Origin of the sequence: Modicisalibacter coralii, from assembly GCF_004117855.1 — a bacterium.
GTDB lineage: Bacteria > Pseudomonadota > Gammaproteobacteria > Pseudomonadales > Halomonadaceae > Modicisalibacter > Modicisalibacter coralii.
Window position 1 is genome coordinate 1 of record NZ_QWBW01000035.1, and the last position, 47,382, is coordinate 47,382.

Below are 47,382 nucleotides of genomic sequence, written 5' to 3' on the forward strand. Positions count from 1 at the left end.
CGCGGCGCCGGCAGCGCCGACGTGGAGCGGATCGACACCTCCGCCCGATGAGCTGATCCGCTCGTGCCTTGCGAGGCGGCCAACCGGTCGCTTCCCTGCCCTTCGCCCCTTCGCTTCCTTCAGGACTCCCCGCCATGGCACCGACAATAACGCCCGTACAAACCTCCAGCGACGTTCCCGCCTCGACCACCGTGGTCGTCATCGGCGGCGGCATCATCGGCCTCACCGCGGCCCTGGCACTGGCGGAACGGAACATTCCCGTGGTCGTGCTCGAGAAGGGCCGCATCGCGGGCGAACAGTCCTCGCGCAACCTGGGCTGGATCCGCAAGACCAGCCGCCACCGGGACGACGTGCCCCTGGCGCAGGCGGCCGACCGGCTGTGGGCCGGCATGGCCGAGCGGGTGGGCGGCGATGTCGGATATCGACAGTCGGGCATCATGTTCCTGGCCCGCAGCGAAGAGCAACTGGCCATGCACGAGGCCTGGTTGGCGTCGGTCGAGTCCCTGTCGCTCGACTCGCGGATGCTCGATGCCCGGGACATCGATCGGCGGGTCCCCGGCGGCAAGGGTGAATGGGTCGGCGGCATCTTCACGGCCTCCGACGGCCGTGCGGAGCCGTCCCTCGCCGCCAGTGCCATCGCCAGGGCCGCCATGGCCAGGGGCGCAACGATCGTCGAGAACTGTGCGGTGCGTACCGTGTCGCGGTCGGGAGGCAAGGTCAGTGGCGTGGTGACCGAAAGCGGCGAGATCCGCTGCGACCAGGTCCTGCTCGCCGGCGGACTGTGGTCGCGACGCTTCCTGGGCAATCTGGGTGTCTCGCTGCCGACCTTGCCGCTGATCTCCTCGGTGCTCAGGACCGCGCCGATGGAGGGGCCGACGGACATCGCCGTGGGCGGGCCGGACTTCTCCTTCCGCAAGCACAAGGACGGCGGCTATATCGTCACGCAGCGCGGTGCGCTCGACGCGCCCCTGATGCTGGATCACCTGCTGATCGGTTCCCGCTACCTGGGATCGCTGCGTTCCCAGCGCCATCTGCTGCGGATCTCGCTGGGCAAGCATTTCCTCCGCGACCTGACGCTGCCGAGACGCTGGGGGGCAAAACGCTCGCCCTTCGAGCGGATCCGCACCATGGACCCGCCGGTCAATCCCAGGCTGAACGACGAGGCGCTGCGCAATCTTGCCGCCGCCTGGCCGGTCTTCGAACGGGCCAGCGTGGCGGAGGCCTGGGCGGGCATGATCGACATCACCCCGGACTCCAACCCCGTCATCGGCGCGGTCCCCGGCATACCGGGGCTGAGCATCGCCTCGGGCTTCTCGGGACACGGCTTCGGCACCTCACCGGCGGCGGGGCAGCTCGCGGCCGACCTGCTGGCCGGCGAGGCACCGATCATCGATCCGGCGCCCTACCGCTTCGCGCGTTTCTGAAATCGGGGGCGCCCTGGCCACCCAGGCTATGACGCCTGCAGGCGCTTCAGGGTAGCGGAGGGCGATTCCTTGAACAGGCGGCGGTACTCGCGGCTGAAGTAGCTCTGGTGGAAAAACCCCTGGCGAGCGGCGGCATCGGCGATAGGCTGGGTGGGGTCCTCGAACAGGCTGCGTCGCGCCGCGTTGAGCCGCAACGCGCGCAGGTAGTGCACCGGCGACTGTCCGGTTTCCACCTGGAAGCTGTATTGCAGGGTACGCCGCGAGATCTTCAGTTGCCGACACAGCGCCATCATCGAGGGCGGATCGTCCGGTTGCGCCCGGATCATCGCGTGGCAGCGGTCGACGATGTAGCGGCGGGTACGGTAGCGAACATCGTCGACGTAAGGCGATCGCGAGCACTCACTCAGCAGCAAGTCGACGCCCTCCTCCAACTGCCGCGAGAACACGGACTGCCACGCCGGCAGCGTGCCGTGCTGCAACGACGCCAGCAGGTAATCCGTCATGGCCCGCCACTGCTCCCTGACACCGGCCAATAGCGCGCCGGGAACGTCCAGCTTGCGCAGGCGACGCTCGTCGCGCCCCAGCCAGGCGTAACGGTTTCGATCTATCGAGACCACCAGCAGGTCGTAGTTCGAGCGGGTCACGCTCCAGAACTCTTCGCATCGCGGCAGCACGGTGACGGTGCCGAGATCAAACAGCGAGTCGTTGGGCCAGTGGATCGGCAGCACCAGGTGCCACTGCGCCTCCGGGAAGTGCATCGAATGCGACAGGCCGAGGTTGGCGCTCTCGCGGAATAGCCGTATGCCGTGCTCGTCGATATCGATGATATCGCCGGAGAACCTGCCGGCTTCGATCTGATTGTATTCCTGCTGCCAGCCATTCAACCGCAAGGCATGTTCGGTAACATCCTCGCAGTGATGGAACGCGACGGTCATCAGCGACGCCTCCCGTGAGCCTTGTTGTCATTATCGCCAAATCGGCAGTGCGAGACTCGACACGCGAGCCGATAGGATGACCGAATCACGCGGGGTATTCCAGATCCCCGGCCGGCTCCGGCCGGGGCGGGCGATCCCGGGCGACGGCATCGCCCGCCCACGCCCTGCGCAAGCACGCGCCCGGGTGATCGCAACCGTGCCGGGGAGACCGCTCGGGAGCCGTCGGCAGGCGCCTGGCGATGGCTACCCTCCGCGACGCGCGCTCAGACCGATCCCCGGGCCATCGTCTCCACCGAGTCATGCAGGAATGTCGCCACATCACCGCGCGGCTGTTGCAGGTCGACGAGCGCCTGCACCGGGTCCTCGACGGCGGTGTCGACACCGGCCAGTTCCTCGATCACCGCATGGCCGCAGAAGGGCACGTAGGCTTCCGAGTACCCCCCCTCGTGCACCATGACCAGGCGCCCGTCGCACAGCCGTTCCGCGGCCTCGCGTACCTGCCGGGTCATGTCACGGAAGGCCCGGCTGGACAGCAGCATGCGCGCCAGCGGATCCATGGCGTTGGCGTCGTAACCGCATGCCACCACGATCAATTGGGGACGAAAGCGCTCCAGGGCCGGAATGACGATGCGTTCCATGGCCTGTCGATAGGTCGCCTCACCCGCGCCGGGGGGCAGTGGCACATTGAGGTTGAAGCCCGCCCCGGCCCCCTGGCCGCGATCTCGATAGCCGCCGTAGCCCGGCGGGAAACAAGCATCCTGATGCAGGGAGACGGTGAGGACGTCATCGCGCTCGTAGAAGATCGCCTGGGTGCCGTTGCCGTGGTGCACGTCCCAGTCCACCACCGCGATGCGTTCGAGGCCGAAACGCGCCTTGGCCGCTTCCACGGCGATGGCGATGTTGGCCAGACAGCAGAATCCCATGGCCTGATCCGGCAGGCAGTGATGGCCGGGCGGGCGCGACAGTGAATAGGCGTTGTCCACCTCGGCGTTGATCACCGCGGACACCGCGCCGATCGCCAGCCCCGCGGAGAGCCTGGCGATCTCGTAGCTGCCGGGACCGATCGGGGCATGCTCGCCCAGTTCCCCGCCACCGGCGTCGCTCAGCGCCTTGAAACGGTCCAGGTAGGCCTGCGGATGCACGCGCCGCAGGTCTTCCTCGGTGGCTGGCGGCGCGCTGCGCAGATCGAGTGCGGCGCTAAGCCCCGAAACGTCCATCAGATTCTTGAAACGGCGCTTGCTCTCGGGCGATTCGGCGAGCCCGCCGGCGGCCGGCGGCTGTACCCAGCCACCCACCGGCATGACCAGCGCATACTGTCCGGCGCTGTGCCAGAGACAATGCTCATCAAAAAAGAAAGCGGTCTTGCGTGACATCAGGCATCTCCTTGAGAGGACGGGGTAACGAGGCCAGCACGGCGATCCACCGACACATGCCGCTGGACGGCCAGGATCAACAGCAGGGACAGGGCCACGATGCCGGCCGCGCCCAAGGACAGCCGATCGAAACCACCGCTGGTCTCGATCACCCTACCGGCCAGCGCCGGGCCGAGGGCCAGACCGCTGCCGATCACCAGGTTGATGGTGCTCATCAGGCGGCCGCTATCGTCGAGTTCGGCGAGCGTGGCGAGGATGTAGGGCAAGGCGAAGGTCCAGGTGAACTTGAACACCAGCGCGGCGACGATGAAGCGCGGCATCGCCGGCGTGCCGTAGAGCAGGCCGATGGCGGCGATCATCAGCAGATAACCGACCACCAGCAGCGCCGGTCGCCAGCGGCGATTGCCGATCAGGGTCGCGCAGCCCGCGCCGACGATGCCCAGCAGCGTCGCCAGCGACAGCACCTCGCCGCTGGCCGCCGGTGCCAGCCCCGCATCGGCGGCGATGCCGCCGATGAAGGTCCAGACGCCACTCAGGCCGACATAGAAGCAGAGCACCGCCAGGACACCCAGCACGAAGACGAGACGCGGCAGCGATCGGGCGTCGGCCGGCCGCCTCGCGGTCATGGGGCGGCGCGGGAAGGCCCGGACCAGCGGCAGGCAGAGCGTCATGCAGCCAGCCAGCAGCCAGTAAGCGACGGCCAGGCCGTAGCGCTCGAACAGACCGGGCAGCAGCCACAACCCTACGGCGCCGAAGACCAGCTGACCGAGCACCCAGAGCCCGTAGACGCGATCCTTGTTGTCCAGCCGCGAGGCGGCGGAGATGCACAGCACCATCAGCGTGCCCCCGGCCAGGGCGCTGACCACGCGGCAGGCCATCAGGCCGTAATACCCGTCGACCAGGGTCGAAGCGATGTTGCCGGCGATGAATACCAGCCCCGCCAGCAGCGCCACGCCGCGCCATCCGCAGCGAGGCAGCCACCAGTAGGCCGGCAGCGTGGCCAGGCTCATCACGCCCAGCTCGGCGGAGAACAGGTTGCCGATCCGTACCGGCCCGAGCTGGAGTTGCTGGGCCAGTTGGGCGGCGATCGCCGGGGCGGCCATCAACACCGCCGGAGCGATCGCCGCGAAGGCCACGATGGCGACGACAAGCCCGCGTGACACGGACGACTCGTCGTGGCCGGGAATCTCGTGATTCATCATGACACCCTCCTGAGGGGTTCGCTGCCCTCACCAGACATGCGAGAGACGCAGGCGGACCTGGCTGCCGTGATAGCCGTTCTCGGTATCGACATTGCGGGAGACCGTCAGCAATCCCAGATCGCGCGCCGTGAAGTGATGGCCGACGCCCAGTCCCAGTTGGGTGTAGCGCTGGCGGGTGTCGTCGAGTCGCTCGCCGTCCAGGGTCAGGGCCCCGCCCTCGGCGTGGATCAGGCGCAGCGAGCCATAGGTGCGCGGTGTGATGTCGTAGGAGGCGAAGGCCTGAAGGCGATAGAGCGGATCCTGCTCGAGGGTGCCGCCCAGGTAGTCGTCGTTGTCGGCGTAGAGCTGGGCCTCGAGGTTGGCCTCGACCAGCCAGCGCTCGCCCAGCCCCCGGGTGTAGTTGTAGACCAGGTGCGCCGCCCAGCGGTTGTCCCCCGGAGAGACCCCGGGCCGGTCGGGATCGTACTTGCCCAGCGGCAGGCTCAACATGGTCAACAGCCCGCTGTAGACGCGTCGCTCGGGGTCGTTGATGACATACAGCGTGCCGCCCACCTGGGGGTCGCCGAAGCCCCGTACCTCCTGCTCGTCGCTGGCGCCGGGCAGTCTTGCCCGCACGTCCACCAGCGGCACGACGAACTGCGGGGTACACAACGTGCCGCAGATATCGCTGAACCACAGCTGACGAAAGGTCAGGGCGTCGACGTTCAGGTCGGCCTTGCCAGAGGTGTCGGCCTTGCCGTGATAGGTATCGGCATGTTCGTTGTCCAGGTACAACACGCCGATGCTGGTGCCGGGCGGGGCGCTGACGAAGTCACGGGCGTTGAGATCCGCCGCCCGGGCCGCCCCGGTCAGGCTGTAGGCGACCACGGCGAGCGCCGTCGCGATTTTGACGAAGGAGTTTGTTGTCATTGTCGAGCCTCTGCTGGTCGAGGTTTCTTGGAGATGCACGCGCCCTCCCATCGCCGATGGCGATGACCGGAAGAACGTGCGGGGTCAGGAATTCGCTCAGTCGCCCGGCGACTGGTGCAGCAGGCCGGCGACGGCCGCCTTGTCGTGAACGCCCAGCTTCTGGTAGATGCTGCGAATGTGATGGCGAACCGTGCTCGGCGCGATGTCGAGATCCCGGGCGATCTGCTTGTAGGTCTGCCCCTGCCCGAAGCGCCGCGCCACGCCCAGTTCGCGCTCCGTGAGGTCATCGAGAGGGCTCCGCTCGCCGACCGTCAGCAGGTACAGATCGTTGATCGCTCGCGACTCGATACGGATCAGTCGGCCGAGATAGCCCTGCTCCGGTGCTATCTCGGCGGGTAGCCGCGAGCCCTGCCACGCCGGCCACTCGCGCGCCAACAGAGTGGCGAAGCCGCGCTCGACGCTGTGCAGTACCCCCATGGGATCGCAGACCGCCAGGGCCAGCGACTGCTGGCGTTCGAGACGCTCGCGACGAGCCACCAGAGTGCGTATCTGGCTGGCGTCCACGGCTTCCGACAGATGGGCGATGAGCTGGGTCAGCAGCAGGCGATCGCGGTCATCGAAACGCTCGGCGCCCGGTGGACGATACAAGGAGAGGTGGTCGCTGAGGCGTGTTCGTGGATTGATTTGCATCACGAACAGCAACTCGCCGATGCCGTAACGATCGCCGAGCCACTTGAGGCCGGGCGTCGTCGCCTGCAGGTCGACGATGATGGCCTGGCCGGGCACACGATGGGCCCACTGTACGGTGACGTCGTCTTCCTCGACCGAGCGCCAGTCCGTCACATAGGCGTCGGGCAGGTCGAACAGATGGCAGCTGTGTACCTCGATGTGACCGTCGACCAGCGCCGAACGCCCCCACCACGCCTTGTCGAAGGCAATCATGTCGCGCAGCTGCTCGAGCACCGCAGCGTGGAAGTTCGCCAGGGAGCGCTCCCGGGCCAAGCGGTTGATATCCCAGACCAGGCCACTGAACGCTGCCAGCAGGCCGGCCGGATCGTGGCCATCCTGCGAGGTTGATCTCTTCATTTCGGCATCCATTGTTGTTGTTGGTCGTCGCTCGCTGGATTGGACGGCGTGACCCATGCCGTCATCTTCCCGCGGGATGCCGACGCTAGCCATCGTGCAGATGAACGATGTCGACGTCGCCACGCTGTCTGCCCGGGCTGGCATCGTGCAGAAGCTGTATTCAGAAAGCGATCAAGCGCGTTATTCGGGAAGAGTAAGCGATCGCTAACTTTAGATTCTTCGCCGATCAGCGTGAAACGTTAAGTCACAGCCATGGGTCGTAAATTCTTTCCCACGGAAACCAGTCTGGATGGCCCACTGGCGCATGAGGTTTCCTGTGGGAGGGAACTTGTTCCCGATTGGCGCCGCAGGCGCTCGGCATGAGCGAGGGAGGTACAGTGCCCGCCGCTATCGCGAACCAATTCGCCACCGCAAGGACCAGCCAACCGGCAAAGGCTTAGCAGAACTTTCAATCAAGATTTTCAAAGTTGACAGCTTCCAATCCCACGCCGATATTTCGAAACATCAGAAAACGGCCATTGGGAATAGGCAGCATGTCCGTCGGTATCAAGGTAGGCAGCATTATTGATGAAATAGGTACGTCTAATTTCTTGCATGCCTTCTTCAGCACGGTGAGTGCCAACTTGGAAAGCAATGGATGGGGCACGTGCTTTCCCATAGTTCTCGGCAAGCTGTATCAAGGTTACCTGGAACCGGGACTGGCCAATCAGGCAATCTCCGAGCTGACACAGATTCGAAAAGCGTTATCGGATCTCGAGCCAGCCAGGGTCGTCTGGGATATTGAACACCCGACCAGACAACCCCCATGGGGCAATAAAATATCTTCCGACATCACCTCACTGGCCAATTACTTCGTTACGTCCACTGGGCGCGACTTAATATCCACGTTAATCGAGGCCCTCGAGGATGCTGCCAAGGGAGGCAAGCCAGCGGCCATCGTCCAGTACTAAACAGTGGGTAAAGCCGAGTACCATGCTGCGCTCCTTCCCGGCGGCTTACGCAAGGCATGCGGCGTCCAGCGATCGCTCCGAAAGAAGGGGATCTTCCATACCGATCGCTGAATATCAGATCGCCCGACGAGGCATGACGCCGGGCCTTTCAAGAGACGGTCAGAGCACCCGCTTGCGCAACCAGGCGGCCACGGCTTCCCCGGCGACCACCAGCACGACGATCGCCAGCAGCACGGTAGCCACGGTCGGCCAGGCCAGGGTATCGATGGCGCCCTGCAGGATCACGCCGATACCGCCGGCGCCGACCAGACCGAGCACGGTGGACTCGCGCAGGTTGATGTCCCAGCGCAGGATGCTGACGGCGAAGAAGGTCGGTATCACCTGCGGCACGATGGCGTAGAGAATCACCTTGGCACGCGAGGCGCCGGTCGCTTCCAGGGCCTCCACCGGGCGCCGATCGATCTCCTCGATCGCCTCGCCCATCAGCTTGCCGAGAAAGCCCAGCGAGCGAAACATGATCGCGATGATCCCCGCCAGCACACCGGGCCCGAAGATGGCGACGAACAGCAGTGCCCAGATCAGGGTGTTCACCGAGCGGCTCGAGACCAGGATGAAGCGTCCCAGCCACAGCGTGAAGCGGTTGGGCGTGGTGTTCTGGGCCGAGATGTAGGCGATCGGCAGCGAGACGAACACCGCCACGAAGGTCGCCAGGGTGGCAATGTTGAGGGTCTCGACCAGTGCCCAGAAGATCGGCCGCAGATCGCTGAGATCCGGTGGCACCATGCGCCGGAACAGATCGCCGATCTGCGCCGGGGCGTCCCACACCCAGGGCCAGATGATGTCGATGGTCGCCAGCGACCAGCCGGCCGCCAGTGCCATCACGGCGAAGCCGGCGAAGCGCTTCCAGCGCTGCTGCGGGGTGTAGCGCGACCAGGCGCGCTCGGCCACGGTTTGTCGTGTCACCAGATCGCCCTCCGAATGCGCCCGCTGATCGCCTCGCTGACCAGGATCACGCCGATGATCACCAGGGTGATGGCCAGCGCGAAGTCGTAGTCGTAGCGGCCGAAGGCGTTCATCAGCGTCGAGCCGATGCCGCCCGCGCCGACGATGCCCACCACCGCCGAGGCACGCAGGTTGCTGTCCAGTTGATAGATCGACAGGCCGATCTGGCGCGGCATGATCTGCGGCAGCACAGCGAACTGCAGCACGGTGAGATAGGGGGTGCCGCAGGCGCGCAGCGCCTCGACCTGCCCCCAGTCGATCTCCTCGATGCGTTCGGCGAGCATCTTGGCGACGAAGCCGATGGAATAGATGGTCAGCGTCAGGATCCCGGCCACCGGGCCGAATCCGACCGCCTTGACGAACAGGATCGCCACGATCACCGGGTGGAAGCTGCGGGCGATGATGATCAGGGCCCGGCCGAGCAGATAGATCGGCTTGGCGGCGATGTTGCGCGCCGCCATGAAGGCGATGGGCACGCTGAGGCCCAACCCCAGGAGGGTGGCGAGAATGGCGATCTGCAGGCTTTCCAGGAACCCCTTGATGAGCAGTTCGTGACGCACGAAGCTCGGCGGGAAGGCGCCGGAGAAGATGCGCGCGGCCCGTTCGATACCCTGGCTGATGCGTGCCCAGTCGAATGGCAGGGTCGAGGCCGCCCAGCCCAGATAGACCAGCGAAACGATCACCAGGCCCCAGCGCAGCCAGGGGTTGGCGATGAACGGCGGCTTGCGCCAGGTCCGCGAGGGGGGCGTGGCGTCGCTCATGAGGCCACCGCCCGGGACGAATCCTGCTCGGCCTGCTGGCGATCCTCGGCCGGCGTGCCGCTGTAGACGGCATCCATCGCCGCCTGGTCGAGATCGTCGGGCTTGCCATCGAAGATCAGCCGCCCGAAGCGCATGCCGACGATGCGCTGGGTGTACTCCCGCGCTTCGCCGACGTTGTGGATATTGATCAGCACCGGGAGTCGCAACTCCTGAGAAAGCGTCTGCAGCAGTTCCATGATCTGCCGTGAACTGACCGGATCGAGCGAGGCGGTGGGCTCGTCGGCGAGCAGGATCTCCGGATTCTGCATCAGCGCCCTCACGACCCCGACCCGCTGACGTTCGCCGCCCGAGAGTTCGTCGGCGCGCTTGCTGGCATAGTGGGCGATCCCCACCCGCTCCATCAGCTCGTAGGCACGCTCGATATCCTCGGCCGGGTACTTGCGCAGCGCGGCCCGCCAGTAGGGGATGTAGCCGAGCCGGCCGCACTGCACGTTTTCCATCACCGTCAGGCGGTCGACCAGATTGAAGCCCTGGAAGATCATGCCGATGCGCCGGCGCGCCTTGCGTAGTTCGTCGCCCTTGAGCCGCGTCAGCTCGGCACCGTTGAGTTCGATGCTTCCCGAGCTGGGTTCCACCAGCCGGTTGATGCAGCGCAGCAGGGTGCTCTTGCCGGCCCCGGAGGCGCCGATGATCGACACCACCGATTCGCCGGGCACCTCGAGATCCAGATCGCGCAGCACCGGCTCGCCGTGCCCGTAGCGTTTGACCAACTGTCGGATTCGCAACATCTTCGTTCTCCTCGACCACCTCTCTCGCCCGCCCCTCTCGCCCACCACTCGAGAGGGGCCGGCGGTTTCGGTCGCGGCGCCCCACCGGCGCCGCTCGTCCGGCGGGCAGGGACTCAGCCCTCCAGGTTCTCGGTGGTGTAGGTCACGCCGTTGGCTTCCTGGATGTCGCGGATGACTTCCCAGTCCTTCTTGTAGGTCACCGGCACGAACTTGGTGACGCCCTCGAACTCTTCGCCGAGCTCGGTGCCCTGCATGTCGAAGGAGAAGAACGCCTTCTTGATCTTGTCGATCAACTCGGGCTTCAGGTTGTGGGCGTAGGTGTACGAGGTGGTGGGAAACGGCTTGGACTCGTAGACGATCTTGACCTCGTCCGGATCGTAGAGGCCACGTTCGGCCATGCGATCGACCACTTCCGAGGCCACCGGGGCGGCGTCGTAGTCGCCGGCCACCACGCCGAGCATCGACTGGTCGTGGGAGCCCGAATAGACCACTTCGTAGTCCTCGCCCGGGACGATGCCCAGCTTCGGGAAGAGCGCGCGTGGCGCTAGATTGCCGGAGTTGGAGGTCGGCGACGTATGCGCCACCCGCTTGCCCTCGAGATCCTCGATGGCATCGATGCCGCTGTCCTTGCGGGTATACAGCTGCAGCGTGTAGCCGAACTCGCCGTCCTCGGTGCCCATGATCGCGAACGGCACCGCACCGGCGAGATTGACCGCGAAGGGTGTCGGCCCGGTGGAGAAGCCGGCGACGTGGATGCGGTTGCTGCGCATGGCCTCGATCTCGGCGGCGTTGGACTGCACGGCATAGAAGCGCACGTCCTTGCCGGTCACCTCGCTCAAGTGCTCGATGAACGGCTCCCAGATGTCGGCATAGATGGCCGGGTCCTCGACCGGGGTATAGGCGAAGATCAGCGTGTCCGGATCGAGGTATTCGTCGGGGTTGCTGGGCGCGTCGGCCACCATGTCGCCATCGGCATCGCAGTAGATCGGCGCCAGGTCGCCACGCTGCGGGCAGTCGTCGGCGGCCTGCGTGGCGAACGACAGCGCCGCCAGCAGGGAGGCGGCGACAAGACTCCCGGGACGCCGGAAGCGGCGGAACGCGGGGGCGATGGCGGACAGCGATGCCACCGGAGAACGGCGGGAAGAGTCGAGCATCATGACGTGGGCTCCTTGTATCCCCTGCTGTGTTTGTTGGTGTGGGGTTACAAGGAGGCTAGTCCAGCGCATTTGGTATTTACAACATAATTGCGGCAGAATTCGCCTATAGTCGCAAACCAATGTGGCAAACCACACATTACAGTGTGTATAACGCCCAGTCGGAGCCTGCCGTCATGACCCGCAAGCCGCGCAAGGACGAACGTCACGCCCGGATTCTCGAAGTCCTGCGCTACACGCCTCACGTGCGTATCGCCACCCTGGCGACCCGCTTCGGCGTGACGACCGAGACGATCCGCCGCGATCTGGACGCACTCAGCGACCAGGGGCTGCTCGACCGTGCTCACGGCGGTGCCGTCGCCCGCCCCATGGGCATACAGCCACCCATCGACGAACGCGAGCAGGCCACCGTCGACGAGCGCCGGGCCATCGCCCATGCCGCCGCCCGGCTGGTGGAACCCGGTCAGGTGGTGATGATCGATGCCGGCTCCACCACCACCCAGCTCGCCTGGCGGCTCGGCACCGGCGATCGGGCGCTGACCGTGATCACCAACAGCTACCCGGTGGCGAGCGCCATGGCGTCGTCGACGTCGCGCCTGATCCTCTGCCCCGGCGACTTCAATGCCCGCGAGGGCGGCGTGTTCGGTCAGGACACCACCGACTACCTCGCGCGCTTCCATGCCAACCTGGCTTTCATCGGCGCCAGCGGCCTGACCGGGGAAGGCATTCTCGACGTCAACCGCGATGCCGCCTGGGTCAAGCGGACGCTGATCGCGCGCAGCGAACGCACCTATCTGCTCGTCGACCACACCAAGTTCGCCCAGACCGTGCTCGAGCTGGTGGCGCCGCTGAGCGCCATCGACGGCATCGTCACCGATCGCCCACCGCCCGAGTCCCTGGCCCGGCATCTGCAGCGGGCCGACGTCACGGTGCACGTCGCCGGGCCCGTGACGGCCGACGATCCGCAACGCCTGACCGAGGAGATCGCATGACCCGCCCCGAGCCGCTGGCGTCGGCGCCACCCCAGGAACTGGCTCGCGTGTCGGTGGTGCTCACCGATGTCGACGACACCCTGACCCGGCATGGCCGGCTGGCCAGCACGACACTCGCCGCGCTCGAGCGGCTCGCCGATGCCGGCATCACGGTCATCCCCGTCACCGGCGGCTGCGCGGGCTGGTGCGATCATATCGTCCGGGCCTGGCCGGTAGCGGCGGTGATCGGCGAAAGCGGCGCGTTTCGCTTCCGGCGCAGCGCAGGCGGAGGGCTGGACGTGCACAGCGTGCGACCGCTCAAGGCGTTGCGGGAGGAGCAGCGCCGCCTGCTGACGATCGCCGAACGCGCCATGCAGGAGGTGCCGGGCGCGCGTCTCGCCGCCGATCAGCCCTTTCGTCTCGCCGACGTCGCCGTCGATCACGCTCAGGACGTCGCGCCGCTCGATGCCGCGGCCATCCAGCAACTGGTCGATGCGTTCAAACGGGCCGGCGCCAGCGCCCGGGCGAGCTCGATCCACGTCAACGCCTGGTTCGGCGCGCATGACAAGGCGACCATGGCCGCCTGGGCCCTGGAACACGATCTGGGTCTCGACGCCACGGCACGCCGCGAACGCGTTCTGTTCATCGGCGACGCGCCCAACGATGCCTCGCTGTTCGGTCGCCATCCGCTCGGCGTGGGCGTCGCCAACCTGGCGCCTCATCTCGATCGCCTGCCACGGCCGCCGCGCTGGCTGTGCGAGGCCGGCCATGGCCAGGGCTTCGAGGAGATGGCCGAGGCCCTGCTGGCGGCACGGGAATGACGCCGCCAACCGCCGGCCCCTCTCCTGCCTTGGGGATCGGAATCCTCGCTGCGTCGATTGGGCCACGCATGGCTTGAAGCCCGCCCCGCTCTCACCCATAAAGAGAGGAGGACTCAATGGACGAGAAAGGAGCAACCCCGTGAAGAAATGGATCGGCGCGGCAATTGCCAACTGGTTCCGCAAGCCCGAAAACCGCGAGAAGGCGAAGCGAGCGGCCAAGCAGGCCTACGATCGTTATCAGGATCGCAAGAATCCACGCAACCCGGGCAACCGTCCCCCTCGTTGACCGCTTGCAGCGCGTTGGCCGTCCGACGCGACCGTCACCCGGTCGGACCGGGACCAATGTCACATTGCCGGCTAACGACATTCCCGGCACCCTGAAGGGCCTCTCGGTCACGCTCAGGCATCGGGATCACGATGACATTCGAAACGGCGGCCGTCATTGCCTTCGCCTATCTCATGGCGGCCTTCGTCAAGGGGGCGACCGGTCTGGGGTTCTCCACCACCGCCCTGCCGATCCTGGCGCTCAGCCTGGGCCTGAAGTCGGCCATGCCGCTGGTGCTTCTTCCCTCCGTCGTCAGCAATACCCTGGTCATGGTCCAGGTCGGCCACTTCCGCGAGACCCTGCGCCGGTTCTGGCCGATGTTTCTCGCTACCGTGCCGGGGCTTCTGGTCGGTCTGGCCGTGCTCGGCCGGGTCAATGGCCTGATGGCCGGTGCCATCCTGGGTGTCGTGCTGGTGGGTTACGGTCTCTGGACCCTGCTGCGTCCCGGCCGGCCGATCTCGAACCGCACCGCTCGGTGGCTCGCCCCGCTGTCCGGTTTCCTCACCGGCCTGTTCAATGGCATGACCGGCTCCCAGGTCATGCCGATCCTGCCGTTCATGCTGGCACTGCGCCTCGACCCCGGGCGCTTGGTGCAGGCGATCAACATCTCCTTCAGTCTGTCGAGCCTGGTCATGGCCATGGGCCTTTCCCGATTGGGCCTGATGTCGCTCGAGACCCTGTGGATCTCGTTGGCGGGACTGATTCCGGTCTATCTCGGTGTCCGGCTGGGCGGCATCCTGCGTCGGCACCTAGATGGCGAGACCTTCCGACGCCTCGTGCTGATCATGCTGATCGTGCTGGGGGTGACCCTGATCGGCAAATCCCTGACCCTGTAACGCGCCCCGCCCGATGCTGCCCGCCGGTAGCGCGCAACGAAAAGCCCGGCCGAAGCCGGGCTCATCTTTCCTGCATTCCCGTTGACAGCCGGGCACCCTAGCAGGCCTCGGCGGCCTCGAGAGCGGCCGGCTCGCGAGACGTCGAGCGCCGTCCCTGCGCCCCTCCCGGGCCGGCATCGGGCAGCGCCCTGGCCGGGGTCGCCGTCGAGTCGGCGAGACGGAAGACGCCGATGAGCGTCGCCAGTTGCTCGGCCTGCTCTTCCAGCGAAGCGGCCGCGGCACTGGTCTGCTCGACCAGCGATGCGTTCTGCTGGGTCACCGAATCCATCTGGTTGATGGCCACGTTGATCTGATCGATGCCGGCATGCTGCTCCCGGGTGGCGGCGGAAACGTCGCTCATCAGCCTGGAGACCTGCCGGATCGCCTGGACGGTGTCGTCGATGGTCTGCCCGCTGCGCTGGGCCTGCTCGGCCCCCGACTCGATGCGCGCCGATGTCGTCTCGATCAGGGCGCGGATCTCCTTGGCCGAATCGGCACTGCGACTGGCCAGCATGCGAACCTCGCTCGCCACCACGGCGAAGCCGCGACCCTGCTCGCCGGCCCGCGCCGCCTCGACGGAGGCATTCAGGGCGAGGATATTGGTCTGGAAGGCGATCGAGTCGATCACGCCGATGATCTCGTTGATCTGGCGGGCGCTGTCCTCGATGGAACGCATCAACGCCACGGTCTGCTGCACTTCACGACCGCCATCCTCGGCCTTGCGGGAAGCACTCGCCGACAGTTGATCCGCCTCGGCGGCCGCATCGGCGTTCTGGCGCACCGTGGACGCCATCTGTTCCATGCTGCTCGCCGTTTCCTGCAAGGCGGAGGCCTGCTCTTCGGTACGCGAGGAAAGGTCCTGGCTACCGGTGGCGATTTCCTGGGCACCGGTATAGACGCTGTCGCTGTTATGGCGCAGCGAAGTCACCAGGCCGATCAGCTGGTTCTGCATCGCCTGGAGCCCGGCGAACAGCTGCCCGATCTCGTTACTGCCCCGATCTTCCACGCGGGCGGTCAAGTCGCCCTTGGCGATGCGGTTGAAATGCTCGACGGTATCCTGAAGCGGCTTGACGACGACGCGGATCATGCCCAGGCGGACCAGAAAGGCGGCGATCAGTGCCAGCACCAGCAGGGCAACCGCCACACCCTCGACGATTCGATTGATGCGATGGCTGCTGGCGATCATTTCGTCGCCACGGGACTCCACATAATGGATGAAATTCCTGACCGCCTCGTCAAAGGCGGCAAATTTCTCGGAGACCTCGGCCTGCTTCACGCGAATCTCGAAGCGCTCGGGATGCTGCACCAGGGGCTGCAGCGAATCGGTCACGAGCGACGACCAAGCGGCCTCGATGGCCTCGACATCGGCATCACGACGACGGTCCTCGCCGGCTCGCGCCGAGACAAAGGCATCGAAGCGCGTCTGCGCTTTCTGAAGCGCCTCACGACTTCGCTCGGGAAGCGCCTGTACGGCGGGGCTACTCGCCTGAGCCCCCTGGGCGCCGGCATACTGCTCGAGCATCGTGCGGGCACGCAGCAGATTGACCTGGGCACGGTTGAGCGCATTGCTCTGGGCAACGTTGACTTCCGCCAGCCTGTCGATCGCCCTGGCACTGGAGGTCATGGCATAGAAACCCAGCACGCTGATCACCACGATCATCGAGACCAGCACGAGCAATGCCGCCGTCAGGCTGCCCCTTACGGACCAGTTTTGCATTCTCTTTCCTTTGATTAGTTTTTTCTGATTAAACAGGAATGATTACCGCGTGCCAGCTATCGGCAGCGAGTGGTAAACGCTGAAACGGTTGTCGGGAAAGGCGCGAAAAACAAGCCGGAGGGAGCGATCCCGGGCGGCAAAAAGCTAGACAGAAGCTATACAAAAAAAGACTTGATCGTAGTTATTGCATAACCGTGGTACAGACAGCTAAATTGTACAACGTTCCATCATGGAAGGAACCACGCCAAAGGGTATGCAGGGCTTGCGCACGGACCTTTGACGGATGTCGTTTCATGCAAAATCTCACCGAACATCATGCAAAATCTCACCTATCATATTGCCTTCACCGACCATGAGCGTCGGCTGGTATCGGCGCTGGAAGGCCCGCCAAAGGTAGTCAGCAAGGGCACCCGGCTGTGGGAGCCCGACGAAGCGCCACGTTACCTGTATTCGGTGCACCAGGGCTGGGCCTATACCTTTCACCGCACGGCAGACAATTCCGAACAGATCCTCGATATCGGTCTGCCCGGCGATGTCATGGGCCTTCGTGACCTCACCTTCACGGCGCATTACACGGCGACGGAAATGCTGACCGATGGCATCGTCAGACCCATCCCCGTCGAGAATATCCATCGCCTTTTCCAGGTGGCGCCGCGCGTGGCCATGGCCCTTTATGCGGCCACGGCTCGCCAGCAGCGCACGATCACCCAGCGCCTGATCAATGTCCTCAGCAACGACGCCGGTTCACGAATCGCCCATTTCGCCCTAGAAGTCCATCATCGGTTATCACGCAGCAACGCAACCGTCGGCAATACCTTCACCCTGCCGCTCACCCAGCGGCAACTGAGCCTGATGCTGGGCATGAGTGAAGTGCACGTCAGTCGCACGCTCAGCGACCTCGCCGCGCGTTGCCTGGTACGCCGGCAACGGCAGAGCATCGACATCCTGGACTTCGAGGAACTCGCGCGAATCGCCCACTTCCAACCCGAGCGATTCAGCGACACGCTCAACCCGGCGCTCTCCACACTCGATGCCCCCTCGCTGGAGGGAACGGCCTCCTGAGCCCCCTGCCCTTGTACAAAGGCTCCATCGTCAAAGGGCGGGCCGACATAAAAAGGCCCCGTCCTGGCGGACGGGGCCTGATGAGACAATCGATCATTTCGAGGTGGGTCTCCCTGGCAGTCACAACTTCCTGTTGACGCGTGCCATCGACCCACAGGCAGACCTTCCCTGGTCCTGGGCTTCCTTGCCCGATCGACATCCCTATCGCCATGTGCCTTACAGCATTCAAGGCGAAGCCTGAAACGAAAGGCGAGCAACGTGCCAAACCTCATGCAGCGTCCCGGACGCAAGCGTGCGGTCACCCTCTGGCAGAGATTCAAAGCCGGAATCGGCCCTTTCGCCCCTCTTGTCGAGCCATCCTTGACCCGACGACGGTAATTTCTCATGTCGCCGGGGCGCTGTAATTAACCCATGTTATGTTGTACGATATTTTATCAATTTTACTCGCTTGTATAATTCGACCTCACACCTCATCCATCGCCCGGGCCGTCTTCGAGGCCTCGAATCGACTCATCTTCACATTGATTTTCAATAGCTTGAAGCGGAAAGGATCGGCAAGTGACAGGGACAATGCAGACTCGCCCCCCTGTTGTAAAACCGCCTTTGGCAGCTCATGGTCAAAAAAATGCCCCGCCGGGACGGCAGGGCCAAACGCAGGGATCGAAGAGGGGAATGAACGCCCGATTCGTCGATGACGGGTCGCTCAGGCACTCGCGACCGTCACCTCTCGTCGAGGGTCCCTGCCCGTCGTGGGCGCCGACAAGATATCGACGTCACGCGGGCAGCCACCTGAAAGAGAAAGAAAGGAAAGCGGAAATGGACAGGCCGGAGCCATGAACTTGGCGGGTCGACAGGCCCGACCGGATACCCAGGCAGTCCATTGCCTTTCTTCGCCGAACTCGGCGTGGTCCAGTGCGATGACTTTCGCATGAAGTCCGGCTTCGATCAGCACAGACTAAACCATGATATAAAAAATGACAAAACAGAAAAGTCACGATAAAAAGCGCCTCGCCAATAGTCGGCGAGGCGCGTTACTGCTCGGATCTCAGGCTCCCTGGTCAGGTGACATCCTGTCGCTGCGACCTCCCTGCCCTCGTGGCCTCCCTGGCCATCGGCATCCCTGCTCGAACGATCATCCCGATCATCTTGAACACAGCCAATATAATACAGGTTATGAAAAATGTACAACCCGAGTACATTAAATCATGCACTTAATGCGCCACGAGAACAGACGCTCTTACGCCAACTTCCGGTGTCTCGTTTAATTATCATTCGTGAACTAACAGGCACCGAGACTGCATCATTAGTAAGCATTAACTCGCCCTGGTCGACCAGCGATCAACTCGACCTCGCGCCCGAACGCCGGCTGGCAGGAAAGTGACCATCAAGGGTGCGAGGCACAGGCCAGACAGCGGGTCGTGGCCGGCAGGGCCTGCAGACGACCGGGGTCGATCGAGACGCCGCAGCGCTCGCAACGTGAGCCATTGCCCTCGGCAATGCGCGTCAGGGCCCTCTTCACCTGATCGAGTTCGCCGCGAGCTTCTTCCTCCAGCCGATCGATCACCTCGTCATTCTCGATCTCGAGGGCCTGCTCGCCGAGATCCTTGTCGAGCGGCCCCGCCTCACGATGCTGATGGGCCCGGTAACGCTGCAACCGTTCTTCCAGGGTATCGCGCAAGGCTTCGAGTTCCCGCCGTCGCTGGTTCGCGTTCATTGCCGTCGACCTCACTCCTCGCTGCTTCTCATTGTTTTGTAGTACATCGCCGAGAAGCGACATTGACGACGATCAACTCGCGCAGCGCTCGGGCCGAATATCAGACCGGCGCCGGGGCAATCTCCACCCGGTTGCGGCCCGACTCCTTGGCCCGATAGCTCGCCTGGTCGGCCCGGCGCATCGGCGTCTCGATATCCGCGTCGCCGGCAACCAGCGTGGTCACGCCGAGACTCAACGAGACCCGGTAGGTGTTACCCGCATGACTGACGCTCAACGCCTCGACGGCGCGGCGCAGCTTCTCCGCCGTCAACGTCGCCTGCTCGAGACTGCAGGCCGGCAGCAGGATGGCGAATTCATCCCCGCCATAGCGGGCCAGGAAGTCGCTCTTGCGGACCTGGGCCGCGATGGTATGGGCGATCAGCTCCAGCATGTGGTCGCCCAGGGCATGACCGCCCTCGTCGTTGATCGGCTTGAAGTGATCGAGATCGAAGAGAATCAATGCCGCATTGATGCCCCCCTTGAGCCAGTCGGCCAGGGCTTCCTCGAGCCGCCGCTCGAAGCCACGACGGTTGAGCAGGCCGGTCAACGGGTCGTGCTCGGCCTCCCAGCGCTGCAGGGCGGCCCGCTGGTGGTGCTCGGTGATGTCCTTCATGGTGCCGACGAACCCCAGTGGCGTCCCGCTCTCCAACCGGACCAGACTGGCATGCACGTCCACCCAGATGAGTTCGCCGCTGGCGGTGAGATAGCGATACTGGCGCTGGAAATCACGCTCACTGAGCAGGCTGGAGCGCCAGAGATCGCGGACGTCGCCCCGGTCGTCGGGGTGAATGTGCGCATCCAGGGAATCGTTGCGATGATCGTCGAGGGTATAGCCCGTCAGTTGCGTCATCGCCGGATTGACGTAGAGCAGCGTGCCCTGCATGTCGTAGACGAACATGCCCAGTGGTGACGAGGCGAGCACCGCATCGAGGAAAGCCTGACGATCGAGGAGCCGTTCCTTGGCCTCCCGGCTCCACTCCGCCATCTGGTTGAAGCTATCCGCGACACGACTGATTTCCTCGGTACCGGTACGCACGTCGAGAAATTCCCGATACCCCTGGCCCACGGCCTTGATCTGCCGCTCGAGCTGGCGCAGCGGACGCAACCCGACGTGCAACAACCAGGCCAGCAGGGGCAGCATCGCCAGTACCGTGATCCCGCCCACCAGCCACAGGTTGCGCAGGAACCAGTGCAACGGCGCGAAGGCCTGATCTCGCGGCAGGAAGACGCCCACGACCCACCCCGGCGTCCAGACCTGCTGATAGGCCTGCAGGGCGACGGTACCGCTGACCAGGGGGCCGACCGCGGTGCCCTCCCAGCCGTCGAGAGCCAGGTCGAGCCAGGGATTCTGGGACGCCGATGGGGTCGGCTCGAGCAGCCACTTGCGCTGAGGGTGGACGAGCACCCGCCCCGAGGCCGTCATTACCGCGGCGAAGCCCTCTTTTCCCAGACGAATGTGACGCAGCCTTTCGAACAATTGGCCATTCAGGATATTGACCACACCTCCGACCGAGCCGGCGAACTCCCCGTCGGCATCCGTCAGTGGCACGCTGAACAGGATCACCGGCGTATCGCTGCCCGGTTCGACGAAGGGTTCGCTGACGTAGGGCCGGCCCACCTCGCGCTGGAACAGGAAGGTATCGTGATCGGCGACATCGAATCCGCGCAGGCCCGGTCGATGGGGCCAGTCGGCGATGACCCGGCCCCGGCGATCGACCACCGCCAGGCCGTCGAACAGGGCCAGCAGGCCCGACTCGTTCTCCAGGGCACGCTGGGTCCCGGTCGCGTCGATGTCCCCCGTCGACTCGATGTCGGCACCCAGACGCTGCATGGCCTCGAGTCGCAACTGGACCTCTTGCTCGATCTGTCGCGCGATCAGACGCGCCTCGTACTCGAGATGCGTGTCGCTGACCTCGCGGATCAACTGACGGCCCGAATACCAGCCGGCCGCCAGCAACACGAGCACGATCGCCATCCAGCCGAGCCCCAGGCTCGACAGCAACCGTCGCTTGAGCGACATGCCTGCGAGTCGCTTCTTTCCCTGCTTCGTCATCCCATTCGAGCCACCGTGCCGATACACTGGCCAGCATATCGGGTTACGGGGATGCTTTCCTACTGTGCATCGCGATTGGAACGCCTTTGTCGGCGCGCATCGGCATGACGACGCTGAATCGATCCACGCAGAGCGAAGACTCGATGACCGGGAGAGACACGCGGTCGTACCCGCCCGACGGCACGCGCGTGGGTGACCATCGACGGCGGCACCGATCGCTCAACGCGCGGCAAGCCGGCTCTCGCGACGGCGCTTGAGTTCGTAGATCACCGCCAGGCCGATGGTGATCAGGATCAGGATCAGGCCCAGAGCATTGACCGCCGGCGTCAGGCCGGTGCGCACCTTGGAGGCGATATAGACGGTCAGGGTGGTGTCGTAGCCGACCACGAACAGCGAGGTGTTGTAGTTCTCGAAGGATTGCAGGAAGGCGATCACCGCCGCCGAGAGAATCGCCGGCTTGAGGAACGGCAGCAGCACCCGACGAAACGCCTGCCACGGCGAGGCGCCGAGATCCAGTGCCGCCCGCTCCAGCGTGCGGTCGAAGCGCTGCAGCCGTGCCATCACCATCAGCATCACGTAGGCGGCGATGAAGGTGGTCTGGCCGAGCACGGTGAGCAGCGTGCCGCCGGCGACGTCGAACTGACGCCAGAAGATCAGCGTCGAGATACCGATGATCACCCCCGGGGTCAACAGCGGCGAGAGAATCAGGCCATAGACGAACGGCTTGGCGCGGCTTTCCACGGTGGTCAGGAACAGCGCGCTGGCCACCCCGATGGGCACCGCCAGGCAGAGAACGCCCAGCGCCACCAGCAGGCTGTTGCCGAGGGCGTCCCACATGCCGCCGTCCGCCCACAGGGCCTCGAACCACTTGAGCGTCGTTCCGCGCCACGGGGTGACGGTGGGAAATCGACTGTCGTTGAAGGTCGCCGCGCCCATGATCACCAGCGGCAGAAAGAGGTAGACGAAGAATATCCCGAGGTAGAAACGCAGCCCCCAGTCGCGGAATCGTTCGGCACTCATCACGGGCTCCTCAGCGGGCGATGTCGGCCAGGCCGACCTTGAACAGCCGCATCACCAGCGACATGAAGCCGATGCACAACACCAGCAGCAGGAAGGCGTAGGCCGCGCCCTGGTTCCAGTCACCGCCCTCGAAGAACCAGTTGTAGATGATCTGGGTGAACCAGCGGCTGCCCGGCGAGCCGAGCAGCGCCGGTACCGCATAGCTGCCGGCGGCGAGCATGAAGGTCATGATGCAGCCGGTGGCGATCCCCGGCTTGGCGTGGGGGATCACCACCCGCCAGTGGGTACGCACGCTGCCCGCGCCCAGGTCGCGCGCCGCGCGGATCTGGTTGCCATCGAGACTCTCGATGGCGTTGTAGAGCGGGAATACCATGAACAGGATATAGGCATAGACCATCCCCACCAGCACCCCGCCGTCGCCGCTCAAGAAGCGAATCGGCCGGTCGATCAGCCCCAGTGCCAGAAGGAGCTCGTTGAGCGGACCACGAAACGCCAGCAGGATGAACCAGGAAAAGGTGCGCAGGATCTCGTTGATCCAGAACGGGATCACCAGCAGCAGCAGACACAGTGCCGCCTGCCCGGGCGTGGCGACCTTGGCCAGATAATAGGCGATCGGATAGCTGACCAGCAGCGTGAGTCCCGTGACCAGCACGCTCGACCACAGCGTCTTGAAGAAGATCGCCAGATGAATGCGATTGTCGAACAGCGTGGCGTAGTTGGTCAGGCTCCAGTGGTCCTTCGGCCCGCCGATCTCGGCCGGCAGCAGATTGGGATGAAAGGAATAGGCGATCATCTGCCATTGCGGCAAGACCACCATGACGACCAGCCAGATCCCCACGAGCCCGACGATCGCCATCGCCACCGGCGCACCGAAACGCCCCTTAAGCTGATGCAGCATGCTGCCCCTCCCCGGTCCGGGAAGCGAGCGGCTCGCCGGTCTCGGCATCGACGTCCGCCGGCGCATCGTCGGTCAATACCACGGCATCGCGGGGTGCGTAGCCCAGTTCGACCCGGTGCCCCGCCACGGGATTCGCCGCCGGGCCGGCGCCCTGGCCGAGCAGCACGCGCAGCCGTGTCGAGCCATCCGCGAGGCACACCTCGAGCATGCGCCAGGCGCCTTCGAAGCTGACCGAGGTCACGTCACCTTCGAGCCGGGTATCGTCCCCCGTCGTGTCGAGACGCAGATGCTCGGGACGCACGAACAGCGCCGCCGATTGACCGACGGCGAGTTGCGCCTGCCCCGTGCGTCCTGCCAACCGGCCAAGCCCGGGAACGTCCAGCGTGGTCGTCTCGCCGTCGCTGGCTACCACTCTCCCGGGCAGCCGGTTGTTCTCGCCGACGAAGGCAGCGACGAAGGCAGTGGCGGGACGCTGATAGAGCGTCTCGGGATCGGCGACCTGCTGGATGCGTCCGGCCGACATCACCGCCACGCGGTCCGACATGGTCAGCGCCTCGCCCTGGTCGTGGGTGATGTAGATGAAGGTGATGCCGGTCTTGCGCTGGATCGCCTTGAGCTCGGTGCGCATGTGCTGGCGCAGCTTGAGATCCAGTGCCGACAACGGCTCGTCGAGCAGCAGCACCCGGGGCTCCACGGCCAGCGCCCGGGCGATCGCCACGCGTTGTTTCTGCCCGCCCGAGAGTGCCGAGATCGGCTTGTCGCCACTGCCGCCGAGTGCCACCAGGTCGAGCAGCTCATCGGCCCGGCGACGTCTTTCCGCCCGACCGACGTTGCGCACCTCGAGACCGAACTCGATGTTCCGATAGACACTCATCAGCGGAAACAGGGCCAGATTCTGGAAGATCATCGCCGTGGGGCGCCGGTTGACCGGCACGCTGGCCATCGGCTCGCCGCCGATGCGCACCTGTCCTTCGCTCGGCGTCAGAAAGCCGCTGATGATATTGAGCAGGGTCGTCTTGCCGCAGCCCGACGGCCCCAGAAAGCTGAAGAACTCGCCGGACTCGATGGTCAATCGCGTGGGTTCGATCGCCGTGAAATCGTCGAACCGCATCATCACGTCGTCCAGCGTGACGCTTCCGTCCATAAGGCCTCGTCGTCAGTGGGCAGGAAAGCTCGAGCGCGCCACAGGCCCTGGGCATGCGCGGCGCGCTCGGCGGATCGATCAGGCTGACAGGTAGCGATCCTGATACTCGTTGCGCAGTGCCACGTACCAGGGCTCCTGGATCGGCCACCACCACAGGTTGGCCAGGTCCTGCTGGGTGTAGGACGCCTCGAAGAACTGGCGCGCCGCCTCGGGCAGGAGTTTCTCCGCGCCCTTCGCCGTGGAGTTGTAGCCGGTGGACTCGACGAACATCGCCCCGGCCTCCGGCGTGTAGTACCAGTTGATCAGCTCGTAGACGGCGTCGACGTTCTGGGCGTTGCTGGGGATCACGAAGCCCTCCATCCACGCCAGCGCCCCCTCCTTCGGGGCGCGATAGGCGACATCCATGCCCTCGCTCTGCAGCCGGAAGGCGGTGCTGTCCCAGGTCTGGCCGATCACCGCGCCGTTGGTACGGAAGGCCGCCTGGGCCTCGTTCTCGGTCGACCAGAACTGGGCGATCATGTCCTTGTGCTTGACCGCCTCGGCGAGGATCACGTCGAAGTTGGCACGCATCGCCTCCTCGCTCTTGTAGGAGTCGAGCAACGGCCGCGGCAGCTTGCCCTGGGCCTGGAGCCACAGACCGATTCCCACCAGCGCCGAGTGACTGCGTACCGTCACGCCCTGGCCGTTATCGGGATTCCAGAGATCGCCGTAGCTCAGGTCGTCCGGGTCCACAGCGGCGTACCGGCGGTCGAAGGTGATCGCCTCGGTGCCCCAGTCGCTGGGCGCGAAGTAGCGCTTGCCGTCGACGACACCGCCGGTTTCGGAGCCTTCCAGGGCACTGTCGAGACAGCCCTGCCACTGAATGCGCGACTCGTCGAGCGGCTGGACCAGGTTGTAGTCGAGATAGCCCGGCACCCGGTCGACGGTCGGCATGATCACGTCGAAACCGCTGCCGTCGGTGGCGCGCAGCGAGTTCATCAGTTCGTCGTTGGTGCCGTAGGGGGTGAAGGTCGCGTTGATGCCGGTCTTCTCGCGGAAGTCGGCGAGCATCTCATCGGTGAAATAGCCGGCCCAGGCATAGATCCGCAGCGTCTTGTCCTGAGCGAGTGCCTTGTTGATGTAGAACGCCGGCAAGGCGGCACCGGCTCCCGCGGCAAGTGTCCCCTGCAGGAAGCGACGACCCCGAGTTCGACAGTTAATCGTGTAACCTATTGATTTTATTCAATCGACGGCCTTTTGTAGTGACACGTTTTGCCTCATGCACACCTTGCCATTCTGGTGAGTCTGTCAGTATCGTGCTGGTATGCAGTTGCGATACGAGGTTTGTTTTTCTCTTACAAAATCAACCATCTACGTCGATTGGTGGTTGTTGTAGTGCCAATTCTGGAAACGTGTTTTCTGGAAAATCAGTCATTTACGCTTCTAACTGTCGAACTCGGGGACGACGAGTGATCGACATGGCCCTATTCTCCGTTTCTTCTGATTATCAATGACCTGGACGGCGATATCATGCCCGCGGATGGGTGACACCCACATGACGATTCGATGACGGTTCATTAACCGTAGACTGCTTCGTCGCGCGTTGCACCTTGGTAACGAACGGGCAACACGTCTTGAAGGCAATCGACTGATCTGGCGCAAGATTCCGGAAGGCGGAAGGCGGAAGGCGGAAGGCGGAAGGCGGAGCGAGTGTTGGTGACCGAGAAGAAAAGGGTGCCAATAATATAGAAAGCCGGCCCTGACGGGCCGGCTTCATTAGACAATGCGTCGTGTGTCGGTCGACAGCTTAGAAGCTGTAGACGGCACCCACGGCAACACCGTCGTTTTCGTCGTTGTCGCGGTCGTACCAGGCACCTTCGATGAAGGTGTACATGGCCGGCGAGATGTTGTAGGTGGCACCCACAACGATCTCGTTACGAGAATCGACGTTGTCACCGATGCTGTCGGTGCCATCACGGATGGTGTCGCCGATGTCTTCGCCGCCCACGTCGACGTACTGGTAGGCACCGTAGATATCACCCATGCCGTAGCCGTAGCGCGCGCCCAGAGCGTAGCGGTTCTCGTCCGGCAGGTAGTCGGTGTTGCCGGAATCGTAACGCTCGTACTTCAGCGCCATGCGCAGGCTTTCGATGGTGTACTGGAAGGTCACACCGTACTGGTCACCCGCGTCGAAGTCTTCACCATCGTCAGCACCGCCGATGTACTGGCTGCCGGTGATCTTACCGTCGTAGTTGTCGAGGTTGTCGTAGACAGCCGCGACGGAGAAGGCACCAATGGAGTACTTGGCACCACCGAAGAAGGAAGCGTTGCCGTCGCTGGAGACGTTCTCGGCCTCGGCGCTACCCTTGTACTGGGAGCCGACGGCAAACTGGAAGCCACCGAAGGACGGAGACATGTACTGGATCTTGTCGCCTTCGCGATCCAGGTTGTCGTTGTCCTGAGTGTTGGCCCCATCAGCGCCGGTGATCAGCGAGTTGGAGTCGGTGACGTCGAAATATTCGTTGTTGGAGATCGGATCCTGGACCCAGTCATCGATCAGCGGATCCCAGGAACCGATACGGGCATCACCGAAGTTGCCCTTCAGACCCATGTAGGCCTGGTCACCGGTGTCGATGCCACCAGCGCCCTTGATCTCGTCGGCGTCACCTTCGAATTCGTACTTGAAGTAGCCGGTCAGACCCGGGTTGATGACATGCTGACCCTTGAAACCGATGGTGGACCCGTTATCCAGGATCTCGTCCTGAGAGTCACCACTTGAATCTTTGGTGTCGACGTAGGCGAACTGAAGGTTGCCGTAGATGTCGAATTGCGTGCCGTCTTCGTTGTAGACGGTGGCGGCCTGTGCAGCGGCGGAGGCGCCCAGGGCACCGGCAATAGCAGTCGCTAAGAGCGTCTTTTTCATCGCGATAGTTCCTTAACTAGCTTACTGTTCGATCGTTGTTTGCAAATGCAACTGGCTTGCCGGGCGCAGCCTGAAAAGGCGCTTGCCTCAGCGAAGCCTTGTTATTATCCAATGCTCGCAGGAGAACCTTATACCGGGACTTTCCCGAACGCAACAAGAAAAAAACACTGTTTTTAATCCTGCCGCCTCAGCGGGGCCCTCTTCGGCTCACCTCGGCACACTGGCACCGCAACGCCGCGATACCGTGTCACGACGCACCCTACTGCCACCATGTGACGAAAGCGTGACGATCGCGAACGGCGTTCATGATGATCAGCCCTGGGTGTCATTGCAAGGGCACTAATCAAGCCATTCGCGCGTCGCAACCAACGGCTGGCCAACGTAACGCGGTGAATAACCCCGCAGCGCCAAACGCAATGGCGCTACGGAGACAGGCAAGACAGGAGGCAATGGGTCAGTGACGGCCGTGCTTGGCGAGCAGGTCGCTCAACTTGCGATCGAGTCGCACGTTCTTGCGGCTTTCACGCTCCGAGGTGCCGGCGTCTCGCGCGCGCTGCTTGGCCTGCAGGGCCTCGAGCTTCTTGCGTGCGTGACGGGCTTCCTCGTCGTCCACCACGCCGGCCGGCTGGCCCTCGAGATCGACCCGCTCGGCACCGGCACGCACGGCCTTGAGATAGCGCGGCAGATGCACGTAACAGGCGAGCGCCCGGCGTACGAGTTTCTCGGGCCAGGGTTCCAGCGCCAGCAGGTCCTCGTGGATGCCCACCTTCAGGGGCCGGGTATGCCCCTTGAAGAAAGTGCGGGTGTAGCGACGATACCAGCTGTCCAGCAGGGCCTGGGGGGATGGCGGCTCGGCGTCGGCAGGGGCTGCCGCCGACACGGCGGGCACCGCCGACGATTCGGACGCAGCCGGCTCGGACACCACCGCAGCGGCGGGATCGGCCTCGACGGGCGGCTCGCCATGGCGCTCGTCGTATCCGCCGCGCCGGGGCAACGGATAGCCGCGCTCGTGGGCCGAGCGCGGCGGCGCGGACTCCGCTGTCACGAGGTGCGACAGCGCCTCGCGCAGGCTGGCATTTTCGGCCTCGAGCCGAGTCAGGCGTTCACGCAGGCCGGCGATCTCTTCCACTCCCTCGCTGGCCTGACGTTCCAGGGCCTCGAATAGCGCTGACGCGCGTTCCGTCAACAAGGCATGACCTCCGATCGTTTCAAGAAGGCTCCCTCAGCGGGCGTGTACAAATGGCTGCGCTCGACAATACGGCGTTAAAATCGGCCTCAAAATGCTCATTTAACCCAAGTAAACTCCGCTTTTTCAGCCAATTTTGCCTTGCCTTGTCTTCGCTCGCCGAATTTGTAAACACCCTTTTAGCCTGCGATGAACGTTCCCTTTTCATGGCTACAGTCTGTGTCACGTCGACAGGCTTTGACAACTGGATGCCCCGGCGCGTCACTCGGCCAGCCGGCGCCGATAGGCCACGAAGGCATAGTCGGGATTGCCTTCCTGCCCGCTGCGCTCTCCCGGTACGCGCTGCACCTCTTCCCAGGCCCCGCGCTCGAGCCCCGGAAAGCGGGCATCGCCGGCCAGCTCGACGGCGACCTCGGTCAGGTAGAGGCGCGAGGCCCAAGGCATGGCCTGAGCATAGATTTCCCCACCGCCCATGACCATGATCTCCTCGACACCGTCGATGATCGCCTGGTCGTCCGCCAGTGACAGCGCCTCGGCCAGATCGTGGCAGACCCGTACCCCTTCGGCCCGGAAACCGCTGTCCCGGGTCACCACGATATTCAGCCGCCCGGGCAGCGCACGACCGATCGACTGATGGGTCTTGCGCCCCATCACCAACGGCTTGCCCTGGGTCATGCGCTTGAAGAACTTGAGGTCCTCGGGCAGATACCACGGCAACTGGTTATCGACACCGATCACGCCATTGCGCGACACCGCGGCGATCATCGCCACCGGCACGATCGTCTCTAACCGGGCGTCTTGGCTTGCGGGACGCTCGCTCATACGGCCACCTGCGCCTTGATGTGGGGATGCGGATCGTAATCCTCGATGGCGATGTCCTCGAAACGGAAGGCAAACAGATCCTTCACCGTCGGGTCGAGGACCAGGCGCGGACGCGGGCGCGGGGTGCGCGAGAGCTGCAGTTCGGCCTGCTCGAGATGGTTGAGGTAGAGGTGAGCGTCGCCCAGCGTATGGACGAACTCGCCGGGCGCCAGGTCACAGACCTGGGCGACCATCTGCGTTAGCAGCGCATAGCTGGCGATATTGAACGGCACCCCCAGGAAGATGTCGGCACTGCGCTGATAGAGCTGGCACGACAGGCGCCCCTCGGCGACGTAGAACTGGAACAGGGCATGGCACGGCGGCAGCGCCATCTCGTCGACCAGCGCCGGATTCCAGGCCGACACGATCAGCCGTCGCGAATCGGGGTTGCGGCGTATCTGCTCGACCACATCGGCGATCTGGTCGACATGCCCGCCGTCGGGCCGGGGCCAACTGCGCCACTGGTAGCCGTAGACCGGCCCCAGCTCGCCGTTCTCGTCGGCCCATTCGTCCCAGATGCGTACGCCGTGTTCCTTGAGGTAGGCGATGTTGGTGTCGCCACGCAGAAACCACAGCAACTCGTGGATGATCGAGCGCAGATGGAGCTTCTTGGTGGTCACCAGCGGGAAGCCCTCGGCCAGGTCGAAACGCATCTGGTGACCGAAGACGCTGCGGGTCCCGACTCCGGTACGGTCGGGTTTCTCCACGCCGGATTCGAGCACCCGGCGCATCAGATCGAGATAGGGCTGCATGAAGACGCCTGTTGCGGATTCAGGAGGTCGGACTGGCGCGGGTCGTGTCGTCGGCCCGGTCGACGGGCTGGTTGCGTGACCAGCCGATCAGCGCCAGCCCGATCAGGATCATCGGCAGCGACAGCAGCATGCCCATGGTCAGCCAGTCGAAGGCGATGAAGCCGAGCTGCGGATCCGGCCGACGAACGAACTCGACGGCGAAGCGAAAGAGGCCGTAGAGCACCAGAAACAAACCGGAGATCATACCCCGCCGACGCGGCGTACGCGACACCGTCCAGAGCACGGCGAACAATACCACGCCTTCCAGGACGAATTCGTAGAGCGACGACGGATGCCGCGGCTGACTGCCCCCCGGATAGATCATGGCCCAGGGCACGTCAGTGACCCGCCCCGGCAGTTCGGCATTGATGAAGTTGCCGATCCGGCCCGCACCGAGCCCGATGGGCACCAGCGGGGCGATGAAGTCGGTGAGCTGGAAGAAGGCCAGACCGTGCTTGCGGGCGAACAGCAGGGCGGCGATCAGCACCCCGATCAGCCCGCCGTGGAAACTCATGCCGCCGTCCCAGACCTGGAACAGCCACAGCGGGTCGGCCACGAGCCGATCGAAGCCGTAGAACAGCGCATAGCCGATCCGTCCTCCCAGGACCACACCGAGCGCACCATAGAACAGCATGTCGCCGATGTCGTCGGGCACCAGTCCCAGCCGGGCGGCACGTTTGCGGCCCAGCCACCAGGCACCGACGAAGCCGATCACGTACATCAGGCCGTACCAGTGAATCTTCAGCGGCCCCAGCGAGATGGCGATCGGGTCGATTTGTGGATAATGAAGCATGCGATTTCCTAGCAGAGTGTACGGAATCGATCAGGACGTGACGGCATTTTCGTCCATTGCATCGGGCAACCAGCGTCCGACCATGTCGATCAACGCCTGGGGGCGGTAGGGCTTGGCGAGATAGTCGTCCATCCCGGCGGCGAAGAAACGCTCGCGATCGGCTTCACTGGCATTGGCCGTCAGGGCGATGAGAATGCTGCGCCCGGCCTGCTGGGCCCGTTGTTCGTGTTCGCGCCAGCGACGGCTGGTCTCGATCCCGTCCAGCGACGGCATGAAGATGTCCATGAAGACCAGCGAGTAATCGTGCTCGAAGAGACAGGCCAGCGCCTCTTCGCCACTGCGGGCGACATCGACGTGCAGTCCCCGGGCGGCGAGGACCCGCTGAGCCAGGGCGGCATTGACCGGGCCGTCGTCGACGATCAGCACCCGGCGCCCCCCGCTCGTCGCCTCGTCCCGCCGACTTTCCGGGTCGCCGAGTCGTTCCAGCAACGACAGCAGTCCACCGAGCCGCTCGGCGCCGGAGGCCGACGGGGAGCCCCCGGCCTCGCGCTCGAGTGCCTGCAGCTCACGCCGCACCTGCCCCAGGTAGCGCGTCTTCAACGCCGACTCTTCCCGGGCGCGGTCGCGCTCCTGGGTGAGCTGGCGCAGCGCCTGATCGTGCGCCGTGTCGTCCACGAAGACGCCCAACTGCCAGTCATCACGCTGAGTCCAGACGACCCGGCAAGGATGACGGCGGCCCTCGGTATCGCTCAGCGACACGCGCTCGGGCAGGGAGACGACATCGGGCACGAGCGGCAGGTCGCTCACGCTCCCCGCCTTCAGCGCCTGCCGCGAACGACCGACGAGACGCTCCAGGGGCGCGTTGGCCATCACCACCCGATCGTCGCGAAGCAGCAGGGCCGGCAGCGGCAACCACTCGATCAGCCTCGTCAATTGCGGCAGCGTCGGCCGATCCTCGAGTGCCGATTCCAGCGAAGCCACCGCCGCCTCGACATCGTCCAGGGAGACGCCCCACCGCGTCGACGGTCGCTCGGCCCCGCCCAGCTCGTCAGTCAGCCGCACCACGCGATCGCCGAGTGCCTGCCAGCGTTGCTGATGACGCCGCCGGGTCGACCAGCCGAACCCCAGCAGCAAGACCAGGCAACCGGCCAACCCCGCCCAGGAAGCGATCATCGTCACCCACGTCACCGAAACGGGCCATAGCCTGGCCACGCCGACCGCCCCGAACAGGCAGACCGTCAGCCAGGCCGCCCCGGCCAGCCAGAGCGGGCGGCGCGAGGAGCGACGCATCGTATTGTCCGTATTCAGGTCTTGCATCCGCGTCCCTGCCATCGACAATGAACCGAGTTTACGCTGGCCGCTGACGCACTGTCATGCGCTCCGCCATCATCATCGCCCACCCAGGAACGCGCCCCATGTGCCTGATCGTTTTCGACTGGTCGCCGCAGGCCCCGGTCCTGCTTCGGCTCGCCGCCAACCGGGACGAACGCCATGCACGCCCCAGCGCTCCGCTCGACCACTGGCAGGACGCCCCGGGCATCGTCGGCGGCCGCGACCTTCAGGCCGGCGGCACCTGGATGGCGATGCACACCGCGGGCCGCTTCGCGGCGGTCACCAACGTCCGCGACCCGGCCTTCGACGCCCCGGCGGCGGGGCCCAGTCGCGGCCAACTGGTGCGTCAGGCGCTGGAAAGCCCGTCGCTGCCCGACTGGCTGGAACGGCTCGTCGCCCGGGACGCCGCCGCCTATGCCGGGTTCAACCTGCTCGCCGGCGACGGCGAAACGCTCTGGCATGTCCACCACGGTCGTCACGGCACTCACTGGCAAGGCGTGGCGCCCGGCTTGCACGGCGTGTCCAACGCCACTCTCGATACCCCCTGGCCCAAGCTGGTGCATTCGCGCCAGCGCCTGGGCGAGGTGCGCGGCGCCTCTCGACAAACCTTCCAGCATGCGGCCTGGGCGCTGCTCGCCGACGACCGACCGGCAGCCGACGCGCAACTGCCCGATACCGGGATCGGCCTGGAGCGGGAACGCCTGTTGTCGGCGCCGTTCATCGTGGGTAGCGACTACGGGACGCGCGCCAGCACCCTGCTGGAATGGCGCGCCGATGGCGAGGTGACGCTGGCCGAACGCCGTTTCGGGCCGGAGGGCGTCTTCGAGGCGGAAAACCGCCTCACCCTCGAGGTCCCGGCCCGCCCACCCCATTAAGCACATGCAGAAATCTCAGGAAGCGCTGGATAAATCGGCGAGCGGTGTAAAGCACAAGGCGTACGGCGCACAGGAACCGGAACCTATGGGGTATAGGTGAGGATTACGACCGGGCTGGCGCACCAGCACCGTACAACGAAGTGATTTGCCCGCGCAGCCATTTATACAGCGTTTCCCTCAGTGGTCATCGCGGGGCGGCAGCAGGTGAGTCAGTTGCCACTCGGCGAAGCGCTCGACCAGATGCGCGCGCACCGCCCGGGGCGTGGTGAGCCGCAGCGTCTCCTCGACCAGCGCCCGGGCGTCACGCAGCGGCACCCGGCGAATCGCCGCGCGCACGCGCGGCAGGCTGGGCGCATTCATCGACAATCCCTCGAACCCCATGCCCATCAGCAGCAGGGCGCCGCCGGGGTCGCCGGCCAGCTCGCCGCACACCGTCGCCGGCATGGCCAGCCGGGTCGAATCCTCCGCCAGACGTGCCAGCGCCGAGAGCACCGCCGGATGGCAGGCATCGTAGAGGTCGGCGACGCGGGGATTGTTGCGGTCCACCGCCAGCAGATACTGGGTCAGGTCGTTGCTGCCCACCGAGAAGAAATCGACACGCTCGGCCAGCGCATCGAGCTGATAGAGCGTCGCCGGCACCTCGATCATCACCCCCAGCTGGGGCCGCTCGATCGACAGCCCCTCGTCCACCAGCTCGCCGAGCGCCCGCTCGAGCAGCCGCAGGGCGGCATCCACCTCCTCGATGTTGGTGACCATCGGCAGCATGATGCGCAGGTTGTCCAGCCCGGCCGACGCGCGCAGCATCGCCCGCAACTGGACCATCAGCACCTCGGGATGATCGAGGGTGACACGGATCCCGCGCCAGCCGAGGAAGGGGTTGGCTTCCTGGATGGGGAAGTAAGGCAGGTCCTTGTCGCCCCCGATATCCAGGGTGCGCATCACCACCGGCAGCGGCGCGAAGCCCTCGAGTTGGTCGCGATAGAGTCGCGTCTGCTCCTGCTCGCCGGGGAAGCGCTCGGTGATCATGAACGGCACTTCGGTACGGTAGAGCCCCACCCCGGCAATGCGCGGCTTCAGCGAGCCCACCGCGTCGACCGTCAGCCCGGTGTTGACCATCAGCGGCATGCCGTGACCATCCGGGGTCTCGCTGGGCAGATGCTGCTCGTGCTCGAGCACCTCGGCCAGCGCCTGCTCCTCGTCGATCAGCATGCGATAGCGCGCCACGAGTTCGCCATCCGGACGCACGAAGAGCCGCCCGCGGTGGCCGTCGAGGATCACCGGCGCCCCGTTGAGACGCGGCAGCGGCAGGTCGACCATGCCCAGCACGGTGGGAATGCCCATCGCCCGGGCGAGGATCGCCACGTGCGAGGTGCTCGAGCCCTTCAGGGAGACCAGGCCGGCGAGGCGCTCACGGGGCACCTCGCCGAGCATGGCCACGCTGAGTTCGTCGCCGACCAGCACGCACCGTTCGGGCAGGGTCTCGGGCCCCTTGTCGCTCTCCTGCTGCAGATGCCCCAGGACACGCCGCCCCAGGTCGCGGATGTCCGCCGCTCGTTCGCGCAGATAGTCGTCGTCGACACGCTCCAGGTACTGGACGTGGCGGCGCACCACGTCGGCCAGGGCACCGGGCGCCCACTGCCCTTCGCGGATGCGCTTTTCCACCTCCTGCCCCAGGGCGGCATCGGCCAGCATCTGCTCGTAGACGTCGAACAGCGCCAGTTCCTGACTGGAGATACGGCTGGCCAGCCGCGCCCCGGCGGCCCGGATCTCGCCGCGGACCCGGCCTATCGCCTCGCTCAGCCGGCGGATCTCGGCCTCGGTATCGGTCGGGATCAGGTCGGGCACGTTGTCCAGATCGGCCGGCGGCGCGAGCACCAGCGCCTCGCCGATCACCATGCCCGGCGAGGCCGCCACGCCGGTGAAGGTCGCCATGCCGTCGGCTCGCGTGGGACGCGTCAGGGTACCGGTGGCCAAGGCATGGGCCAGCACCCCGGCCAGTTGCGCCGCCATGGTCACCAGGAAGGCTTCATCGCCCTCGTCGAAGCGACGCTTTTCCTCCTGCTGGACGACCAGCACGCCGAGGGTCCGGCGCTGGTGGATGATCGGCACCCCGAGGAAGCTGGAGAACCGCTCTTCGCCGGTCTCCTTGAAGTAGCGGAAACCGGGATGCGAGGGCGCGTCCTCGAGGTTAAGGGGCTCCTCGCGCTGACCGACCAGGCCCACCAGCCCCTCCCCCAGGCGCAGGGTGACGTGGCCCACGGCCTGGGTGTGCAGACCGATGGTATCCATCAGGACCAGCCGGTCCTGGGCGGCGTCGAACAGGTAGACGGAGCACACGTCGGTCTTCATGGCCTTGCGGATGCGCCGGACCATGGTCGCCAGCGCCGCTTCCAGGCTGCGCGCCCCGTTGACCTCCTGAACGATGCGTCTCAAGACATCGAGCATGAGCATTCTTCTTGTTGTGGGTAAGAGAAAAGCGGCATGGCTCAACCGCCTCCCCGGGCCAGTCGCTGCACCCGGGGCGCCAGCTCGCGCAGGGCGCGACGATAGACCTCGCGCTTGAAGGGCACGACCTGACCCAGCGGATACCAGTAACTGACCCAGCGCCAGCCGTCGAATTCCGGCTTGGCCGTGGTATCCATGCAGATCCGATTATCCTGACAGCGGATCCTGAGCAGAAACCACTTCTGCTTCTGACCGATGCAGATCGGTCGCGATTGAGTTCGAACCATGCGTCGCGGCAGACGATAGCGCAGCCATCCTCGGGTACAGGCCAGGACCTCGACGTCCTCGGGCGTCAGGCCGATCTCCTCTTCCAGTTCGCGATAAAGCGCCTGTTGCGGTGTCTCGCAGGCCTTGATGCCCCCCTGAGGGAATTGCCACGCATTCTGTCCCACCCGACGCGCCCACAGCAGTTGGCCCTCCGGGTTGGCAATGATGATGCCAACGTTGGGGCGGAAGCCGTCAGCGTCGATCACGGGCTTCACCTTATGAAATCCAGTATTGAAGCCATTCTTCCACAAACGTTGAAAGCGCATCAATACGCGGCGCAACGCCGCTCACGGTGGGCAACGACGGCGAGTTCTGCAATAATCGCCGCCGCTTTTCACGCCGCCCGACCGACGCCGCACCAAGCCACCTGAGGAGAGCGCATTGAGCCTGGCCATCTTCGATCTCGACAACACGCTGCTGGCGCTCGACAGCGACCACGCCTGGGGCGAATTCCTGGTGGAACAGGGCGCCGTGGACCCGGTCGCCTACCGCGAGGCCAACGAGCGCTTCCTCGAGGCCTACCAGGCCGGCACCCTGGATATCCACGCCTATCTGGCGCTGGCCCTCAAGCCCTTGGCCGACAACTCGCCCGAGCAGCTCGCCGCCTGGCATCAGCAGTTCATGGCCAGCAAGATCGAACCGCACATCCTGCCCCGCGGCGAAGAGCTGCTGGCCCGCCACCGCGAGCGCGGCGACACCCTGCTGATCATCACCGCCACCAATCGCTTCATCACCGGCCCCATCGCCCAGCGCCTGGGCGTCGACGAACTGATCGCCGTCGAGCCCGAGACGATCGGCGGCCGCTATACCGGCCGGGTGAGCGGCGTGCCGAGCTTTCGCGACGGCAAGATCACTCGCCTCGAGGAATGGCTGGCCACGCGCGACATCACGATCGACGACGCCTGGTTCTACAGCGACTCGCACAACGACCTGCCGCTGCTCGAGAAGGTCGACCATCCGGTCGCCGTCGACCCGGACGACACCCTTCGCGAGGTCGCCACCGAACGCGGCTGGCGCATCATCAGTCTGCGCTAGCAAAGAATTTCGAAACCCGCTTTTGCTGCGCCGCGTCAATTTTCAACGCCGCCGAAAGCCGCCCAACGCTTTGATTGGGCGGCTTTTTTTATACCCCGCCATGCCCAATAAATCCCTTATGATCAACGCATGAGGCATAAGCCATACCTTTGGGACAGCTCGTTTTTACGACCGCAGCGAGTATAATGGGCTTATTTGAATCAGCCCAAGGGGTGAAAAGTCACTATGGAAGAAGAGGCCGTTGACGTCGTACTCGTCGGGGGAGGAGTCATGAGCGCCACGCTCGCCACGCTCCTCCATGAACTGGAACCGACCGCACGCATCGAGGTCGTCGAGCGTCTGGACTCCATCGCCAGCGAAAGCTCGTTCGCCTGGAACAACGCCGGCACCGGGCACGCCGGCCTGTGCGAACTCAACTACACGCCTCCCGGTCCCGATGGCGCGATCGACATCGGCAAGGCCGTCAGCATCAACACCATGTTCGAGGAGTCCAAGCAGCTGTGGAGCTCGCTGGTGGCGGACGGCAATCTCGGCGATCCGACCCGCTTCCTCTCGCCGGTGCCGCACATGAGCTTCGTGCGTGGCGAGGACGGGGTACGCTACCTGCGCTCCCGTCACGAGGCGATGAGCCACCACCACTGCTTCGAGACGATGCAGTTCTCGCGGGACCCCGCGACCATCGCCGAATGGGCACCGCTGCTCATGGCGGGGCGCGACGCCGACGAGCCGGTCGCCGCGACCCGCGTCGAGGGCGGCACCGACGTCAACTTCGGCGCCCTGACCGATCAACTGTTCCAGCGCCTGGGCGAGCGCCCCGACGATCAGGTGCGCATCAGCACCGGCCAGAAGGTCAAGGACATCGCGCGTAACGCCGACGGCACCTGGAGCCTGAAGATCGACACCAGCGGCGGCGACCGCCGGGTACTCCGCGCGCGCTTCATCTTCCTCGGCGCCGGTGGTGCCTCCCTGCGCCTGCTGCAGAAGAGCGGCATCCCCGAGGCTCGCGGCTACGCCGGCTTTCCGGTCAGCGGACAGTGGCTGCGCTGCGACAAGCCGGAGGTCGTCGCCCGGCACCGGGCCAAGGTCTACAGCAAGGCCGCCATCGGCGCGCCCCCCATGTCGGTCCCCCATCTCGACACCCGCAACGTCGACGGCAAGCCGTCCCTGCTGTTCGGGCCCTTCGCCGGTTTCACCACCAAGTTTCTCAAGCACGGCTCGGTCTTCGATCTGGTCAAGTCGGTGAGCTCGTCCAACCTCAGCCCGATGCTCGCCGTGGCCCGCAGCAATTTCAGCCTGATGAAATACCTGGTCGATCAGGTGCGTCTCTCCCACGCCCAGCGGGTCGAGGAACTGCGCGACTTCTACCCCGATGTCGACGCCGACGACTGGCGGCTCGAGGTCGCCGGCCAGCGCGTCCAGATCATCAAGAAAGACCCCAAGAAAGGCGGCGTCCTGCAGTTCGGTACCGAGATCGTCACCGCCGGCGACGGCTCCCTGGCCGCCCTGCTGGGCGCGTCGCCCGGTGCCTCGACCGCCACGTCGATCATGCTCGACCTGATCGAGCGCTGCTTCCCCGAGCGCTTCGCCTCCGCCGAGTGGCAAGCGCGCCTGGCACGCCTGGTCCCGGTACGCGCCACGGCGCTGGCCGAGGATGCCGCCAGGCTGCGCGCCGTCCGCGAGCGGACGCAGCGTATCCTCAAGCTCGATGCCGCCGCGCCCAGCGCGCCACGTTCCGCCGAGCGAGCCCCCTGCGCCCCCCGCGAAGCCGCCGAGGTGGCCTGTTCCTGACGGGCCGTCCCGGCCAACGTATCAATGGCTTACCCGATACCGACGCCCTGATACACTGAAAGCCGCCCCGGCAGCCCCGGGGCGGCTTTTTCGTGTCTCCCGTCGGCGTGTCGACGGACCATCCATCTGTCAGAGGACGACCGATGCGTTCGAGGCCTTCCCTCCCGCCGGCCCTGCTCGCCCTGCTGCTCGGCGTGGGGCTGCTGATCTGGCTGGCGTTCGGCGACACCCAGCGCTTCCAGTCACGGGCCCCGGCCGATCGGCCGACCGATCGCGACAGTCTGCCACGCGTCGAGGTCAGCCTCTCCCGGGCCCAGCCCCACAGTCCTCACGTGCGCCTCCAGGGCCAGCTGGAAGCGCGGCAGGCCGTCGACCTGCGCGCCCGCCGCGCCGGCACGGTCAGCGAACTGCCGCACGCCCAGGGCGACCGGGTGACCGCCGGCGAACGCCTGGTGACCCTCGATCCCGGCGACCTGCCGGCGCGCATCGAACAAGCCCGGGCCCAACTGGCCCTCAATGATTCCGAACTCGAGGGCGCCCGCAAGCTCAGCGGGCGCAACCTGGTGTCGAACAACGAGCTGCTGCGGCTGAAGAGCGAGCGCGCAACGAGTCTCGCCCAACTCGCCACGCTGCGCGAGGACCTCGACGACACCCGGATCGACGCCCCCTTCGCCGGCACGCTCGACCGCCTCGATGTCGATCCCGGCGACTACGTGCAGATCGGCGAAACACTCGGCCAGCTGGTCGACATCGAGCGTCTCGACGCCAAGGCCTGGCTGCCGCAGCGGCGCATCGACGACGTCGGCGAGGGCATGCCCAGCGCGGTGATCCTGCTCGACGGGCGACGACTCGACGGCAAGGTCTCGTTTCTCGCCAGTCGCGCCGACGACGCCACGCGCAGCTACCCGCTCGAGGTCCGGGTGAGCAATCCGGAGCGGCTGCGCATCGCCGGCGCCAGCGCGACGCTCGACATCACCCTGCCCGCGCGCCCCGCCCACCGGATCTCCCCGGCCCTGCTGGTGCTCGACGAACAGGGCCACCTGGGGGTCAAGAGTGTCGACGACGACGCTACCGTGCGCTTTCTGCCCATCGAGCTGATCAGCGCCGACGCCACCCAGGCCTGGGTCGGCGGCCTCCCCGACGAGGTGCGTCTGATCACCCTGGGCGGCGGGTTCGTCGAGCCCGGCCAGCGGGTCACGCCGGTGACCGCCGACGAGACACGGGACGCCTCCTGATGCGGGCCCTGATCGAAGCGGCGCTGGATCGCACCCGCACCACCCTGCTGGTACTCGTCTTCCTGCTGCTCGCCGGCAGCGTGGCCTACCAGGCGATCCCCAAGGAAGCCAACCCCGACGTGGCGATCCCCATGATCTACGTCTCTCTGTCGCTCGAAGGGGTCAGCCCGGAGGACGCCGAACGGCTGCTGGTACGGCCCATGGAACAGGAACTGCGCGCCATCGAGGGTGTCGAGAAGATGACCGCCCAGGCCAGCGAAGGGTTCGCCTCGATCACCCTCGAGTTCGACGCCGGCTTCGACCCGCGCCGGGCGCTCGCCGACGTCCGCGAGAAGGTCGATATCGCGCGCAGCTCGCTGCCCGACGAGGCCGACGAACCCCGCGTCATGGAGGTCAACGTGGCGCGTTTCCCGGTGCTCTCGGTGGGCCTGTCGGGCCCGCTCTCCGCCGGCGAGCTGATGGTCGCCGCCCGCGAGCTCAAGGACGCCATCGAAAGCATCCCCCAGGTGCTCGAGGTCGATATCGCCGGCGAGCGCGAGGATCTCATGGAGATCGTCGTCGATCCGCAGGTCCTGGCCGGCTACGGCATCGATTTCGACACCCTGTTCAACCGGGTCTCGCGCAACAACCAGCTGGTCGCCGCGGGCAGCATCGACAACGGCGCCGGCCGTCTGGCGATCAAGGTCCCCGGGGTGATCGAGAACCTCGACGACCTGCTCGACATGCCGGTCAAGGTCGACGGCGACCAGGTGGTGACCTTCGGCGACGTCGCCGTCATCCACCGCACCTTCAAGGACCCCGCCGGCTATGCCCGGATCAACGGCCAGCCGGCGGCGGTGCTGGAAATCTCCAAGCGCACCGGCGCCAACATCATCGCCACCATCGATGCGGTCAAGGCGCTGCTCGACGAGGCCCGACCCGCCCTGCCCGACACCCTCGAGGTGCGCACGCTGATGGACCAGTCGACCACCGTCGAACGGCTGCTCGACGACCTGCTCAACAACGTGCTGACCGCGGTGGTGCTGGTGCTGATCGTGATTCTCGCGACCATGGGCCTGCGTTCGGCACTGCTGGTCGGCCTGACCATTCCCGGCGCCTTTCTCGCCGGCATCCTGCTGATCTGGGCGATCGGCTACACGCTCAACATCGTCGTGCTGTTCGCGCTGATCCTGGTCGCCGGGATGCTGGTGGACGGCGCCATCGTGGTCGGCGAACAGGCCGATCACAACCTCTCGCAGGGGCTGCCCGCCCGCCAGGCCTGGTCGGGCGCGGCCCAGCGCATGGCCTGGCCGGTGATCACCTCGACCGCCACCACCCTGGCGGTGTTCCTGCCGTTGCTGTTCTGGCCCGGCGTGGTCGGCGAATTCATGAAGTACCTGCCCGCCACCGTGGTGCTCTGCCTGCTCGCCTCGCTGGCCATGGCGCTGGTCTTCCTGCCCGTTCTCGGCAACCTGGTTCGCCGCCGGCCCTCGACCGGCACCCCGGGGTTCGCGGCCGGGGGGCGGATGTATCGCCGCACGCTCACGCGCCTGCTGCAGCGTCCCGGTTTCACGCTCGTCGGCGCCCTGCTGCTGATGGTCCTGGTCTACGTCGGTTACGCGCGCTTCAACCACGGCGTGGAGTTCTTTCCGGCGGTGGAGCCCGACAACGCGCAGATCCTCGTGCACGCCCGCGGCGACCTGTCGGTGGCCGAGAAGGACGCCGTGGTCCGGCGCGTCGAACGTCGCGTGGCGGGCATGGCCGAGATCCAGTCGCTCTACGCCCGCTCCTTCGCGATGGCCAACGGACAGCTCGGCGCCGACGTGATCGGCCAGCTGAACTTCCAGCTGGTCGACTGGAACCAGCGCCGCCCCGCCCGGGCGATTCTCGCCGACATGAACGAGCGGACCCGCGATCTGGCCGGCGTGCGCCTGGAGTTCCGCGAGCAGGAGCAGGGCCCGACCAGCGGCAAGCCGGTGCAGATCGAACTCAGCGGCCGGCGCCCGGCCCTGCTCGAGCAGGCCGTGGCGCAACTCCGTGGCGACATGCAGTCACTTGGCGGCTTTCGCGACATCCAGGACGACCGCAGCCTGCCCGGCGTGGAGTGGCGCCTCGAGGTGGACCGCGCCGAGGCCGCGCGCTTCGATGCCGACGTGGCGACCATCGGCAGCGCCGTGCAACTGGTCACCACCGGCCTGCAGGTGGCGACCTATCGCCCGGCCGAGGTCGACGACGAGGTCGACATTCGGGTCCGCCTGCCCGGCGCCCGGCGCAGTCTCGACCAACTGCGCCGGCTGACCGTCAACACCTCGCGCGGCCGGGTTCCGATCAGCCAGTTCGTCGACCTGGAGCCGGCCCCCAAGGTCGGTGTCCTGCATCGTATCGACGGCCACCGGGCAATCACTCTGGAGGCCGACGTCCAGCCCGGCTACCAGGTCGACGAGCGAGTGCGCGCCCTGGCGCCGGCCTTGAAGAAACTGCCCGACGGGGTGCGCGTCGCCTTCGCCGGCGAGCAGGAGGACCAGGCCGAGACCAGTCGTTTCCTGGTCTCGGCGTTCGGCGTGGCGATCTTCCTGATGACGATCATCCTCGTCACCCAGTTCAACAGCCTCTACCAGGCCGGACTGGTGCTGTCGGCGATCGTCTTCTCCACCGCCGGGATCCTGCTCGGCCTGCTGCTCAACGCCCAGCCGTTCGGCATCGTCATGGTGGGCATGGGAATCATCGCCCTGGCGGGCATCGTGGTGAACAACAACATCGTCCTGATCGACACCTACAACCAGTTGCGCGGGGACGGGCTCGACGCTTTCCACGCCGCGCTGGAAGCGGGTTGTCGACGCCTGCGCCCGGTCCTGCTCACGGCGGTCACCACCGTCCTCGGGCTGATCCCCATGGTGCTCAGCGTCAACGTCGATCTGCTCACCCCCAGCCTGGGCTGGAACGCCCCCTCGACCCAATGGTGGACGCAGTTGTCGAGCGCCATCGCCGGCGGGCTGGGCTTCGCCACCGGGCTGACCCTGCTGCTCACCCCGTGCATGCTCTATCTGGGCGCCCGCCTCGGCGAGCGGCTGCGCCGCCACCGCTGACCCGCGCCACCGCGTGCCGCCAAACGACGCCCCAAGAAAAGACCCCGCCGGCATGGCCGGCGGGGTCGGGATCATCGCCAAGGACGCTTCAGAGCGCCGCGCGGGGCGCCACCTCCGGTGCCGGCGGCGGCGAATGGGCGGCATGCAGGCGGCTGATCAGCTGATCCTCGAGGGCGAAGCGCTCGGTCAGCGCGCGGTTGAGTCGCGTCAGCCAGCTCGGCAGGCGTGACACATAGTGCTGGCAGCGGGTCGGCGTGGAAAACGCCTTGTCGAACTCGAGCACCATCTCGGTGGACATCTCGAGACGCTGCAGGAGACGATCGGCCAGCACCAGCGCTTCGTGATCGTTGAAGTGGCGGGCCTCTTCGCGCAGTTGCGGATAGATCTCGAAATGCCCGGCACTGATGTAGTCCATCAGCAGCTCGCTGAAACGATCGATGCGCGCCTTCGATACCGTTTCGGGATCCGCGTCGCAGGCGTCCTGCAGCTCCATGCAGGCGACCAGCATCTCGTGTCGTTCCTCGAGCCAGCGATCGATCAGGCGGTGCACGCCGCCCCATCGTTCCTGTGCCGACTTGCAATCTTCCAGCATGGGTGCGTCTCCCTGGTTCGTCCTCTGCGGCGGCTTCCAGCGTCTCCCCAAGCAGGACGAGTGTCAATGCTACCGACGGACAAAACCGTAGCGTCCGGCGTCACTTTCCTGCCACCCCCGCGAGGTCGACGGGCACGGTGCGCGAATGCTCAGGTCCGGCGCCCCCGCGACGCCCCGACCAGCATGCCCAGCGGGATCAGCGCCAGCACGCAGAAGCCGATCAGGGTCCACTGCGGCAGCGTCAGCCCCCACCAGTAGCCGTCGATGGTGGCACACTCGCCGGAGCCGGAGAGCACCCGCGAGAGGACATCCCACAGCGGCAGCACCTCGAGCATGTAGTCGAGCCCGGGGCCGCAGCTGGGCACCTGGTCCGCCGGCAGCGACTGCAGCCAGACGTGTCGCCCGGCCACGGCGATGCCCCCGGCCACGGCCGCCAGCGCCAGGAGACCGTACACCACGGCGCCCCGGCCACGCGGGCCATGCAGCGCCGCCACCAGGAACACCGCCCCCGCGGCGAGCACGGCGATACGCTGGAAGATGCACAACGGACAGGGCTCCAGGCCGGCGACGTACTGCAGGGCCAGGGCCACGGCCATCATCAGGACACACATGGCCAGCCCGGCCAGACTCCACTGGCGCGCCGAGATCCCGCGCGGGGCGATTGACATCAGTTGACTCCCTCAAGACATGACGACGAGCCGGTCGCCCTGCGACGGCCGGCACAAGACACCGATTCCGGGTTGCGCCGGTCTAGACCGGCGATGCGGCTCGAGGTTCACTGGCCCGCGCGAAATAGGCCGCCAGGAAGTCGTCGAAGCGCTCCCGGTCGGCCGCCTCGATGTCCGCCTGCTGCTGATACGAGGTTTCGCTGAGCTCCCGGAACCAGGCCTCTCGGGCCGGGTCGACGGGTTCGTCACGAAAACGCTCGGCCTGGGCCGACGCCAGCTCGAGCACGTGATCGACGAACTCGCTGCCGCTCTCCTCCAGCGCTCGCAGCAGGCGTCCGGAAGGCGTCCGTTCGGGCGTGTCGAGCAACGGCTCCAGCGCATCGAGCGCGGCGACGTGCGCCTCGCCCCCCTCGACCACATCCAGCAGCTCGGCCACGCCACGCAACTCGGCGAAGATCGTCCGGCCACGATCGGCAAGACGCCGCTGTTCGCCGTCGATCGTCAACGCCAGCCCCGGGTCGCGGCCGCGCTCGACCACCGCCCGGCGGTTGTCGTCGAGGCGGTCGCACTCCTCGTCGGGAATCCACGGGCTCTCCGAAAGCAGACACCACATCAGGAAGGTGTCGAGGAACCGCATCTGAGTGGCATCGATCCCCAATGGCGAAAACGGATTCAGATCGAGACAGCGGACCTCGATGTACTCGACGCCGCGCGCCTCCAGGGCCTGGGTGGGCGTCTCGTCGTGACGCGCCACCCGCTTGGGGCGGATGTCGCTGTAGTATTCGTTCTCGATCTGCAGGATGTTGGCGTTCAACTGGCGCCAGTCGCCGCCCTCGTTCACCCCCATACGCTGGTAGGCCGGCCACGGCGTGGTGATCGCGTGGCGCAGGGTACCGACGTAGTTGGACAGCGAATTGAAACAGATCTTGAGCTGCGCCTGGACCTTGTTCTGATAGCCCAGGTCCGACATCCGCAGACTGGTGGCATGGGGCGAGACCAGCGTGTCCCGGGCGTGTGCCGCGAGCTTGTCGGGCACGGCGCCGGTCAGGAAGCTGCGATCGAGTGCCGGCGAGGCGCCGAACAGATAGAGCAGCAGCCAGCTGTTGCGGCGGAAGTTGCGAATCAGGTCGAAATAGCGCCCCGAACGATAGGCGTTGAGCGGCTTGTCCTCGGCCCCTTCGAGTTCGCGCAGCAGCGGCCAGACTTCCTCGGGCAGCGACACATTGTAGTGCACCCCCGCGATGGACTGCATGATGCGGCCGTAGCGGACGTCCAGCCCCTTGCGGTAGACATGCTTCATGAAGCCCACGTTGGAGCGGCCGTAATCGGCGATCGGCACGCTGTCGTTGCCGGCCAGGCGCCCCGGCATGCTGGCCGGCCAGAGCAACTCGTCGCCCAGGTGCCGGTAGCTGAAGCGGTGCAGGTCGGCGAGGAAGGTCAGCGCGTCTTCCGGGCGACAGTAGACCGGGGTGATGTACTCCAGCAGCGACTCGGAGTAGTCGGTCGTGATATGGGGGTGGGTCAGCTTCGAGCCCAGCGCCCGTGGGTGGGGCGTGTGCGCGATCATTCCCTGGCGGTCGACGCGCAACCCCTCCTTCTCGATGCCGCGACGCAGACGACCCAGTTGCCCCTGACGTGCCGGGCCCTTGAGCCGCGCGATGGCGTTGACTAGTTGCTCGGACAAGTTGAACACCCCATGTTGAAGGTGGCTCGCCGGCACGCGGCACGGCGAACGTTGAAGGACAGATTATGGCGCCGCCGCCGGCCGTTTCAAGGCTAAGGAAATGCCTCGGCGCTCATGCCGCTCAGCGCGACTTGTCGCGCGCCTTGAGCAGCGCTTCGCCCAGCGCGCCCATCTGCCCGCCCTGGGCCTGGCCGCCCGAGGCGTTGCCGCCGCGCCGCTTGGCCTTGCCGCGCCGCGCCTGGCCCTGGCTGTCGCCCCCGGACGGCTTGGCCGCCGTATCGCCCTCGGGCTGGCCATGCAGGCGCATCGACAGGCCGATCCGGCCGCGCTCGACATCCACCGACATCACCTTGACCTTGACGATATCACCGGCCTTGACCACCTGGCGCGGGTCGTCGACGAAGCTGTCGGAGAGCGCCGAGATGTGCACCAGCCCGTCCTGATGAACGCCGATGTCGACGAAGGCACCGAAATGCGTGACGTTGGTCACGCTGCCCTCGAGGATCATCCCCGGCTCGAGATCCTTGAGCGTCTCCACGCCCTCGCGGAACTCGGCGGCCTTGAATTCGGGGCGCGGGTCACGGCCCGGCTTGTCGAGTTCCTTGAGGATATCGGTGATGGTCGGCACCCCGAAGGCGTCGTCGACATAATCGCCTGGCGACAGCGACTTGAGAAAGCCGCTGTCGCCGATCACGCTGGCCAGCTCGCGCCCGCCGCGCTCGGCGATGCGCGCCACCACCGGATAGGCCTCCGGGTGCACGGCACTGGCATCGAGCGGGTTGTCGCCGTTCATGATGCGCAGAAAGCCCGCGCACTGCTCGAAGGTTCGCGGCCCCAGGCGGCTGACCTCGAGCAATTCGCGGCGATTGCGGAACGCCCCCTGGCTGTTGCGCCGGGCGACGATGTTCTCGGCGAGCCCCGGGTTGAGCCCCGAGACCCTCGACAGCAGCGCCCCGGAGGCGGTGTTCAGATCCACCCCCACGGCGTTGACGCAGTCCTCGATCACCGCCTCGAGGCTGCGCGAGAGCTGCACCTGCGAGACGTCGTGCTGATACTGGCCGACGCCGATCGACTTGGGCTCGATCTTGACCAGTTCCGCCAGCGGGTCCTGCAGGCGCCGGGCGATCGACACCGCGCCACGAATGGTGACGTCGAGCTCCGGCAACTCGCGGGACGCCAGCTCGGAGGCGGAATACACCGAGGCCCCCGCCTCGCTGACCATCACCTTGGTCGGGCGTCGCGCCCCGCTCGTCGCCGGCGCCGAGAGACGCTTGAGCAGTTCGCCGGCGAGGCGGTCGGTTTCGCGGCTGGCGGTACCGTTGCCGATGGCGATCAGCGTCACACTGTGCTTGTCGACCAGCCTGCCGAGCACCGCCAGCGCCTCGTCCCAGCGGTTCTGCGGTGCATGGGGGTAGATCACCGCCTGCTCCAGGAACTGCCCGGTGGCGTCGACCACCGCCACCTTGCAGCCGGTGCGCAGCCCCGGGTCGATGGCCAGGGTGGCGTGCGGGCCGGCCGGCGCGGCGAGCAGCAGATCCTTGAGGTTGGCGGCGAAGACATCGATCGCCTCGCCCTCGGCG

General features: G+C 65.8%; 40 protein-coding genes. 12 read left to right on the plus strand and 28 right to left on the minus strand.

Going from position 1 to position 47,382, the window contains the following annotated elements; all coding sequences use genetic code 11:
- The first annotated feature begins 134 nt into the window (after positions 1-134).
- Positions 135-1,424 (plus strand): NAD(P)/FAD-dependent oxidoreductase, encoded by a 1,290-nt coding sequence (locus D0901_RS17290; protein WP_129141551.1) that lies wholly within the window; start codon positions 135-137, stop codon positions 1,422-1,424.
- A 26-nt stretch (positions 1,425-1,450) separates the two neighbouring features.
- Here the strand turns inward: D0901_RS17290 and D0901_RS17295 are convergent, their stop codons facing one another.
- The 5 genes from D0901_RS17295 to D0901_RS17315 form a co-directional block, all read right to left on the minus strand.
- The gene (locus tag D0901_RS17295; RefSeq protein WP_129141552.1) at positions 1,451-2,359 is read right to left on the minus strand and encodes a helix-turn-helix domain-containing protein; all 909 of its coding nucleotides are present in this window, start codon (positions 2,357-2,359) and stop codon (positions 1,451-1,453) included.
- Positions 2,360-2,622: 263 nt separating this feature from the next.
- Entirely contained in the window at positions 2,623-3,732 is a 1,110-nt protein-coding gene (locus tag D0901_RS17300; protein ID WP_129141553.1) for a class II histone deacetylase, read from the minus strand.
- The gene (locus D0901_RS17305) at positions 3,732-4,934 is read right to left on the minus strand and encodes an MFS transporter (RefSeq protein ID WP_129141554.1); all 1,203 of its coding nucleotides are present in this window, start codon (positions 4,932-4,934) and stop codon (positions 3,732-3,734) included. The genes D0901_RS17300 and D0901_RS17305 overlap by 1 nt, the downstream gene beginning before the upstream one ends.
- Before the next feature lie 27 nt (positions 4,935-4,961).
- Positions 4,962-5,843, minus strand: coding sequence for a transporter (locus D0901_RS17310; RefSeq protein WP_129141555.1), 882 nt, complete (start codon positions 5,841-5,843; stop codon positions 4,962-4,964).
- Positions 5,844-5,939: 96 nt separating this feature from the next.
- Positions 5,940-6,929 carry a helix-turn-helix domain-containing protein gene (locus D0901_RS17315; RefSeq protein WP_129141556.1) on the minus strand — a complete coding sequence of 330 codons (990 nt, stop codon included), beginning with the start codon at positions 6,927-6,929 and terminating at the stop codon, positions 5,940-5,942.
- A gap of 533 nt (positions 6,930-7,462) precedes the next feature.
- On the opposite strand from D0901_RS17315, the gene D0901_RS17320 reads away from it, so the two are divergent.
- Positions 7,463-7,879, plus strand: a complete 417-nt coding sequence (locus tag D0901_RS17320) for an Imm70 family immunity protein (protein WP_129141557.1) — start codon at positions 7,463-7,465, stop codon at positions 7,877-7,879.
- Between the two features lie 159 nt (positions 7,880-8,038).
- Here D0901_RS17320 and phnE (D0901_RS17325) read toward each other — a convergent pair whose 3' ends face one another.
- The 4 genes from phnE (D0901_RS17325) to phnD form a co-directional block, all read right to left on the minus strand.
- Positions 8,039-8,842 carry a phosphonate ABC transporter, permease protein PhnE gene (gene phnE / locus D0901_RS17325; protein WP_129141558.1) on the minus strand — a complete coding sequence of 268 codons (804 nt, stop codon included), beginning with the start codon at positions 8,840-8,842 and terminating at the stop codon, positions 8,039-8,041.
- Positions 8,839-9,642 carry a phosphonate ABC transporter, permease protein PhnE gene (phnE, locus tag D0901_RS17330; RefSeq protein WP_129141559.1) on the minus strand — a complete coding sequence of 268 codons (804 nt, stop codon included), beginning with the start codon at positions 9,640-9,642 and terminating at the stop codon, positions 8,839-8,841. The genes phnE (D0901_RS17325) and phnE (D0901_RS17330) overlap by 4 nt, the downstream gene beginning before the upstream one ends.
- Entirely contained in the window at positions 9,639-10,430 is a 792-nt protein-coding gene (gene phnC / locus D0901_RS17335) for a phosphonate ABC transporter ATP-binding protein (RefSeq protein ID WP_129141560.1), read from the minus strand. The genes phnE (D0901_RS17330) and phnC overlap by 4 nt, the downstream gene beginning before the upstream one ends.
- A 113-nt stretch (positions 10,431-10,543) precedes the next feature.
- Positions 10,544-11,539: a phosphate/phosphite/phosphonate ABC transporter substrate-binding protein gene (gene phnD, locus D0901_RS17340; RefSeq protein ID WP_425256194.1), complete on the minus strand. Its 996-nt coding sequence runs from the start codon at positions 11,537-11,539 to the stop codon at positions 10,544-10,546.
- A gap of 221 nt (positions 11,540-11,760) precedes the next feature.
- Between phnD and D0901_RS17345 the strand changes: the two genes are divergently transcribed.
- From D0901_RS17345 to D0901_RS17355, 4 genes are all read left to right on the plus strand, one after another.
- Positions 11,761-12,576, plus strand: coding sequence for a DeoR/GlpR family DNA-binding transcription regulator (locus D0901_RS17345; RefSeq protein WP_129141561.1), 816 nt, complete (start codon positions 11,761-11,763; stop codon positions 12,574-12,576).
- On the plus strand, positions 12,573-13,376 hold the full coding sequence (locus D0901_RS17350) for an HAD-IIB family hydrolase (protein ID WP_129141562.1): 804 nt from the start codon (positions 12,573-12,575) through the stop codon (positions 13,374-13,376). The genes D0901_RS17345 and D0901_RS17350 overlap by 4 nt, the downstream gene beginning before the upstream one ends.
- A 139-nt stretch (positions 13,377-13,515) precedes the next feature.
- Entirely contained in the window at positions 13,516-13,662 is a 147-nt protein-coding gene (locus tag D0901_RS21140; RefSeq protein WP_203234892.1) for a hypothetical protein, read from the plus strand.
- Positions 13,663-13,793: 131 nt separating this feature from the next.
- On the plus strand, positions 13,794-14,537 hold the full coding sequence (locus D0901_RS17355; RefSeq protein WP_129141563.1) for a sulfite exporter TauE/SafE family protein: 744 nt from the start codon (positions 13,794-13,796) through the stop codon (positions 14,535-14,537).
- Between the two features lie 97 nt (positions 14,538-14,634).
- On the opposite strand, the gene D0901_RS17360 is transcribed toward D0901_RS17355, so the two are convergent.
- Positions 14,635-16,293 (minus strand): methyl-accepting chemotaxis protein, encoded by a 1,659-nt coding sequence (locus D0901_RS17360; RefSeq protein WP_129141564.1) that lies wholly within the window; start codon positions 16,291-16,293, stop codon positions 14,635-14,637.
- 276 nt (positions 16,294-16,569) lie between these two features.
- On the opposite strand from D0901_RS17360, the gene D0901_RS17365 reads away from it, so the two are divergent.
- Entirely contained in the window at positions 16,570-17,355 is a 786-nt protein-coding gene (locus tag D0901_RS17365; RefSeq protein WP_129141565.1) for a Crp/Fnr family transcriptional regulator, read from the plus strand.
- 1,384 nt (positions 17,356-18,739) lie between these two features.
- Here D0901_RS17365 and D0901_RS17370 read toward each other — a convergent pair.
- The 12 genes from D0901_RS17370 to D0901_RS17425 form a co-directional block, all read right to left on the minus strand.
- Positions 18,740-19,069 (minus strand): TraR/DksA family transcriptional regulator, encoded by a 330-nt coding sequence (locus D0901_RS17370; RefSeq protein ID WP_129141566.1) that lies wholly within the window; start codon positions 19,067-19,069, stop codon positions 18,740-18,742.
- 100 nt (positions 19,070-19,169) lie between these two features.
- Positions 19,170-21,128 carry a sensor domain-containing diguanylate cyclase gene (locus tag D0901_RS17375; protein ID WP_162500907.1) on the minus strand — a complete coding sequence of 653 codons (1,959 nt, stop codon included), beginning with the start codon at positions 21,126-21,128 and terminating at the stop codon, positions 19,170-19,172.
- Between the two features lie 252 nt (positions 21,129-21,380).
- Positions 21,381-22,181, minus strand: coding sequence for an ABC transporter permease (locus D0901_RS17380; RefSeq protein WP_129141568.1), 801 nt, complete (start codon positions 22,179-22,181; stop codon positions 21,381-21,383).
- A 10-nt stretch (positions 22,182-22,191) separates the two neighbouring features.
- Positions 22,192-23,079, minus strand: a complete 888-nt coding sequence (locus tag D0901_RS17385) for an ABC transporter permease (RefSeq protein ID WP_203234893.1) — start codon at positions 23,077-23,079, stop codon at positions 22,192-22,194.
- Positions 23,063-24,223 (minus strand): ABC transporter ATP-binding protein, encoded by a 1,161-nt coding sequence (locus tag D0901_RS17390; RefSeq protein ID WP_129141569.1) that lies wholly within the window; start codon positions 24,221-24,223, stop codon positions 23,063-23,065. Before D0901_RS17390 ends, D0901_RS17385 begins: the two co-directional genes overlap by 17 nt.
- A 78-nt stretch (positions 24,224-24,301) precedes the next feature.
- A complete protein-coding gene (locus D0901_RS17395) occupies positions 24,302-25,357 on the minus strand; it encodes an extracellular solute-binding protein (protein ID WP_233440459.1) in 1,056 nt (351 codons plus the stop codon).
- A gap of 652 nt (positions 25,358-26,009) precedes the next feature.
- On the minus strand, positions 26,010-27,125 hold the full coding sequence (locus D0901_RS17400; RefSeq protein ID WP_129141571.1) for a porin: 1,116 nt from the start codon (positions 27,123-27,125) through the stop codon (positions 26,010-26,012).
- Positions 27,126-27,579: 454 nt separating this feature from the next.
- Positions 27,580-28,314, minus strand: a complete 735-nt coding sequence (locus D0901_RS17405) for a ProQ/FINO family protein (protein WP_233440460.1) — start codon at positions 28,312-28,314, stop codon at positions 27,580-27,582.
- Positions 28,315-28,572: 258 nt separating this feature from the next.
- Complete coding sequence (locus tag D0901_RS17410) at positions 28,573-29,133, minus strand: dihydrofolate reductase (RefSeq protein ID WP_129141573.1); 561 nt, start codon at positions 29,131-29,133, stop codon at positions 28,573-28,575.
- Positions 29,130-29,924, minus strand: coding sequence for a thymidylate synthase (locus D0901_RS17415; protein WP_129141574.1), 795 nt, complete (start codon positions 29,922-29,924; stop codon positions 29,130-29,132). Before D0901_RS17415 ends, D0901_RS17410 begins: the two co-directional genes overlap by 4 nt.
- Positions 29,925-29,943: 19 nt before the next feature.
- Positions 29,944-30,756, minus strand: a complete 813-nt coding sequence (gene lgt / locus D0901_RS17420; protein WP_129141575.1) for a prolipoprotein diacylglyceryl transferase — start codon at positions 30,754-30,756, stop codon at positions 29,944-29,946.
- 30 nt (positions 30,757-30,786) lie between these two features.
- Complete coding sequence (locus tag D0901_RS17425; protein ID WP_162500908.1) at positions 30,787-32,046, minus strand: response regulator; 1,260 nt, start codon at positions 32,044-32,046, stop codon at positions 30,787-30,789.
- Between the two features lie 125 nt (positions 32,047-32,171).
- Here D0901_RS17425 and D0901_RS17430 point away from each other — a divergent pair, with 125 nt between their 5' ends.
- Positions 32,172-32,963: an NRDE family protein gene (locus tag D0901_RS17430; protein ID WP_129141577.1), complete on the plus strand. Its 792-nt coding sequence runs from the start codon at positions 32,172-32,174 to the stop codon at positions 32,961-32,963.
- A 177-nt stretch (positions 32,964-33,140) separates the two neighbouring features.
- Here the strand turns inward: D0901_RS17430 and ptsP are convergent, their stop codons facing one another.
- Both ptsP and D0901_RS17440 read right to left on the minus strand, forming a co-directional pair.
- Positions 33,141-35,408 (minus strand): phosphoenolpyruvate--protein phosphotransferase, encoded by a 2,268-nt coding sequence (ptsP, locus tag D0901_RS17435; RefSeq protein WP_129141578.1) that lies wholly within the window; start codon positions 35,406-35,408, stop codon positions 33,141-33,143.
- A gap of 41 nt (positions 35,409-35,449) precedes the next feature.
- Positions 35,450-35,941: an RNA pyrophosphohydrolase gene (locus tag D0901_RS17440; RefSeq protein ID WP_203234894.1), complete on the minus strand. Its 492-nt coding sequence runs from the start codon at positions 35,939-35,941 to the stop codon at positions 35,450-35,452.
- 175 nt (positions 35,942-36,116) lie between these two features.
- Here D0901_RS17440 and D0901_RS17445 point away from each other — a divergent pair, with 175 nt between their 5' ends.
- The 4 genes from D0901_RS17445 to D0901_RS17460 all read left to right on the plus strand — a co-directional run bounded on the left by D0901_RS17445 (position 36,117) and on the right by D0901_RS17460 (position 42,858).
- Positions 36,117-36,770: a histidinol-phosphatase gene (locus tag D0901_RS17445; protein WP_129141580.1), complete on the plus strand. Its 654-nt coding sequence runs from the start codon at positions 36,117-36,119 to the stop codon at positions 36,768-36,770.
- A gap of 225 nt (positions 36,771-36,995) precedes the next feature.
- Entirely contained in the window at positions 36,996-38,558 is a 1,563-nt protein-coding gene (gene mqo / locus D0901_RS17450; RefSeq protein ID WP_129141581.1) for a malate dehydrogenase (quinone), read from the plus strand.
- 143 nt (positions 38,559-38,701) lie between these two features.
- Entirely contained in the window at positions 38,702-39,793 is a 1,092-nt protein-coding gene (locus D0901_RS17455; RefSeq protein ID WP_129141582.1) for an efflux RND transporter periplasmic adaptor subunit, read from the plus strand.
- On the plus strand, positions 39,793-42,858 hold the full coding sequence (locus D0901_RS17460; protein WP_129141583.1) for an efflux RND transporter permease subunit: 3,066 nt from the start codon (positions 39,793-39,795) through the stop codon (positions 42,856-42,858). The genes D0901_RS17455 and D0901_RS17460 overlap by 1 nt, the downstream gene beginning before the upstream one ends.
- Before the next feature lie 88 nt (positions 42,859-42,946).
- On the opposite strand, the gene rsd is transcribed toward D0901_RS17460, so the two are convergent.
- The 4 genes from rsd to D0901_RS17480 all read right to left on the minus strand — a co-directional run.
- Complete coding sequence (gene rsd / locus D0901_RS17465) at positions 42,947-43,450, minus strand: sigma D regulator (protein ID WP_129141584.1); 504 nt, start codon at positions 43,448-43,450, stop codon at positions 42,947-42,949.
- Between the two features lie 149 nt (positions 43,451-43,599).
- On the minus strand, positions 43,600-44,118 hold the full coding sequence (locus tag D0901_RS17470; protein ID WP_129141585.1) for a disulfide bond formation protein B: 519 nt from the start codon (positions 44,116-44,118) through the stop codon (positions 43,600-43,602).
- 82 nt (positions 44,119-44,200) lie between these two features.
- Positions 44,201-45,811: a glutamate--cysteine ligase gene (gene gshA / locus D0901_RS17475; RefSeq protein ID WP_129141586.1), complete on the minus strand. Its 1,611-nt coding sequence runs from the start codon at positions 45,809-45,811 to the stop codon at positions 44,201-44,203.
- A 112-nt stretch (positions 45,812-45,923) separates the two neighbouring features.
- A partial coding sequence (locus D0901_RS17480) for a helix-hairpin-helix domain-containing protein (RefSeq protein WP_129141587.1) occupies positions 45,924-47,382 on the minus strand: 1,459 nt, incomplete at its 5' end.

What these genes read in the sequence shown, in the direction of transcription:
- D0901_RS17410 (WP_129141573.1), bottom strand. Translation starts at nt 29,133, where the DNA reads ATGAGCGAGCGTCCCGCAAGCCAAGACGCCCGGTTAGAGACGATCGTG.
- lgt (WP_129141575.1), bottom strand. Translation starts at nt 30,756, where the DNA reads ATGCTTCATTATCCACAAATCGACCCGATCGCCATCTCGCTGGGGCCG.
- D0901_RS17415 (WP_129141574.1), bottom strand. Translation starts at nt 29,924, where the DNA reads ATGCAGCCCTATCTCGATCTGATGCGCCGGGTGCTCGAATCCGGCGTG.
- D0901_RS17295 (WP_129141552.1), bottom strand. Translation starts at nt 2,359, where the DNA reads ATGACCGTCGCGTTCCATCACTGCGAGGATGTTACCGAACATGCCTTG.
- D0901_RS17470 (WP_129141585.1), bottom strand. Translation starts at nt 44,118, where the DNA reads ATGTCAATCGCCCCGCGCGGGATCTCGGCGCGCCAGTGGAGTCTGGCC.
- D0901_RS17350 (WP_129141562.1), top strand. Translation starts at nt 12,573, where the DNA reads ATGACCCGCCCCGAGCCGCTGGCGTCGGCGCCACCCCAGGAACTGGCT.
- D0901_RS17345 (WP_129141561.1), top strand. Translation starts at nt 11,761, where the DNA reads ATGACCCGCAAGCCGCGCAAGGACGAACGTCACGCCCGGATTCTCGAA.
- D0901_RS17315 (WP_129141556.1), bottom strand. Translation starts at nt 6,929, where the DNA reads ATGAAGAGATCAACCTCGCAGGATGGCCACGATCCGGCCGGCCTGCTG.
- D0901_RS17320 (WP_129141557.1), top strand. Translation starts at nt 7,463, where the DNA reads ATGTCCGTCGGTATCAAGGTAGGCAGCATTATTGATGAAATAGGTACG.
- D0901_RS17425 (WP_162500908.1), bottom strand. Translation starts at nt 32,046, where the DNA reads ATGCGTCGCTCCTCGCGCCGCCCGCTCTGGCTGGCCGGGGCGGCCTGG.
- phnC (WP_129141560.1), bottom strand. Translation starts at nt 10,430, where the DNA reads ATGTTGCGAATCCGACAGTTGGTCAAACGCTACGGGCACGGCGAGCCG.
- D0901_RS17430 (WP_129141577.1), top strand. Translation starts at nt 32,172, where the DNA reads ATGTGCCTGATCGTTTTCGACTGGTCGCCGCAGGCCCCGGTCCTGCTT.
- mqo (WP_129141581.1), top strand. Translation starts at nt 36,996, where the DNA reads ATGGAAGAAGAGGCCGTTGACGTCGTACTCGTCGGGGGAGGAGTCATG.
- D0901_RS17400 (WP_129141571.1), bottom strand. Translation starts at nt 27,125, where the DNA reads ATGAAAAAGACGCTCTTAGCGACTGCTATTGCCGGTGCCCTGGGCGCC.
- D0901_RS17310 (WP_129141555.1), bottom strand. Translation starts at nt 5,843, where the DNA reads ATGACAACAAACTCCTTCGTCAAAATCGCGACGGCGCTCGCCGTGGTC.
- D0901_RS17380 (WP_129141568.1), bottom strand. Translation starts at nt 22,181, where the DNA reads ATGAGTGCCGAACGATTCCGCGACTGGGGGCTGCGTTTCTACCTCGGG.
- D0901_RS17300 (WP_129141553.1), bottom strand. Translation starts at nt 3,732, where the DNA reads ATGTCACGCAAGACCGCTTTCTTTTTTGATGAGCATTGTCTCTGGCAC.
- D0901_RS17390 (WP_129141569.1), bottom strand. Translation starts at nt 24,223, where the DNA reads ATGGACGGAAGCGTCACGCTGGACGACGTGATGATGCGGTTCGACGAT.
- D0901_RS17360 (WP_129141564.1), bottom strand. Translation starts at nt 16,293, where the DNA reads ATGCAAAACTGGTCCGTAAGGGGCAGCCTGACGGCGGCATTGCTCGTG.
- D0901_RS17305 (WP_129141554.1), bottom strand. Translation starts at nt 4,934, where the DNA reads ATGATGAATCACGAGATTCCCGGCCACGACGAGTCGTCCGTGTCACGC.
- rsd (WP_129141584.1), bottom strand. Translation starts at nt 43,450, where the DNA reads ATGCTGGAAGATTGCAAGTCGGCACAGGAACGATGGGGCGGCGTGCAC.
- ptsP (WP_129141578.1), bottom strand. Translation starts at nt 35,408, where the DNA reads ATGCTCGATGTCTTGAGACGCATCGTTCAGGAGGTCAACGGGGCGCGC.
- D0901_RS17385 (WP_203234893.1), bottom strand. Translation starts at nt 23,079, where the DNA reads ATGCTGCATCAGCTTAAGGGGCGTTTCGGTGCGCCGGTGGCGATGGCG.
- phnE (WP_129141559.1), bottom strand. Translation starts at nt 9,642, where the DNA reads ATGAGCGACGCCACGCCCCCCTCGCGGACCTGGCGCAAGCCGCCGTTC.
- D0901_RS17370 (WP_129141566.1), bottom strand. Translation starts at nt 19,069, where the DNA reads ATGAACGCGAACCAGCGACGGCGGGAACTCGAAGCCTTGCGCGATACC.
- D0901_RS17460 (WP_129141583.1), top strand. Translation starts at nt 39,793, where the DNA reads ATGCGGGCCCTGATCGAAGCGGCGCTGGATCGCACCCGCACCACCCTG.
- D0901_RS17375 (WP_162500907.1), bottom strand. Translation starts at nt 21,128, where the DNA reads ATGTCGCTCAAGCGACGGTTGCTGTCGAGCCTGGGGCTCGGCTGGATG.
- D0901_RS17455 (WP_129141582.1), top strand. Translation starts at nt 38,702, where the DNA reads ATGCGTTCGAGGCCTTCCCTCCCGCCGGCCCTGCTCGCCCTGCTGCTC.
- D0901_RS17355 (WP_129141563.1), top strand. Translation starts at nt 13,794, where the DNA reads ATGACATTCGAAACGGCGGCCGTCATTGCCTTCGCCTATCTCATGGCG.
- D0901_RS17290 (WP_129141551.1), top strand. Translation starts at nt 135, where the DNA reads ATGGCACCGACAATAACGCCCGTACAAACCTCCAGCGACGTTCCCGCC.